Raw genomic sequence first — 57,671 nt, 5'->3', positions numbered from 1 at the left:
ATTTGTGGAGGCGTGATTCCAGAGAACGTAGTGGTGCTGCGCGAGAACGGTGGATGTCGAAATGACCATCGCGGTCAGACATGAAACAAACTTCATCAGTCAACTCCTGGATTCGATCTGAATAGGCATGAGAAGAGGCTTAATCCTCGGCGAGGGCCAGCCGTGAAACGTTCAAGCCTGCAACAGTCTGCGATCCTGCAGCAGCTGCGGACATATCTCGAGATGCCATGGACCCCGCGAAACCAATGCAGGCTTCACTGCAAGTTTTGGAGAAACTGCAAATTCTCCCGCAATCAGAAAACCACCCGGATAATCTCAGGCGGGCAAACCAAAAGGCGACGGGAAAGTCTCATTTCGAGTCTCCTGCCCAAACTACGCAACTGCCGAACTCTTCCACCATTTCAATGGTACCCAACGCCGGTGCTGCGGGAGCCTCAACGAATTGGCAGTTGGAAATCGTGTCGCGTGCAGCACTTTTCTATGGGCCAGAAATCCCGCGTTGACGTTTCGGAGTCTCTTCACAACATGCAGTTATGCGGCATCCGATCCGTTGTAGAGCGCTTCGATAACGCTACCCGTATTCAGATGGATAGGGCGGCCAATTCGATCCAGAACGATCGCATGCGGATCAATGCCGAGTGCCGTGTAAACGGTTGCTCCGATGTCGTCCGGCGAGTAAGCGGTTGAGTCAGGGTAAGCCGCCGTTTCATCAGAACGCCCGATCACTTTACCGGCCTGAACTCCCGCACCTGCAAAGAGTCCGGTGAAGCAGGGCCCCCAGTGATCACGCCCGCCATCGCTGTTGATTTTCGGCGTTCGACCAAATTCTCCCAGCATCATCACCATTGTTTCATCCAGCAGACCACGTTCCTCCAGATCATCCAGAAGCGCAGAAACGGCGACATCCAGCGGAGGTACGAGCCGATCTTTTAATGTTGTAAAGATCGCCTGATGACTGTCCCAGTTCTGAACGGGTCCCATGTTGGCCTGAACGATGGGGACACCGGCTTCTACCAAACGGCGAGAAAGCAAAAGGGACTGACCAAACGGATGCCGTCCGTATCGATCTCGCATTTCGCTGGACTCACGATGGAGTTCAAAGGCCTGCGAAAGCTTACCGGAACCAAGCATTGAAAACGCCAGCTTCTGATCCTGTCCCATTCGGAACGCCGCAGAATCGGAGGATACGCGTGACGTCTGATCCAGACCGCTTAACAATGATCGTCTCTGCTCCAGGCGACCAGAATCAATCCCCTGAGCCAGAGTCAACGCGTCGACTTTGAAGTCGGAATGATTGGGATCACCAACGATTTGCCAGGGATCAAATTTCGGGCCCAGAAATCCCGCATGCTGCCCTGGCCAGGTCAATGGCGACGACATCAGGAACGTAGGCAGATTCACTCCGCTGGGTATTCCATCAGACCGTGGTCGAAGAAATTCGCAGCCAGCGGAGTAACAGGGCCAGTCATCGCGAGAGGCAACCTTGTCAAAGAAACCACCCGGCTGCAGGTGTCCTGTCAGCACATGATGAGTCGACATCAGATGGTTATTATCTTTGTGCGAAAGACTTCGAATCAGAGCATACTTGTGTGCGCGCGCCGCAAGCCGCGGCATGACTTCTGAAATCTGTGTCCCCGCGACCGACGTTTGGATGGGTTTGAATTCTCCCCGGATCTCAACCGGTGCATCTGGTTTCATGTCCAGCGTGTCATGATGGCTGATTGCTCCTGTGCAGAAAACAATAATCAGCGATTTCGCGCGCGGAGAACTGCCTGCACCAGAACTGCCTGCACCGGGACTGTTGCTTCCGAACGCAGCGGACTGACAGGATGGCATTCGGCCTCCCGCAAACGCAGCCATCCCAAGACCCAATAATCCCGAATAGCCCACCTGAAGAAAGCGTCGGCGTTGCAGAGTTTGAGGAGATTCAAAACGGGCCATAAAGCGGACTCGATCCATTGGACTCAAAAGTGCGAAACCAAAATATTCTGCCAATCACAAATGAACCGACCGTCGCCCACCATTGATCCATGGCGACAACGCAAGTCTAGCTTTCACCATGCAGACAGCGAAACGAAATCGACCTTCCCGTGCCGGCTCCCGGGATAATCGGACACCGCACCGATCGCAACCTGAAACATTCGTGGCTGCTGGGGCGAGGGGGGGCAAGCAGATCCACGCATTTTTGACGTTGTCGAGCGTTCTCATCGGTCAGAGACGGGTGAAAACCAACGTTTGCGCGGGCTCCTGACAAATTCACAAAAACTCAAAAGTTGACATTGCCAGGCAACTCCTGGCTGATAATATCCGCCGTGTTGGATTTTTTTCCAACACATCATGATTCCAAATGGAACGCTAACAGGAGGTACCAGCGATGCTTGTTTTAGGGCGACAGGAAGGTGAGGAAATTGTCATTTGCGAACGGATTCGTATTCGCGTGACGTCCATCAAGGGCAACCGAGTCCGTCTTGCGATTGAAGCTCCGGAATCCGATTCCATTCGGCGGGGTGAATTGCTGCCATTCGACGATTTTGTGATTCAAAGAACCGCCGAAAATCTGGCCATGAAGGTTTCCCAATGAGCCAGTCACCGGGACAACAGGTTCGAGCCGCCAGAGAAGCTCGCGGAATTACTTTGCGCGCGTTTGCCGATCGCCTGGGGATCCATTATTCGCACCTGTCGAAGTTCGAAAACGGAAAGTGCGTCGTCGGTCGTAGAACATTGACACGCATCGCGGACGAACTGGGGGAAGATCCCGATCTTTTGCTTGGCGGCGCCGGACATCAGTCTTTGCCATTTCGAATTGTCGGGACAATCGCCGCTGGCCAGCCCATAGAAGCGGTTGAGGATTTTGAAACATTCGATCTGACCAGGCAGTACAATCCGGAGCAGCATTTTCTTCTTCGCATTCGCGGTGAATCGATGATCGATGCAGGAATACACGATGGAGACCTGGCCATCATTCGTCAGTCCGGGACTGCATCGAACGGAGATATTGTGGCTGCTGTCGTCGACGGGGAAGCCACACTGAAACGCTTCATGAAACGCGGAAGCACGATTTGTCTCATCCCCGAAAATCCCGCAATGAGCGAAATGAAATTCCACGCACATCAGGTGGAGATCCGGGGCGTCTTTGTTGGTCTTGTGCGAACCAGTTAGCAGCTCCTGAGCAACAATGGTCCCCTGCCTGCTCGCAGAATGGGCACTTTCTGTTGCAGCTGCGATTGCAGCATTCTTTGAAGGAATTGAGACGGTTCTTTGAAAGGGAACGGCCCCGATGACAGCGCAGGATGTCAATGGTCCCATCCTGATGTTGACGAGGTTGTTTCAAACTGGGGAAGCCATTCCAGGTCGTTATCACTCGTTAAAGGTTTGGGATATGCTGCCCGCCGGAGTTTGCGAGCTCTGAAGACAATTACCGAGTTTGACGACGATAGTTGCGCAAAAATGGACCAGAACGGCACGACAAATCCAGAACAACAAAGACTGGATGCTGAGTACCAAAGGGCCCCCGGAGCAAATTGGAAACGCTGGGGGCCGTATCTTGCGGATCGCCAGTGGGGGACCGTTCGAGAAGATTATTCGCACGATGGAAAGCCGTGGTGGTCATTTCCCCATGACCATGCCCGTGGACGTGCCTATCGATGGGGCGAGGATGGTCTGCTGGGTATCACCGATCGCCAGTGTCGCATGTGCTTCGGTCTGGCCCTCTGGAACGGAAAAGACCCCATCCTGAAAGAGCGACTTTTCGGGGTCAATGGAGACGAGGGAAACCACGGGGAAGATGTGAAAGAGGAGTACTACTATCTCGACTCCACGCCGACACATTCCTACATGAAGGCTCTGTACAAGTACCCACAGTCCGCCTATCCCTACGACCGACTGGTCCATGAAAATCAACGCCGAAGCCGTATTGAACCGGAACTGGAATTGTGTGACCTGGGCATTTTTGATCGCAAACGATACTTTGATGTTCAGGTGGAATACGCCAAGGAATCAGCAAACAACATTCTGATTCGTATTACCATCACCAACCGTGGTCCAGCTTTGTCCACAATCCACCTGTTGCCGACGCTGTGGTTTCGCAATACATGGACATGGGGATTGCGCGAGCAGGAGACATTGCAAAAACCGCAATTGCGTCTGCTGCCCGACGGCACTGTTCAGGCCTCCCACGAAACGCTGGGACAGTTTCGATTCGCAGCAGAAAACTACCCAACCCCTGAGCTGAAGAAGCCAGCGTGGATGTTCACGGAAAATGATACACACCCCAAGTATCTGGACGACGACTCTCTCAGCGGCAAGTACGTGAAGGACGCTTTTCACGAGTACCTCGTGGGGCGACATCGGGACGCCGTGAATCCGGAAAACGTCGGCACCAAATGCGCTGCGCATTATCGCTTACCCATTCGGTCCGGTGAAAAGGCCTGCGTTCATCTGCGATTGTTTTGCGAAGACGAATCGCCAAAAGAAGTGTTTGGTCCTGGTTTCGACGGTGTCTTTGACGAACGGATCCGCGAGGCTGATACGTTTTTTGAGCAGAAGATTCCACAGTCGCTGCCTCCAACGGCTCAGTCCATCATGCGACAGGCGTACGCCGGTCTCTTCTGGACAAAGCAGTTTTATCACTACTCGGTTTACGACTGGCTCAAAGGCGACGCAAAAATGCCGACGATGCCTGCCTCACGCAGGACAATTCGCAACGGCGACTGGCCCAGTCTGTACAACCGCGACGTGATTTCGATGCCGGACAAATGGGAGTATCCCTGGTATGCGGCCTGGGATCTTGCATTCCACATGATTCCCTTCGCAGACACCGACAATAGATTTGCGCAGGATCAGCTGATCCTGTTTCTGCGTGAGTGGTACATGCATCCCAACGGACAGATTCCTGCGTACGAATGGAATTTCAGCGACGTCAATCCGCCCGTACATGCCTGGGCCTGCTGGCGTGTTTACAAGAAAACGGGCCCTCCAGGAAAACGTGACCGTTTGTTCCTGGCGCGAACATTTCAAAAACTACTTCTGAACTTCACGTGGTGGGTCAATCGGAAAGACCTGCTGGGCAAGCACATCTTCTCCGGCGGATTCCTGGGCCTGGATAACATTGGAGTTTTTGATCGATCCAAGCCGCTTCCCACTGGTGGTCACCTGCACCAGGCCGACGGCACCGCGTGGATGGCCTTCTTCTGTGCCAGAATGCTGAGGATGGCACTGGAACTTGCGAGCGAAAACCCGGCCTATTCGGACATGGCCTCCAAGTTCTTCGAACACTATATCGAAATCGCAGATGCCATGAACACGCTGGGCGATACCGGTTTGTGGGATGAGCAGGATGGATTCTATTACGATCATCTGTACAACGAAGGGCAGCACATTCCGCTGCGAGTTCGCTCGATGGTAGGCGTAATTCCGCTGTTTACTGCCATCATTCTCAGCGACCATCAGCTCAACAAATTACCGGGCTTCAAGAAACGCATGGAATGGTTCGTCAGGAATCGACAGGACCAGCTTCAGAACATCACCTACATGGAACGAAGTGAAGAGGTGGGAGACGACGAACGCGGCTTTCTGCTGCTGGCGATTCCAACGCGACAACGCATGGAACGGCTTCTTCACTACATCCTGGACGAAAACGAATTTCTTTCACCATACGGTGTGCGCTCACTTTCACGCATCCATGAAGAACATCCGTTTGTCTTCAACTCAAACGGTCAGGAGCATCGTGTCGCCTATGTACCTGGCGATTCCGATTCATGGATGTTTGGTGGTAACAGCAACTGGCGCGGGCCGGTGTGGTTCCCGCTGAATTACCTGTTAATTGAAGCACTGGAACGCTACCACGAATTCTACGGCGATTCGTTTCAGGTCGAATGCCCGACTGGTTCAGGCGTGATGATGAATCTCGACGAAGTCGCGCAGGAACTCATGCGTCGCCAGGTGAAGCTGTTTGTGCCTGATGAAAATGGCGACCGCCCCTGCCATGGTGGGGACCAGAGATACAGAGAAGATCCCAACTGGAAAGACCTGATCCTGTACTACGAATACTTTCACGGGGAAACCGGAAGAGGACTCGGGGCCAGTCATCAGACTGGATGGACAGCCCTGGTTGCAAAGCTGATTCAAAAGCTGCATCGGCGTAATGCGCTTGAGGGACTGGACTTTCCGGACTGATAACCCATCCTACCTGATTGACAAATTTGCCTGCTGCTTCTGTACCCGGGGAGACGCTGCTCGCTGGTGAAGATCGCAACGCTGTTCTCATTGAACGTAGCCCCGGAAATGAACCTTCACCCCGCGCAGAAATTCAAAGCACCAACATCCATTCAGGCTGGTGTTTCTTTAAAAGACCTGATGGACGGGAAGCTGATCAGGCTTATTGCCGAATCGATGGTGGCCGTGCACCCCGGTTTCCGGACAACATCATTTGTCGCTGCGGCTACCAAAGGCCTGGACAAACTGGAACTCAAAGACAGAGCTCGACATATCGCTCACGCAATGGCCGAACAGTTGCCGTCGACGACCAGCGATGCGATGCACCTGCTGGTGAAATCATTGGGGCCGGAACTGCAATCCACTGAAGGAAACGGGCTTGCCGTCTTCTTCTATCTTCCGCACACCAGTCTGATCGCCGAATACGGGGTCAATTGCTTCTCATCAGGTATGCTCGCCAACTACGAGATTACGAAACGATTTACGGCAGAATTTTCTATTCGTTCATTTGTTATCCAGCATGAAACCCTTTGCCTGAATCAGTTGCGAACCTGGGTCAGCGACGCAAACCCTCATGTTCGGCGTCTGGTCAGTGAAGGCACACGGCCCAGATTACCGTGGGCCATGCGGCTCCCCTCGATCCAGGAAAATCCGCAGTTGACAATACCTTTACTCGAACTCCTGAAAGATGACGACGAACTCTACGTACGTCGCTCTGTCGCGAATCATCTGGGGGATCTCGCGAAAGATCATCCGGAAACGATCTTCGATCTCTGCCACAAATGGCTGGACGAAGTCACGGACAATCAGGAAGCGTTTGCCAACAACAGACGTTGGGTCATCCGACATGCACTGCGACATCCGGACAAACAGGGCGTCAGGCGTGCCACTGAACTAAGGATTGCGGCCGGCGGCAAGCGGAAGTGAGTTCAGGCACGATAGACCGTGGTGGCCAAAACGATGCTCGCAGCCGCAACTCCATTCCGCTAGACCCTGGCGGATACAGATTTCGGGCCTGCACGCAGTCAGAGAGTGCGTGAGTTATCCAGACAGACAGGCAGACAGGCAGCTGAGGGATTCCGTTTTGCGAATGCGGGCGAAGAACTGAAAGTTGTCGAAAGCTCAACCGCGATTCGGGAAAGCCTTACGGTGGAATGACGCGGCCGCTATGCGGATCGACTTCCAGATTCAATTGCTCGTGTCGATCTACGAAAAACACGAATCCGTTGAACATCTCGTCAACTGTTTGCAATCCATAACCAACAGTCCGCGACGGATCCGGATTGAAGGGGTTAAAAGCCGAATTGTCGAAATGAGCGACGGCTTCGATTTTCGTTCCCTTCGGAAGCTGGACGTCGCCCGGCTTGAGTTCGTAGCCCAGTTGCCATTCGAAGTTGTAGTTCGGAATCCTCAGCAGGATCTCTTTTTTCTGACCGGGACGTTCTGCAAAGAATGTCATATCCTTCCCTCGCACATGCATGTGCGTAAACATTCCCAGCAGATCAATATCCTGATCCAGCGTGCGAGACGAACGCACTTCATAAGCTCCATCACCGGGAGGAATCCGGAAGCGTCGGGGGTCGAGCAGGAAATGAGTCAAACGTTTTTGAACGGTGCGTCTGGGAAATCGCAGGCCAACTGAAATCTGACAACGCTCCGCCTGCCCTGTGGTCGTGTAGTGAATCTGCAGGCCCAGCCCCGATCCTTTCGGGATGAAGTATGCGGTACCGTTATCAAACCGGCCAAGGTCCATCGGCTGGCCGCCCGGAACGTACCCTGTGATGAATGTTTCGACTCCGGCTCCACCGGCACCAACATAGGCCATGTTGCAGTGATGCACAACTTCCCGGTTGTTCGGTCGAATCTCAAACGCTTCGACCCACGTATCCTGTAAAAAGAAGTAGGGCAGCACGGTGTAACGATAGGGGACGAACCCCGTCTCGGGAACCTCGTGATGTTCCAGCATTGTGATGACAACATCCGGCTTGCCGATAAGCCAGCCCTCGGAATCGCCGGACGGATCCATACCTGCCTTATCGACGTTCGGTGATGCCGCTGAAGCATTCTTCTGACTGACAGACCCTTCCGGGCATCCCAGCGAGATCCAGCTCAGCAAAATTGCTTTTTCGCGTCGGCTCAGCGAGGCGTTGTTTTGAAACCGACCGTGATGCTCACTGGCGAACCATGGTGGCATCCGCTCGTCTTCCACGACTCTGGCAATCATTGCAGCATTGGCTGAAACATCTGTCAGTGACTGCAGTGTAAATGGAGCGGCCGTCCCCTCACGATGGCACTGGTTACACTTTCGGTCAAGGAGTGGGGCGATATCGCGATGATATTCGACGTCTCGTTCCATCGCGGCGTTCAGCGTCGGATGAGTAATCTCGCAGCCATCGACGGGGGTTTCTGAAACAGTAATCGCCTCTCCCGCAAGTAACTGCACAAGAGCCTGCCGCAGATCTTCGCGAGACGGTTTCGGCAACGTGCCTCCCAGACGCAACTGATCATCAATTCGTCCTCGATACACGAGTGCACGCTTATGATCCAGCACAGCAACTTCCGGAGTTTTGGTCACGCCTAACGCCGCCTGACATGACAAATCAGCATCTTTCACAAACGGAAAGGTGGCGCCCATTTCCAGCGCCTGCTCTGCCATTTCCCGAATCGTATCGTCGGCGCCAACATTGACTGCAACAAACTGCACACCCTGACCAGAGAACTGCTTGTTCAGAGCTTCCAGTTTTGGAATGGAGCGTCGAACCAGAGGACAGGTGGTGGTCGTGAAAACAAGAACGGTAGCTTTGTTTTGCCCCAATTCAGACAGTGTTCGATCAAGCGCTCGGATGTCACGAAATCGAAGATCGCCGATCACGGATCCAATGGGTACGTCAGCTTCAGCTGCCAATGATCCGGGCGTCAGCAACAAGAATGCGAGGCTGCCCAAAACTGTCAGTGAAAGCTGCTGCCACATTTGGTTCTGCAGTCCCCACAAGTAACGCATCATCTGATGACCTTAAAAACACAGCATGAACTGGAAAACGTGATTGGCAGATATCCATGCACGTGGGTTCAAACGACATTCGCCAGTCCAATGAAAGCAAAAACGTACTTTGCCGCAGATTCAGGGAGCAAACTCCAGCCAGCCGAATCGTTCTGGTACGTGAAAGCTGCCTTTCAGAGTCGGAGACATCGCGAGGAATCCTTGATCAGCTTTGTCGTGCCGATAGAGATTCAGTTTCCAGCGAGTCCCCGGCTGAGGTGCAGTTTCGCAGAGCGAACTAAGCGGAATGCGTGCTTCCACCCGCCAGATTTTTGCGGCCTTGTCGACGGACACAGCCGATTCTGCGTCGGCCGTCCATGCGAAGTCTTTCGCGGGTAAATCCAGTTTCAGATCCAGTGATTCCCCGCTGGGAGCCCATTCAAATTCTGTGTAGCGATTCACGTGTCCCGGATCCGAACCAATGAATGCTTCGACGACGTCATAATCCCAGAGTCCCTGCCGTTCTTTGCTGGATGCGGGCAGCCAGCTGCTGATTTCGCGGTAAGGACATTCGTAGCTCAGGTACAGAAATTTGTCTGACCAAAGCAATCGTACGGGGGTGCTCAGCTCCGGACGGGCCGCGCTGTCGTTCGACTGATATTCAAGCCGAAACGGTACTGCGGATCGCCATTCGGCTTCATCCAGCTGACCATCCGGAACAAAATCTCGACTGATTCTATGAGCACGGACCACGGGCAGCGGCATCGATCCTGCGAACAGTCGGTAAGCATTATCAAAGTAAATTTTTCGGCACACGGCAGGTGAAAGATTGATACTGCTGATCACCCAGTTCCCCTGAATCGGCGTCATGTGTGCCCAGTCGCGGTCGTCCGTTTCCATCCATCGCCAACACTTCATGAAGAATTCAACGGCGTCATCGTCTGTTGGGTTTTCGGCATCACCACCGGACCCGAGAATCAGCTTTCTGTAAACCATGAAATCGGTGGCAAACAGAATTCGATCCTGATGTTTTTCAAACAACCGGCGAACCAGAGCAGGATCATGTCGCCCGAGTTCCGGGATTCTTGCTGCCAGATCGGCATACATATTGGGATACCGATCCATCGCCGCGTCGACCCATTCCAGGTCCTCCGGGTTGTTAGCAAAGTGCACACAAACAAATGTCGTCTTCGGATGACGCTCGATCACGCGGTTCAGAGCTTCCAGAAGTTCCATTCGGGGCGGATGTTTGGCGGGATCTCCAAACCACCAGCTGCGATGATCCTTTAATTCAGTCCAGCGCTCGTTGCTGTCGTCATAGGGCAGCCAGAATGCTTTGGGGTCACCGACATGAATGCTGATCGGCATAGCCAGCTCTCCACAACGCTGCCAGACCGGATCCAGCTTCGGATCATCGATGCGGATGAGCTTCCCGCTGCCGTCTTTCAGGAAAAGCCCCAGACGTTTGTATTCTTTCAGTCCCGCAGCGCCCAGCCGATGACCCTCTTCAATCTGGCGTACTGCCCGGTCACTCCAGTCTGCATCATCCCAGCCAGCGTAATCCAGAATCATGTGATGCATGAAGCGACCGGGATATAACGATTCACAACGTTCACGTGCCTTCTGAAACCCCGATGGTTGATTGTCGTTGGATGTGACCGTTCCGGCTCCCAGAATGACGCCGACTCCCACACCCGCGCGGTCCAGAATTCTGATGGCACGCTCCAACCGCTCCGGCGAATCTTCAATGTGCTGATGCAGATCGACAATCCGAAGCTCCCTCCGCCATACGTCGGGCGACATAGCGGCTTCGAGCGGATGAACTTGTTGCGAAGACGCGACCTGAGCATGAACCTCAGGAGCAACAATCCCTGTCAGCAAAAAGGGCAGGATCACAATCCGTAAGCATTGACCAACAGGGAATTGCATGTGTTCGTCCTTCAAATTCATCAAGTGCTGCGAACGAGATCGTTCACCAGACCGCGGACCGTATATTCGCCGCCTCGTCATGTTAACCATTTCGACCGTCATACAAAACGAGAGCTCGTCGGTCGTTCCAGTCTACCATTCAGAGCATCCGGGGCTCTATTCCTTTCAGATCCGTTCGAACCACGTCGACAGCATCCACGCTATCTGAACGTGACTCGTCGAGCAATGAACGTCCGGAAACGTCATCGATGTTCGTACAGACTTGCGACGTGCCGTGAGATGCCGGAGTGGCTGTGGCACTGGTTGGCACGAAGATCAGTCGGTGAATACGATAGGACGATCTGGCGAGGATTTTGGGTTAACCAGCGGTCTGCCTGTCCGCGGTTTTGCTTCGCCATTGTGGAACCTGGAGACCATGGATAAGGCAAAACTTCAATCGTTAATTGATACGTTTTTTACGTGTGATCGCAAACAACTGCTGGAAATCTTCGGGGAGATGTTGTCTGCTCTGGAAGCAGAGCAGTCGCTGCCGCCGGGCATGCTGATGTCCCGAAATTACGAGACGGCTCAGGCCAACCCCGAGATACACACGTTGCCGGGAAATCTGAAAGACGCGCGTGACGCGATCTTTCCATTTTTCTGGGGCACCGACAGCTGGCAATCCAAACTGCATCTGGAAAACGTCAAGGGGCCACCCAACTTCGCATCTCTCGTCGGGTCGCTGGCCGCGCTGCTGAAGAATCCAAACCTATGTGTGGACACGTACTGCCTGCGGTCAAATGAGCTGGAAGTCAAGTCCATCACGTCGCTTGCTAATTTGATTTTTTATCACACACAATCACCATGGGGCGTCTTCACCATCGGAGGCACCATTTCGAACCTTTACGGAGGAAAAATCGGCATCGAAAAGGTGGCTCCCGGAGCCATGCGAACCGGGTTGAACGGCAAACGACTGGTGGGACTGGTTTCGCAGGCAGGGCACTATTCGAATTCAACTCTTGCCGGATGGCTGGGGATCGGCACCGACAACCTGCACGCAATTCCGACCGATGCGTCCATGGCCATACGACTTGACCGGCTGGAAGAGCAAATAGACCTGCTGTATTCCGAGGGCGCACTGATCGCTTTTGTCATCTGCACGTTTGGCACGACCGACGCCTTTGGCATCGACGATATCGGCGCGGTCCGCGACCTTATCACCCGCAAGGCACAACAATACGAAGTGACAGTTCCGCACCTGCATGTTGACGCGGCCGTTGGCTGGGTCGGTTGCTTTCTGACGGATTACAATACCAGCGAAAATGCCCTTCAGATCAGTTCAGACACGCTGCCCCTGGTCGAACAGATGCAGCGAGCCACTGCGGGATTCCGACAGGCAGATTCTGTGACCATCGACTTTCATAAGATGGGATGGGGACACTATCCATCCAGCGCGTTCATTGTGAATCGACGTGAAGATCTGGCTCTGCTGGCTCGAACACAAAATGAAGTGCCCTATTTTGCCGAAGCGGATTTTCGTCACGACCCGGCACTGTTTACTCTCGAATGTTCACGCCCCGGGATTGGACCATATTCCGTCATGGCATCGCTGAACGGAATTGGCCTGAACGGCTATCGAATGCTGATTGCCAATGCAATGGAACGAGCACGCCAATTGAAAGAACGCATTGCACAGCTTAGCTATTGCAAAGTGCTGAACATGGACAACCCCGGGCCCGGAGTTTGCTGGTGGGTCCTGCCACGCGGCCGCGACGCAGGAGACATCTATCGGCGATTCGAATCCAACACGCTGTCTGCCGCAGAAAGAGATCAGTACCTTCAGGAAATTCGAAGGTTGTACTACAAACGCGAAGCCACAATGGATCCTTCTGTGGACGCTCGTTTGAGCTTCACGCGCAATGTCGGTTACAGCCCTCATAACATCGCGCTGCCAGCGTGGAAGGCGGTATTCTTCAACCCGCGCAGCGACGAGGCCGTGATTGATCGTATCATTGCCAGCATTGAAGATGTGGCCTGAACTGAAACGACCTGGTCCGCCCTGCAACGGAGCTCATTCTGGCTCGTCGGAGGTGGTATTTGGGCAGTTTTTCAGGCTCAAAGTCCTGTTTGTTGCTGCGTGGATGGGAATTGGTACGGCATCAACGCAGGATTTCAGATCCACCTTTGCCAACAGAAATTTTTTTGATAGATTCCCGCCAGTTGACTGTCCCTGCACGCAGTGACAAGCAGGCCGCCGTAGCTCAGCTGGCAGAGCGACGCTTTCGTAAAGCGTAGGTCGCTGGTTCAAATCCAGTCGGCGGCTTTGGAAAACACAAGGCTTCAGCGAATTCGCTGGAGCCTTTTCTCGTCGTTGCGGCGATTTTCCTGATCGGCGTCTTCATCTTTACGGTGCCCGACGGCCGCGGCCGTTCTTTGGATCAACTTCGCCCCAGTAGCCGCCGATGATGTGCGGAAACTTGCCGGGCGTGACGTGATAGTGCGGGCCGCGTTCTTTGTCCGTGTGAAGATTGAAATCGTTAAGCGGGTTCTTCGTATCGTCTTTCGCCAGCAACCCGTCCGCTTCGTACGGCCCGTATACGGGAAAGCCGTCAAAGGCGAAGCCGATCACTGACGAGTGCATTTTTCCTTCGTCACTCCAGGGCGTTTTGACGCAAACAGGATACTTGTGATAGTGGTAGGCACTTTGTGGACTTGGGTGCCCACAGCAGCGATCCAATCTCCAGACGGCATCGGTTTCAAAGATGTGATCGAACGGATTGAAGAAGATCACTCCGTTGGTTGCCACGCCAATTGGTCCCATCGGCAGACCGCCGTTGGAATTCTGGGCGTCCATCGCAATCGGATCTTTTGCTGGCTTTGGATACTTTGGCAGATACCAGGTGTTGGCCTTTTCCTGAATGTACGAAGGATTGCTGTCAAGCATTCTCCACGTGTCTGGAAACGTCGCGGTTGGATGATTCGGCAGGTTTCGATGTGCATGACTTCGACTGTGCATGACAATGTGATTCGCGAGTTTGCAGAAAAGCGACTGCGACTCGCCCGCCCAACGATGACACAGAAAAGCTGCTTGCTCCCGTCCAGCGGCCTGACTGCGAACCCCTTCCATCCGCTCGGCGTGAATTCGACTCTTAGCCCACCGGTCATTCGCTCGTAATGGCCCTGGTCGTGAAAGATCTGTTGGCGTCCATCACGTCTTGTGACCAGATGATCAATCGCACCAGGGAATTGAACGCGACGTTGGCGAGCCATGAAGTAGGCTCCAGGAGGAATCTGAACTGAGCGCCGCCTGGTCCATCATGTCAAAACTGAAAACCGGGGTCCACTTCACCCGGGGCGAGCCCTTCCAACGGAGATCAAATCGTTGATGCCAGCGAGGTTGACGCGTCCGGCACCCATGTGGGCAGCAACGATGCAGATGACCACCGAGCGCCCGAGACGAATCCTATCCTTGCTAATCCTGCCCCTCGCTGATGGCTCGAGTGCAATGCTTCGACACTTCGCTGTAGCCGCGTTCAGGGCTTCACCTTCTGACCGTCGGCCACTAGCCGCTCGCGCAGTTGAGCATACTCGACATCCTGCACGGGAACGTCCTGCTCGACCGCTACAGCGGCCGCAGCTCCTGCAGATTGACCGAGAACCATGTAGACGGGCTCCATCCGGATCGATCCGTAGGCGGCATGGGAGGCCGACAGACAAACGGGCACCAATAGATTTTTGCATTCACTCTTGCGGGGACGAATCGAGCGGTAACTGATCGGATAATTGAAACGCCTTTTCCAAAAGCCACCTTCCTCTCGAACCTTGCCGTCGGTGTCGACAAAGCGACTGACCAAGTGCGAATCAAACCAATAGCTCCCCACGCCAATGGGGTCCTCGCAGGCACGCTTGCCCCTGATGTCCTGTTCGATCATGACATAGTCGCTTTGCATGCGGCGAGCCTCGCGAACGTAGATCTGGTAGGGAAAGTTATCCGTATCCGTGAACTCATCTTTTGGCAAGCCGTACTGCGACATCTTCTCGCGGAGGGATTCAGGAACGCGCGGGTCGTTCTGCAGAAACCAGACTTTTCCAAGTGCGTAGTCCTTGTGCATTTGGGCGAGCTCGGCCCGCCGTTCGTAACCTGCTTCCGGCCACTCGAAGTTCGCTCCGACAAAATCGCAGTGATTGATATCGGTCTTTCGATTGGGCATCGGCGTTACAGTGATGATTCCGGTATTCACGCCGGCCTGAGGATCTAACGCCAGCACGCGAGCGTAATGCTCGAACCAGAGCGGATTGTAATTGGCTGGCCTGGTGATCGGCCGCATGTTGTCTGGCGCATCGGTCAGCGTCATGCGGTAGCAGTATGCCTGAATTCGGTTGTCGCCTTCCCCGACCTTGCCAGGAACTTCGTGCAGCAGATATGGCAGGTAACCGGAATTAGGATCGTTTTCAATAACGTAGGGACTGATAGAGACACCATCTTTGCCAACGACATCTCCGGGCACGATCCCGTTAAGCGTCTCGCCGTATTGACTGTTCGGTTCTCGACCAACCGTGTAGGACACCCCGGCCCTGGCCATCAAATCGCCTTCGTAAGTGGCGTCGATGAAAATGCGACCGGACACTTCGCGTCCGCTTTCCAGACGTACCGCGTGAATCGATCCGTCGACCATCCTGACCCCATCCGAAAGGTCCAACCGTTCGTTGCGAATGATCTCGACGCCCGCTTCATCCAACATGTTCTCGAACACAGATCGAGCCACGCTGGGCTCAAAGACCCACATCATCTTCAGTTTCAGATTGCGTCCTGTGAAGACTCGGCGTGTGATCGAATCGAAATAGGGTTCGGGTTTGTCTCGTGTCCATGCGGCTGGATCGGAATAGTGATTGAAGATGCGTTGGTAAAACTCACGCGAAATCCCACCAATCGATTCGTGATCGGGGATGTCCGTCGCGCTGAGCCCCGATCCAGTCATGCCGCCCACCTTCCCATGCGGGCAGATCATTTTGACCGTCAATCCCATCCGCGCCGCCTGCACCGCAGACGCGATGCCCGCGGACGTCCCGCCATAGACGACAACATCTGCCTCATTGCTGTCGCCGCTAAGCAATCGGCTGAGTTTCGCCGGATAAGTTTGTCCTGTCGCAGTTCCCGCACCATGAAGATGGCTGCCGAACGTAATACTGTCTCCCAAGCATACAATCACGTCACCTTGCTTTACACGTGGCCGGATGACTTGCGAGATTTCTTTGGCAAGTTCCAAACTACCTTGCGCAGTGAGGTGATTGCCGTCGCGCGCTCCGGAATTGGCGACGCCTCGTATCAGCGAGCCCTGGCGGTCCGAAACCGTTGACGCGACTTCCTGGTTTGGGCTCAGAGCAATGATGCGGGCATTCCAGTCGACCAGCATTGCTTGTTCGCGTTCTGCAATTTCACGGACTGCGTTGTTGTACTTTTCAAGGTGCGCCTGCAGGCTTTCGCGAGTTGGATGTGTCGGATGCCTCTCCTTCAGATAATCGGTGTTCACGGGATGGTTCGTCACCAGCACAACCGTCTGGACTCCAACTCCGCGCCATTGCTCGATCAGCGCCGTTAAATTCTGCGAATACTTGTCAGCGCTTACGAGTTTTCGTGAGTTCATCGCGTCATTCATGCCAAGCATGATCACGACATGGGTCGGCTGATCAGCTTCGAGACGCCTGCTGCGAATGAGCGTTTCACTTGAGTTCTCGCCCGGAACGCCGCGATTAAGAACCGTGACCTCACGTGTTGGTAATTGCTGATCAGATACCGGATCCCCTGCGGCGACGCACACCCGCAAGCAGATAGCAATCAAGACGACCAAGGCAAATCGAGTCTTTTGGATCAATAACATCACCGGCATCAGCAACGCAATCGACAAAGCATCCGTCACCAACAGCTCAATCGGTGTGCATCCGCGACGGTAGAGATGTTGTCTCATGATGTCATCCTCATCCTGGTCATCCGATGTTCAACGTCCAAAAGCAAAGACTAAGAACGTGGACGAAAATAGAAAGTCACCGACTGCCGAACAGGGACTCCGATGGCGCTGATGACCACCAGGATAACATTAAGCTGGCAGCTTATTCCGCTGGCAGGATAGACGTAGTCGCTTCCTCCAACTGCTCCAGAACGTCAACCACAGCTTTGTGGCCACGGCGAGACTGGCGGACCATCATCAGATTTCCTGTGATAATGATCTGCCCGCCTTCGCCATCGCTGTCTCGCCATGTTGATGGAGGGGCCGTCATTTGCTGAATGGTTTCTCGCAACCGATCCGCAGGATCCTGCAGCCGTGGCGACGTTTCGATACCCATGCCGCCCGTTCCAGAATCGAAGCCACCCATTTCACCCATTCCCATGGAACCCGCTCCCATCTCTTGGTCACCTACGCCCATGCCCAGCGCACCGCTCATGCCGCCGCTCATGGCTGCTGCCCCCATGCCGTCTTCCATGCCATAGCCCACTTCACCACCAAAGCCGTCGTCCATGCTGCGGGCAGAATTACGCTTGATGCCAGCTGACCAGTCCTGTTCAAACAAGGGCAGAATCGTTGAAACGTCATAACTACGGTTGAACATATTCTCTTCCGATTCCGCGGCATTGGATGTCGTAATCAATACAACCTCATCCTTAATAATGAAGTCGAGTTTAGGGTTTGCGGTCTGTGCAAAGATCAGGTCCAAAGCACTGTCTAAAGAGATACCTTCAAGTTCAATGTTTCTCACAAAGACATCTTCCAGGCTGGTAATACCTTCCAAATCCAGTTCCGCAAGATCCGCTTGAACATTCAGACGCCCCCCGGTTTCTTTCAATTGATTCACAATGTGACTCATCAGCTCACTCAAGTTAACATCGCCAGGGAAGATAACTTGAGGCGTTGTTTCCGCCAGTAGCTGATTGATTTCGTCGGCAGCTCTGCGTTTCGCTGCGGATGAATAACCCACGTACTTGCTGCGATTTCTGGATGGTGCCCCCTCATTTCCGGTTGATGATTGACCAGAGCGCGTAACAAACAGGGCGGCAGCAGATGAATCACCTGATTTCTTCTCGGTGTTTGCGTCGCTGATTTCCACGACAGCATCCAAACCGTCACTGGTTCCTGCTTGACTCTCCAATCCCGTTGGCAAACCACCGCCTGCAAGGCTGGCCATCGCTACTGCAACACCAAGCACAATTCCTGAAATCAATTTTGCGTTGATCATGGTTAACTCCGGTCTTACTAAAGGTTCCAGACGGGTCAGATCGACAGGGGACGGGACGGGATGGCCAAGTGCCTGAGCACCCAGGCTGATGGTTGACTGAATTAAAGTGGATGAGGCGGCAGATGCGGGCTCCGAGGTCAATCCTGCAGCAACCGTGACAACTCCAACGGCCACGCTGCGGCGAGCCAGGCGGACTCGCAGCAGGTTTCGAGCCTGACGCAGGCGACCATCAATGACTCCCTTGCTTTCGTTCATCTGATCCGCAATTTGCTGTGACGACTGGCCATCGAAATAGCTCATCACCAGCACCTCACGGTACTTTTGCGGAAGTGAATTGAGCTCCTCATCCAAAATGGCCACTTCACGATCTGCCGCTATCACATCCAATAGATCTGGATCACGCGATGGCGGCTGCTCGGGCAGGGCGACCATGGCCTGACGACTCCTTAAACGCACCATGCGAACCGACGTACGAAATGCCACACTGTAGAGCCAGCCAGTCAGTGAACGACACTGGCGAACACTGCGAGGCCTCTTTGCAAACGCCAGGAATGTCGCCTGAAAGGAATCTTCCGCATCCGCAACCTGCCCGACAACACGCCGACAGACAGCCATCACCAGAGAACTATGCCGCTGAACAATTTCGGCGAACGCGTCGGGATCGGAATCCTGGACGAATCGCCGCAGCAAGTGCTGGTCCATCAATCCATCACACTGCGTCGTGGGTTCGCCTGAAAAATCCAGTCCTGTATCTTTCATACCCAACGAAGAAATCGCTTCTTCGCTGGATTGCTGAGTGGCCAAATTGTCAGAGATTGAATGTGTCATGGCTGTTATTAACGTGTCACCACACCCCCGATTACTGCGCGCAATCTGACAACTTTCAGAAGAATTTCGGAATCATCCCATCATCGCGAACTGGTACTCCGCCCACAAGCAGTCAAATTGTCGGAATACTGCCGCACGGGTGCATCCGCTGATTGGAGATGGGTTGAGATGTGTAGGTTTTCCAGAGTTGATGCCAGTTGTTGTTGATGTTGTGAGCTCGGAGTGCGGTGATGGCGGAGGCTCCGAGGGGTGACCAGTGCATGCAGGGGCCTTTCAGTCGGATACCGACCAGTTGCCTGGCGGTGGATTCGATCATGCCTGAGCCGATTTGCCAGTTGTGATTTCGATAAACCGGATCGTCCGTGATGCCGACACGGTTGCGGAAGTAGCCCAGCAGGGAATTCAGGGCGGCTCGCTTTTTGCCGCGGAGTTTTGACACCTGGGGTTGCAGCCATGCAACGAGCCCCGCGCCGCCTTTGGTCCGCAGCAGATTCAAGCCTTCATCCACCCAGGTCTTCATCCACCCAGGTCTTCATCCACCCAGGCCTTCATCCACCCAGGTCCTCATGCGTTGGGGATCGGAATGCAGTTGTTTACCGCAGTCCCGGATGTGTTCGGTAGCATGATACCAGTCCAGAATGCTGACCGAATCCGGGGTGTATTGATCCTGAATCCCCAGCACCCGGCACTGCCGGATCAAGTTGCCTGGTTGCCTCGGGGGAATGCTGGTTCGTCTTCATCTCAACAATAGCAGCAGTGCCAGATTCATCCGCCCTCGGCCGCGAAGATCTTTTCGTCTGACACACGATGATTGATCACGTGGTGACAACGGGCCGTGCTCAGTCATAGCATAACTGTCCGTTGAAAAATCGGGACATCGACGGTGTTAACAGAGATCAAGTTTCAGATTGGAGATCCGTCTTTCAAAAGCCGCGAGTTTTGACTCACCTTACGGCTTTCCGGATTCAGTATCTTCATTTGCCTTGAGCTCTGACTCAGGCCCAGGACGTTGGTCAAGAAGGGAAATCAAGAGCATAAGAATTACCATCGCGGTGATCACACAAAACGCAAAGCCTCCGACAACATTAATGAACTCAATGAAGTCGGATGGCATGTTCACCTTCGTTTCCCTTCACTGCCATCGAATTTCGATCTATGCGACGGCAGGATGCTGGCGTATAGATCTTGCGTTGAACTTTGCCGCTTTGCGAGTGATTGCGGCTTGGCTGTTGGCTTGCGGGATTCATCACGTTGAGGAATCTGCTGCGGGACAGTTTACCGACGGGGCGAGAGGTTGTCACCCTGAGATTGGCGATTTGACGGTGATCGCAGTCCGCCGGAGCTTGGCATTGATTTGGATACGACTGTTGGCTGGCACTGAAAGCACCATCACGGTGATGCACCATTTCCGCGAATCTGTTACGTTGTGATTGCCAGCTAACTGCCGCCATCACCGGATTGGGCGGCAGGCCAATCCCGGCGCATGTCGTTCGTTATTTCATTTTCGCCAGATCACAACCGAGATGGTCATGAATGGCTGCTGCCAGACATCCGGGGAACTCCGAGTCTGCCTGACTGGGAGTGCCGGGGATATCCTGGCATTGCGGCCAACGAAGGGCAACCTCGCATTGTGAGATTCAGGTTTCTGGTTCTTCTTACAATTCACCGATGGCTCTCACGCGCAGCAGCTTTCACGCGAGCCGCCGAGGCTCCAGTCGAGAAGCTCTTTGAGTTTTCCTAAACGACCGACCATTCGCCAACGAACGAACTCCGCCAATGCCTCAAACATACCGGCTGACAAGTTCAGACCACGTCCGACCCGGCAAAGCTCTGTGAAAACAACGACCGCAATCTCCGGATGGCCGTAAGCGAGGTTAATTTCCGCTTCGGCCCGGACGAGAACTCTGGTGCATTGTGTTGTTAACTGAGGTTGTCCGGAGACGGATACCGTTGCGTCGACAGGGATTCCTGCCACTGCTTCTGCAGGAAAACGCTTCAATTGTCCGGGTTGTGATCGAAAACTGGTCATACCGTCACGAAAACAGGGCGATCCCGGGAAGGGATCCGGGGCGACGGACTCGGCCGATCGACGTGCCCCATCGGGATCCAGGCAATTGGCGGCGAAACCAAAGCCATCAGTGCCAACAAAGATAAAGCCGGCACCATCCGGGGCCGAAGCAAAACCACCGCGATCCCGAGTGAAGTCAACATCAGCATCTGCGTCTGAACCAGGCGAATCGAATCGTTCTGCGTCATCGGGAAAGACTGCGTCGCCTGGTCGTCCGGCAGATCGGCGTTCCGGCAGGAATCCCGCATCAGCGAAAGGTAGTTCACCGCCCCGGCGAAAACGGCAAAGCGTCCCGAAAGATCCCTGGGATGTGCCTGACGATGATCCCTTTGGAGGTGACGCCTTCGGTGATGATCCTTATTCGAATGATCTGTACGGGGCAGATTCCTACGGCGATGATCTGGATTCGTATGACGATGGCTACGAGGATACATATACAAGCAGTAAGCCAGCGTTACCTTCACGAAAGAAGAAATCCGGAACGACGAGTCGTTCGGAATCGGGCGTCAAAAACTCTGGCGATCAACCACGGAACCAGGGTTTTTTAGGGTGGCTGCTGTACGGCAGTCTTGCAGGCGTGATTGCGGCCATCATTCACACGGTGCTTGGCTACACCGACATCTTCCTGCTGGCACTGCTTGCGACTTTTCTCACCGGTTCAATGGTTGGTGGCGCCGTTCGTTTTTCAGCCGGAATCAATGATGGCTGGGGACCCGGGCTGACCGCTGCTGCCATTGCGATAGTGTCCATTGTGGGTGGCCGAATTGGATCTTGCTATGTCTCGCCCACCTATGGTCTTGACATGCCTCTCAGTGAGGAGGAAGTGGATGCTTTGATTGCGGAAGGCCTCTCAGAGAAGGGGATGGTTGGCTACATCGCGGAAAATGAAGTGGAATACGACGACGACTGGCTCCAGAGCAAAGGAATCACGGACGACAATATCTACGACCACTGGGAGGAATACGCGGAAGTGGTTGATATCCAGCAACGGTATCTGCCGCAGGTCTGGGAAGAATCGACGCGACGATGGAATTCTCTGACTGAAGAACAGAAGGCGAAGAAACGTCAGGAGCAGGAGCTGGACCTGCGTGCCCTTAACGGTTTTGAAACAGACGAATCAGTTGGTCGGGAACAAGTGCAGACATTTCGATTGCTGTTGGTGGTAGGTATCGCACTGATTTCACTGTTTCTGGGCGTCGGCACAATCTTCTGTACCTGTTCGTCGATTTGGGGAGCATTCAAGCTGGGGGCCGGAATGGCATCGTCGTAGCAGGCCCTCACCGTCGGCAGAACATAACGTTTCTAACGAATAGGCTGAGTCTTGCAGTAACCGCAGGCAAGTTTTGGGTGAGCACGCCGACGATTGAGGCGAAAGGTGACCTATGTTGCACTCGTGCGACATTTGATTCCACCCTGTAGACGGCCTGAAAACCATGTCCTCAGTTACTCATCCTTCGAACAACCAGTCCGAACGCCGCGCGAATGCGGGCCCTCTTTGTGCACGCTGCGGCTGCACCGAGCCATGGGGCGAATCGTCCTGGTGTCCGAAATGCGGTTACTATCCTGTCGTTGAAACGGCAGAAGAAGATCGCATGGGCTGGCGAGCAGAAGTTGCTGCTGAAGCCAGTGCGGAAGAGGAAGTAGAGCCAAATCTTCTGAACTGCATCCCTGGCTGGATGTGGATCATGGTGGCTGGAAGCAGCAGTATTTTTATTGCCAGCGTCATGGCCCGAAAGTTCTTCGAGACGACCAGCGATCATCAATCGTACTGGGCGTGGACGGAACTTCTGGTGGGTGCGGGTGCGGCGTTCATCGCGCATGTGTGGGCCGCCATTGTGGCCAAGAAGATTGACGATCGCCTGAACGTCTCCGACGTCATCGTCAACTGGATGGCCGTCTGGCAGCCAACCATCACGAAGTTGCCTGCCTCGGTTCCGAGACTCTGGATGTTTGTCTGGGGGCACACTGCCGTCATTTGCTCATTGTTCATCATCGGTGGCCACGATACATCGATGTTCTTCCGGCAGGGGCCTGTTGAGGATACTGAAGTTCTGCCGGACGTCGTGGGAGCGGTTGCCGCAGCCGCAAAGTCTCAGTCGACCGAAGAAGAGAGCATCGAAGACGCTCTGCACAAGATCGGTGATCCGGAAGAAATGCTGGCGGCAGAAGCCGCCAAAATGGAGGACGAGGCTCGCAAGCAGGAGGCACCAGCCCTGCCCCAGATCTTCTGCGCTGTCTTTGGATTGAGAGTTGATCGACGGGGTACGCCAACCCACTTCCTGCTGTGCGGCCAGACACGCGGAGAACTGCAGTACGTGGGAACAGTGAGTGCGAAGTCACTCAGCCGGGAGACTCTGCGATCTGTCACGGCTCGTCTTGCGAAAACCAATCAGCGGCGTCCGGTTGTTCGAACCATTCATTCCGGGATCTGGGTAGCGCCAAAGGTGACCATGCGGATTGAATATGCATCACTTGCCGCTGACGGAACGCTGCTTGCTCCGCGCATTGTTTCGGTCGAGCCGGAAGAATGGGAAACGAAGCAATCAGATATCGATGCTCTTGAGAAGGCGACGCAGATTCCGGATCCCTCCGCCCTCCTGAATCTGTTCTAGCCTGGCTGTCCGTTAAAAACCCGGGACAGGCGCGCTGGAGAGCCGGAAACCGTCGTGTTTTAGGGTCTCCTGCGCGAGCCAGTCTCGCTTCTCAGCAGGCTGTTAGAATTTGCGCAGTACCTGTCGTTTAACCTGCAGATCGTTTGCGTTGTGTTGCCACGGGGCGAATGACCAGCAGGTTGGCGTCGTACGTAACAATTCCCAGCAGGATCGAGCAAATGACACGGTCCAGATCCACGGAATACAGGTGATTGGCGGATAAGGGATTGGGATGCCACGGGTCCGCAATCAGGACGCTGCGTTTTTCTTTATCGTAGCCACACAATACAACGAAATGCCCTGACGGTTCTCCGCGGACGTCGTCGGGCGTGCATGTGGCTCCAATCTCTCTGGATTCCCGGTATAGGAACGTTGCACTGAGGCCGGTCAGCATGGGCACATCCTGTTTCAGATAGCGCCGCAACAAGTGGCCGTTCAGGTCTTCCATTCGGATGCGTCCCCCCAACTCCAGGAACTCGGTGTAGACATCACACGCAACCTTCAGCTTGGGCCGATCCTTGGAAGATGCCTGCAGCCGCAACCGATCGATGACAAAATCCCGGTCCTTCAAATCTCCGTTCGGCAGAAACCACGTCGGATCAAAGACCTGCAGGTTAAAAGTATCGATGGAAGCATCGAATCCGCGGCGCAGGGCATGGCAGCCCAGCATGACGGCCAGAGTTCCGCCTTCCTGCAGAGCGCTGGTCTCCTGAATGACCTGCGGTAAGGGTAATTCCGTCCCAAAGTACCGATATACCGCATGCAGGCATGTTGGTCCGCAGGTCGTGTTATCCGGCTGACGCAGGATGTCAAACTGCAGACGGTGATCCATTGCGACGGCGATCAAATGAAGGTTGTGATGGGCAGAGTTGACGTTTCAGTCCGCGATCCCTGAGCATATCGACAATTGGGCGGCTTGCAATCACTGGTCTGTGGTAACCTGCAACAGCAAATCTGATCAGACGCAAGGTGAGCAGACAAATGCCCTGGTGTGATCCTGCGGGAGCAAAAAAGGCACTTGATGGCGTGATTATGGCTCACATGTTGCAGAAAAGTGCGTAACCCTGTTATGGCCACTCAACTTCCCCACCCGAGACTCACAATGGTCATCACCGAGCTGGATGTCGGTGGTGCCGAAAAAGCATTTGTGAAAATTGCCATCGGGCTGAAGCAAATGGGGTGGCAGGTGAATGCTGTCAGTCTTCGGGATGCTGGATTGCTGACTGCCGAACTGACGTCCGCAGGTATTCCTGTGGAAGCGTTAAATTGTGGTGGATTTCTCGATTTCCGCGCGATCTTTCGGTTGCGCAGTCACCTCAAAAAGTCTCCTCCCACAGTCCTGTTGTCGTTTCTGCATCAGGCGAACATTGCTGGAAGGCTTGCTGCCTGTGGATTATCGATCCCGCTGGTTGTTTCCGGAGTACGAGTCGCTGATATTCGTCCGTCTGTGAAATGGCCGGAACGCTGGACACGATGCTGCGTCCACAAATTCATCGCCAATAGCAGCCATGCCGCTGAGACTCACAGTCGTCTTTGCGGAATTCCGATGGCAGATTTTTGCGCGATACCGAATGGTGTTGATATTCAGGGGATTCAGCAAATACAGCCGATTGATCGAGCTGAGATTGGCATTGATCGGGGGGACGTGTTGTTTGCGTTCATCGGTCGCCTGACCACTCAGAAATCACCGCTGGCCTTCCTGGAAGCATTTCTGCGGATGACACGAGAGATCCCATCCTGCTCTGCCGTTTTAGTCGGTGATGGGCCGATGAAGCAGGAGCTGAACCAATTTGTGGAACACCATCAGCTCAAATCCAGGGTTCGAATGGTTGGTTTTCGGTCCGATGCAATCGCCATCCTCAGAGCCGCTGACGCATTGATTCTGCCATCCGTTTGGGAGGGGATGCCCAACGTTGTGATGGAGGCGATGGCGGCCGGTGTTCCCGTGATCGCTTCGGGCGTCGATGGAAATCGCGAACTCCTTGCGGGAGACTTGGCGAAGCAGACTTTTGCACCAAACGATCCGACAGCGCTCGTGGAGCTGATGAAAGCGACCGTCGAGGCAAAACTCGCCGGTGATGCGACAGTTCAGGAGCTACAACTCTCTGTGGTTAAAGAGTTTACGTGGGATCGCTGTGTCTCTGCCTATGACAGGATCCTCCGGCAATGGCTGGCGCCACTCGACGTTTACCCTGATTGAGAACCGGCAGTTTGAAAAATCACAAAATCTCCAATCCCCTTCCAGCAAACGACCTGCGTCGATGCGGTGGCCTGATGTCCGGCGATGTCATTTGACCCCGTCTTGACGATTCTGCCAGTGTCATTAAATTGCCCGCGTGGCGTCGAGTGGGGAGAAGTGGGAGCCGATGGAGTGGCCGAAACAATCACTGCAGTTTCGTCACAAATCGTTTACGGAGATCGACTTATGGTTTTCATTCACATGACCTGGTTCTTCAATGTCGTTCACTGGAACATATGAACGCACTTTGGACGACAAGTTTCGGCTTGCCGTGCCTAAGCCACTTCGTGATGTTCTGTGCGATCAGGAAAACGGCGAATGTTACCTCGCTCCGGGTAACGAAGGGTGTGTTTCAATTTACTCGACATCGGGATTTGGGCAGCTGGCCGCAAGGCTGGCAAACATCTCCACAGCGAAAGCCGATGTTCGGGGGTTCCTGCGGTTGTTGTATTCTCAGGCAGAACGGGTGATTGTGGACAAGCAAAGCCGAGTGCGGATTCCGGACCGATTGATTCGACTGGCCGGAATTACACACGAGGTGGTGTTCATTGGAGTCCATGATCATGTCGAAATCTGGGATAAGACGCGGTGGGAGAAGTATTTGGCCGAGAGTTCGACGCAGTTTGATGAGCTCACTGCCCAGGCGTTGTCGGTTCCCATGTTCGGCGTTTAGTAAACCGTCGGGTGATGTGCCGGCTAATGTCGTTAAGATGTGGTGATTGGGCAGTTCATTTTCTGCCCGAATCAAGAGGGAATTTGCCGCAGCTTTACCGGGCTTCGCGGAAAATTGACGGTGCATGGATTGCAGAAACGTCCCGGACACAGCCTTCACTCGTGAAGGAGCGAACTACTTTCATCACGCTGCACGGATGCGGCCGGAAGGTAGTTCGGTGTCGGGGGGACGGTTCGACAGCCAGAACGGACTGAGTTGAAAGCTGGCGTTTCCCGAGTCTTTTCGTATTTCTGAGTCACTCTGTGTGACTTTGCCGCTCCTGTCCGGTGTGCATTCCCATCCCGTGTCAAACCGCGTTATTCACCCGGAGACGGGACTACGGATTGAAGAAGCATGTTTTTGCTTGCCGATGTGAGGGTTCAGGCTTAGACTTCGCCGCTTCACCGTCTGCTGACGGCAAATCAAGTAGGGGTGAACGCAAGGCTGCAGGGGTTTTGCAGCGTCTGATCATGAGTCATGGGACTCAGTTCGTTTCGACATGGCGTCGAAGATATCTGTTTTTCGCGAGGCTGATCGGTGTACTTGCCACCATTCGTCAGGATCGCAGAAGGTAAGTTGAGACAATGAAAAAGGACATCCATCCTCAGTACCGCGACGTGATCTTTATGGACACCTCAACAGGTACTCGCTACCTGATGAAGTCCACGATCCGATCGAAAGAAACGAGCACCTGGGACGACGGAAACGAATATCCGCTGGTCAAAGTGGAAATCAGTGCGGCCTCTCATCCTTTCTATACCGGGAAGATGAAATTCGTTGACTCCGCCGGTCGCGTTGAGAAATTCCAGAAAAAGTACAACTGGGGCAAGAAGAACGACGCCGAGTAGCGACTGCAATTCAGAACATTTCGAAGGACGTGCGCGAAGTATTTGCGCACGTCCTTTGTCTTTGCATTGCCGGTGAATCTGGTGGAATGGCGCTTGTGGAACAGCCCGGGCGATTCTGCGACATCCGGCAGATCCTGATCCTTTGATTCTGAATTCCGCGTCGAAAATCGGAGCTTCGCAATGTTCCCCAGTCTTCAGCGTAAGGCCGCTCGCTACACAGAGCTTGAAAAACAGTTGCAGGACCCGGCGGTCCTCACCGACATTTCCCGAATGCTTTCGATCCAGAAGGAAATGGGCAGTCTGGTTCGGATTGCCGAGGCAGTTCGTGCCTATCAGCGGCTGATCGACGACATCGAAGCCGCAGAAATGATGGTTGAGGAGGAAAAGGATCCCGAGGCCAGAGCATACGCAGAGGAAGAACTGGAGCAACTGGTCGGCAAACGGGACGAAATGAAGACCGACCTGGAAGACATGGCGACGGCCGGTGATTCGCTGACTCGCAGTTCGCTGATCATGGAAATCAGAGCTGGCACAGGTGGGGATGAAGCTGCACTGTTCGCCAAAGACCTGTACGACATGTACATGGCCTATTGCACAGTGCAGGGCTGGAAAACGGAAGTCATCGAATTCAGTTCCACGGAACTTGGCGGCCTGAAGGAAGTTGTCTTTTCAATTACGGGCGATGGGGCCTTCCACCAACTGCAGTTTGAAAGCGGTGGGCATCGCGTGCAGCGAGTTCCGGAGACGGAAACACAGGGGCGGGTTCACACGAGTGCCGCGACCGTCGCCGTGCTTCCCGAGGCCGATGAAGTGGAAATCGACATTGACCCGGAAGACCTGCAGATCGATACCATGCGGGCCGGAGGGCCAGGCGGCCAGAAAGTGAATAAAACAGAAAGCGCGGTCCGTATTACCCACCTCCCGACCGGCATCGTCGTGAAGTGTCAGGACGAAAAGAGTCAGCACAAGAACCGGGCGAAAGCCATGCGGGTGCTGCGGAGTCGAATCCTCGAAGCTCAACAGCAGAAGGTTCACGACGAGCGAGCTCAGGCAAGACGAACACTCGTCGGATCCGGTGATCGCAGCGAGCGGATTCGAACCTACAATTTTCCTCAGAATCGAATCACGGATCACCGTTGCAATCTGACAATCTACAAGCTGGATCGGATTATTGCGGGCGAATTGGGTGACCTGATCTCAGCTCTGGTGGCGTTCGACCGGGAAGAACGGCTGAAAATGGTGGATATGGCTGAGTGATTTTGTTCACCTGCAGGCGTTTACATCCCGAGAAAATTCTGCGGAAACCAGGTGGAACAGGCGATTTCGCGTTGCTGTTCTGTTCAAGCACGCCACCTTTCGATTACCCTTCCCGATCCGCCTTCACACGGATGATAAATTCACACAGAACCGGACGGGCAACTCTGCTTGCAGTAAGTCCGTCCCTTCAGACAGATGATTTGAACCGGAACCTATGACACTCGCGGAGCTGTTGCAAAATCGTTTTCGGGCCGACCTGCGCCACCGAGGCGCTGCATATATTGAAGCAGAGCGAATTTCTATTGTTCGCGTGACTCCTGAGAATCTGTTTGCCGTCGTGCAGGATGGTGAAGAGTTTCAGACGCAGCTTCGATATCAGCCGGATGATATGTCGATGTTTTGCACGTGCGAGCAGTATGCTCGTTCAAAAGCCTGCAAACATCTCTGGGCGACCGTCTTGTCAGCTGACAGCGGTGGATATGTCAACCCGACGATTCGTCCGGGACGGCTGCAGCCCTTCGTGGCGGCAACCGCCTATCAGCCAATTTCAGTGGATGATCTGTCCGATGGCCAAGATCCGGACGATATTGCTCAGCCTCGATCCGGAAAAGCGAAATCGAAACCCAGGGCGGTTCAGGTCGCCCTGCGGCCGTGGGAAACGCGTCTTCTGGAACTCTCTGAAGACATGTCCGCCACTCCGGATGGCCGAAAAAAAACCGAGCCACAGGAACGGCAGATCTTTTATGAAGTGGATATCGAAGCCAGCCGGGAAGCCGGCAAGCTGGTCATTCAGGCGTCTCAGCGTCAACGCCGCGCCGGCGGTCAGTGGGGCAAGATCAAGCCACTGAAGGTGCGCCCCGGTGAACTGGACCATATCGAACATGAAGATGACCGCACATTTCTGTCCTACCTTTCGGGAGCGGTCCCTGAACGCAACAACTGGTCCACTCAGCAGGCCGAATTGCGGACCTCAGCGCATCGATTTTACGTGCCGTTTGAATTGGGGCAGCTGATCCTTCCGGACATCTGTCGAAGTCGCCGTCTCCGCATTCTTGGCAGTGATGAAGCGGGCGAACAATTGCTCGACTTTGACGATTCGGATCCGTGGGAACTGACGATTCGGGTTCGGAAGGACACCGAAAGTGAGGGCTGGAAAGTCATTGGGCTGCTTGTTCGGCGTGAAGAGTCGATGGAGCTCTCTGACGTGCCGCTTGTCGTTCCCGGTGGCTTTGTTGTCACGGCGGATTCCATCAGCCTCTTGCGCGACTTCGGTGCTCCGGAATGGATGAAATTGCTTGCGGGAGGAGGTGCACTGCACATCCCTCTTGCGGATCAACACGATTTTGTTGACCGGCTGCTGGATATTCCGTCGCTGCCGCGGCTGGAACTTCCGAAGGAACTGCAGCTTGAAGAAATTCGCTGCACGCCATCTCCCGTCCTGCGGATTTCCTCTCCGCCAGCCATGCGATGGAAGAATGACTCTCTGAATGCAGAGGTCGTTTTCGATTATCTGGGAACACCTGTTTCCGGAAGCAGTTCGCGTTGGGCGGTTGTCCAGCGAGAGAACAATCGTTGCATCATCCGCGACCGTCAATTTGAAAATTCGTCGTGGGAGAAACTCCGGCAGGCCGGATTCCGGCGGCGTCTGGGCGATACGCGTCATCAGGTAAACGTGGAAATCATGCGGCGCGACCTTGGGCGGGCTGTACGAGAACTTGTTGAAGGCGGGTGGTCGGTCTACGCAGATGGCAGTCAGGTGCGTCAGGCTGGCGGCATGAAGTTCCGAGTTCAGTCTGACATCGACTGGTTCGAAGTTCAGACCGACATCGACTTCGAAGGTCGCTCGGTTTCGTTTCCGGAGCTGCTTCGAGCCCTTGAACGTGGTGACTCGACCGTTCGGCTCGACGACGGTTCTCTGGGCATCCTTCCGGAAGAATGGCTGGAGCAGATCGGCATGATTTCCGGTCTGGGAACAGTCGATGAAAACGGTCTTCGCTTCTCCAATTCTCAGGCCGCTCTGCTGGATGCATTGCTTGCTTCTCAGGATAACGTTGAGACCGACGAGAACTTTGCTGCGATGCGCGAGCGATTTCGTAATTTCGCCGGTGTCGAAGACGTCGCTGCCCCTGCTGCGTTCAAGGGGGAATTACGAGGATATCAGCAGGAAGGCCTTGCCTGGATGAAGTTCCTCAACGACTTCAACTTTGGTGGTTGTCTTGCGGATGACATGGGTCTCGGGAAAACCGTTCAGTTTCTGGCGATGCTGCTGAGGCGTCTTGAAGACGAACCCAAGGCGCCGCCATCGCTGGTTGTGGTGCCGCGGTCTCTGATGTTCAACTGGGTCAGCGAGTGTCATCGCTTCGCACCGAAACTGAATGTGATGGAGTACACAGGACTGGAACGCGCGAATCAGCGGGATGACTTCACTAAGAATCATCTGATCCTGACAACTTACGGAACGGTACGTCGTGATATCGCCGTGCTGAAAGATGTGCAGTTTGACTATGTCGTGCTGGACGAGGCTCAAACCATCAAGAACCCGTCGTCTCAGATTGCTCGCGCTTCACGGCTGCTGAAGTCCAACTATCGACTTGCACTCAGCGGTACTCCAATCGAAAACAATGCCGGAGACCTCTGGTCTATCTTCGAATTCCTGAACCCCGGTATGCTGGGCCGCAGTTCCGCGTTTCGAACGCATATTGCTGATCCGGAAAGCCGAGATGCTCGGGTGCTGGTTTCCAAGGGGCTTCGACCATTCATTCTTCGGCGAACGAAAAAGCAGGTGGCCGCTGAATTGCCGGATCGCCTGGAAGAAACCATCTACTGCGACATGGATACCGAACAACGTCGGTTGTACGACGAACTTCGAATGCACTATCGTGATTCGCTGCTGGGACTTGTGCAGCAGCAGGGCATTGCTCGCAGCAAGATGCACGTCCTGGAGGCGCTGTTAAGACTTCGTCAGGCTGCCTGTCATCCGGCATTGCTGAACCGTGGCGATGAACAGGATGCCTACGCGAAGCTTGACTTCCTGATTCCACACCTGCAGGAACTGATCGCTGAAGGGCACAAGGCCCTTGTGTTCTCTCAGTTTACGACAATGCTGGGAATCGTTCGCGATCATCTGGATCGTGAAGGAATTACCTACGAGTATCTGGACGGGAAGACGCGAGATCGAAAGGCCCGCGTGAATCGTTTTCAGGAAGATGACGAGTGTCGCGTGTTCCTGATCAGCCTGAAAGCCGGTGGTCTGGGCTTGAATCTGACAGCTGCGGACTACGTGTTCCTTCTCGATCCATGGTGGAATCCGGCGGTGGAAGCGCAGGCGATTGACCGAGCTCACCGAGTCGGGCAGGAACGAACCGTCTTCGCGTATCGATTGATCTGTCGCGACACCGTCGAAGAGAAGATTGCGGAACTGCAAAAGAAGAAGCGTGAACTTGCAGATGCCATTCTGGAAGGTGACGATGCGAGCAGCGTTCTGAAGGATCTGTCCGCAGAAGATCTTGAGATGCTGCTTTCATAGGGTGGCGTCTTCGTCAGACAGGCACTCAGTGACTCAAGACTCAGGTCTCATCATACCTGCCGTGGACACATGAAGCGGGACAATCCCGGTGGAGGGGTTGTTGCGCAGGACTCCGGTTTGGCCGATGGGTTGGGAACTGCACTTGATTCTGATGCCAGTGGCCTGTTGAAAACTGAGACTGGCTCGAGCGGGAGACCTTGAAACACGATGGTTTCCAGTCGTCCTGCGTGCCAGCATGGTGCGGATCGCGCTGTACGCAGGTTTTGGTGACAGCCTGTCACCACCACAGAGCGGACGATCGTGATGATTGGCCACCGGTTATGAAAGAATGGGACGCACAATTTCACCATGGATATCGGTGAGCCGAAAGTCTCGGCCCTGGTAGCGGAACGTCAGTTTTTCGTGATTCACGCCCATCAGATGCATGATCGTGGCGTTCAGATCGTGGACATGCACTGGATCGGCCGTGATGTTGTAGCAATAGTCGTCTGTTTCGCCGTGTGTGTAGCCGCCTCTGATTCCGGCACCCGCCATCAACACGGTAAAGCAGCGCGGGTGGTGATCACGGCCATAATTCGTTTCCGTCAGGTTGCCCTGAGAATAAATTGTTCGGCCAAACTCACCGCCCCAGACGATCAGCGTGTCGTTTAACAGTCCGCGTTGTTCAAGGTCGTTTATTAGTGCGGTGGTTGGCTGATCTGTATCGTGGCATTGACCACGGAGGGCTTTTGGCAGGTTTCCGTGGTGATCCCATCCCATGTGAAACAGCTGAACAAATCGCACATCGCGTTCTGCCAGACGGCGAGCGAGAAGGCAATTGGCGGCGTAGCTGCCCGGACGAAGGACATCTGGGCCGTAGGCATCCAGAATGTGTTTTGGCTCGCTGGAAGTATCCAGCAAATCCGGCACGCTGGACTGCATGCGGAACGCCATCTCATACTGAGCAATTCGTGTCTGAATTTCCGGGTCGCCGATCTGTTCGAAGCGATGCTGATTCAGCGTCCGTAATCGGTCGAGCGAACTGCGCCGAGCGTCAGATGAGACTCCAGGTGGATTACTCAGATAGAGCACCGCATCTCCCTGATTTCGAAACTTCACCCCCTGATGCTGCGATGGCAGAAAACCCGATCCCCACAGGCGATCATAGAGTGGCTGATCGTCAGGTCGGCCGCTTCCGAATGAAGTCAGAACCACGTATGCCGGCAGGTCCTCGTTTTCACTTCCCAGTCCATAACTGACCCATGCTCCGATACTGGGCCGCCCGGCCAGTTGAGAACCCGTCTGAAAGAATGTGATTGCCGGATCGTGATTAATCGCTTCTGTATGCATCGAGCGGATCATGCAAAAGCGATCGGCGATTGTGGACATGTTTGGCAAGGCTTCGCTCATCCACATGCCGGATTCGCCATGCTGAGCAAATTTGAAGGCCGACGGAGCGACGGGGAACTTCGACTGGCCGCTGGTCATCGTCGTCAGCCGTTGTCCCTTTCGGATGCTGGCGGGTAAGTCTTCGCCGCGTCGATCCTGCATCTGCGGTTTTGGATCGAACAGATCCATCTGCGACGGCGCGCCGGACTGAAAGAGATAGATGATGCGACGCGCCCTGGGAGTGAAATTCGGAAACCGAAGATCACCAACCTGTGATGCCGGTCCGGCCTGAGTTCGCGACTGCTTTTGCATCAGAGTTGCCAGAGCAGCTCTGCCCAGCATGGATGCCGCGCCAGGGGTGACTGCTGCGCTGCCGAGAAAGAGTCGACGATTGAACGTGTCCTGAAGTCTGAGCGCGTCGTGCGCACGGTGCTTTTTGTGCATACCCAAAATTTCGTTCATAGCAGACCTGAATAATGTACGGGCGACGTTGTCGTCATCGAGCCACCGCTCCTTTCTCGGGAGCTATGGTTTTGATAAATCGACACGAACCAGTTCTTTGTCATTGCGAGCGAAAACGCTCTTCATTGCAAACGCAGGATGAGACCAGATCGTCATACGTCGCTGGACGGGCCGCGTCGGTTCCACAAGCAGGGCACGGCTTGTTTCTTTGTACCCCTCGGCAGACAGCTGGGCAATAATCAATTCACCCTGTTCGTTGTGAATGAAATATCGGTCACCATTCGGAATGAGGAATGCGTTCCACCAGCGACCACTTCCAGTGGCCTCCAGCGTTTCCCAGACGCGTTCTCCTGTTTGGGTATTCAGGCAACGCAGCTGACCATAGCTGCAGACTCCATAGATTGCTGACTCCGTCACAACGGGCGTTGGCATGATGGAGTGGAGCCCGTCCGTCCGGATTTCATTATTGCTTTTTCCCTTCCAGACGATGTCTGCCGATTTCCTGTTAACCTTCAGCATTAATGGACCATTGTAAAATGATGTCAGGAACAGTTGTTGTCCGAGCTTTCGAGGCATTGGAACGCACAGTCCCGCTTTGATGGACCAGGGAACCTCCCAGTTGATGCTTCCGTTCGACGGATCGAGTGACGAGACGGCCGACGGGTGCCAGATAATCAACTGCGGCACCCCATCAAATTCGTAAATCACGGGTGGGCAATATCCGATTTCCGGGTCATCCAGCGAACGCCATTTTTCTTCCCCGGTTTTTCGATCGAAGCAAATCACAAGCCCCCCATCAGACCCGCCTACCAGAGTGATCAGGCTATCCCCATAAACAAGCGGACTCGCCGCCATTCCCCAGGTGGGCAGTGGAGTGGCGTAGTCCTTCTGAAATTCCTTTTTCCAGATCACTCGCCCGTCTTCTTCCGCGAGGCAAAACATGTGCCCCTCTGCGCCGACGGTGTACACGACCCCGCCAGCGACCACGGGAGTTGCTCGAGGACCAGCCGGGTAGCTCACGGTATATCGCACTGGATATTCATGTTTCCAAAGTTGCTTTCCTGAATCGGCATCAAAACACAGGACACGTTCGGTACCCGCATCAGCCATTCTGTCGGTCAGGAACACGCGTCCGTTAGCGACAGCTGGTCCTGAGTATCCCTCTGCGACAGGCGCCGACCAGACCCGGGGAAGCAATCCCTCGGTCGGTAACTTGTCCACGATCCCTGTTTCGTGCCAGACACAATCTCTTTCCGGCCCGCCCCAGTCCGGCCAGTCATCGGCTTGCGAAACCGCTGCACCCAATGTCAGCCCACTTGCAAGTGACGACAGGAAAATGCCCCGGAGGCAGAACTGCCGCCGAATGATGCGAAGCATCAGCAGATTTGTGGCTATCAGAAAACATGGCAGAATGAAGGAAGCGGCGAATGACATGAATATTTTCCATGATTGGTGGAATTGCTGGAGCCGCCGTCGGCCTTGTGGCATAAAACGCAACAGTAGTGTAGCGTGTTGGGATTGTAGCGTGTCGAGTCTGGAACTTCATGACCAGTCACGCACGACGGTAAAATCTTTCCTGTTGCGAATGATTGCTGATTGCTGATCTGTACTGTTACTGATTTGTAGTGTTGTTAATTGGCAAAGTTGCTGTGCAGCACAGTAGCGATCCTTCACGTTCTTAAACGCATCGCTGCGATCCTTTCTTTCTCGCGCGCGATGCCCGGCCGCTGTTACAATTCCGCCCTGACGCGGGCAATTGAGTCAATCAGATGTTTGATGAGTTTGAACAATTTCAACGACTTCGCGAGGCATGGGGGCAGGTTCGCATCGAGCGCCCCGTCGAATATGGTCTCTTCACATTCGGGGATTCGGATCTGCCGTATTTCCTCGTCACTTCGTCGTCTCAAAAGGAAGGTACAGTTTCCATTCGACAGGGGCAGGTTACTGTTTCACGTGCGAGGATTATTACGCCGGACAACATGCATCCGGAGATTCGAAACTTTTTTGAGGATGACGACGAAGCCAGCATGATCCAGTTTCTGATGGCTCGGACTGCCGCGTTTTCGAATCTGAAACTCAGCAACAGTGCAGGCCCTGATCGGATTGTCACCGACACCATTGAAGAAGCCGTTGCCAGACTGAATCGGCAGCTTGATGATCAGGAAGAAGATCGAACTGCAATCCTCTCTGCACCCTACGCATTGGCGGGATTTGCTGTCCTGAAATACGCGTCGGATCGAGTGATATCAAGTGCCCCCGGTAATATCAGCGAGCTTCGAGAACGAGGATTACTGCCATAATTGAGCACACTCGACTGAACGCATTCGTGGACCCATTCCTGTCACGCCGGCAGTTGGCGTGTGGCGGTGGATTTGGCTCTTTGGCGTTGGCGGGCATGCTTGCTCATGATTCTGTTCTGACTGCGGACGAGCCGGAAGCTGTCGATACGCCCACATCGAGTGAATGGCCGGTCAGTCACCACCCGGCACGCGTTAAGCGAGTCATTCAGCTGTTCATGACGGGTGGTGTGAGCCCAATGGACACATACGATTACAAGCCGGAACTGGAACGTCTGCACGGACAGATGCTTGGTCCGAAGGAGAAACCCGAAGGATTCACAGCGCCGGCCGGCGCGATCATGAAGAGTCCATTCCGATTCGCTCAGCATGGCGAAACAGGGCGATGGGTCAGTGAGGTTTTTCCGGAGCAGGCAAAACTGGTCGACGAGATGGCTTTTCTGATGGCCATGACAACCAGGACTAACGTGCATGGTCCCGGTACCTACATGATGAACAGTGGATTTCTGCTGCCAGGTTTTCCATGTATGGGCGCGTGGATTTCTTACGCCCTCGGTAATCTGACAGAGAATCTGCCGACATTTGTGGTTTTGCCAGATGCCAGGGGACTGCCGTACAATCAGCGAGGCTGTTTCAGCGCGGGGTTCCTGCCATCGCTCCATCAGGGAACCGTGATCAATGCCGCTTCCCGGCAACCCGTTCCGGATTTGTTTGCGTCCGACAGATTCCCGTTTGCGAGCCGAGAAGTTGACGCCGCCGGAATGCAACTGCTGCGGCAGATGAATGAGAGACATGCGGAAAGTCGCGGTGATGATTCCCGACTACAGGCGAGAATTGCGAGCTACGAGCTTGCCGCGAGGATGCAGTTGTCGGCTCCGGAAGCGTTTGACCTGACTCGGGAGTCCGAATCCAGCCATCAGGCCTATGGTTTGGATCAGAAAGAAACCGAAGACTTTGGGCGTCGCTGCCTGCTTGCTTCGCGGCTTGCTGAGCGTGGAGTTCGATTCATTCAGGTCTGGAGCGGACCGCAGGGGGCTGTCAACAACTGGGACAATCACGGCAACATCCAAACCGAATTACCGCCGATGGCTCGTAGTGTTGATCGGCCGATTGCGGCACTTCTGCGTGATCTCAGACAAAAGGGATTGCACGACGACACGCTCGTCATCTGGACAACCGAATTTGGAAGAACGCCATTCGCACAGGGAAGCGTTGGTCGTGATCATAATGGCGGAAGTTTTGTCAGCTGGCTTTGGGGTGCGGGTATCCGGGCCGGAGCAAGCCATGGCAAAAGCGATGACTGGGGATATCAGGCCGTGGACAATAAGACCTGGTGCTACGACCTGCACGCCACAGTCCTGCACCTCCTGGGTATCGATCACAAGAAACTGACGGTCCGACAAAACGGCATCGACAGACGCCTGACAGACGTTCACGGTCACGTGATTCACGAAATCATCGAAACATAAACATCGACAAACAGAGATCACGTTCGGCTGACTATTTGATCCGTTCGCAGACTGACAAACGTATGTCTGACTGGACACACATGTTCGGCAGACAGATGAGCCCACGTGTCAGCGGGGAGCGCAGGCCAGAAAAAAGCCTGCTGCGATGAGCCGGAAACTTGATGCAGGATACGCCTCTGCGGTGTTCACGTCGTCAGAAGGCCACTTGTTTCAACATCCGACGATTCACGCCGGCGTCGAAGAACTCAGGGGAACGCGCACACGCCGGATTCTCGAAGTCATTTCACTCGTTTGGTCGCGCCCGAGTCACACACTCTTCACTCGCCGGGGTCCGACATGTGCTTCGAGATGTACGCTGGCTCGCCAATGCGTCTCAGAAGGTCCAGCTGCAGTTCCAGCCACGCCATATGCCCTTCTTCATCCAGAACGATCCGTTCGAAGAGTGTCCGAGTCCCGATATCGGAATCATTATTTGCAGTTCGGGCTGCAGCGGAGTAGAACTGAATGGCTTCCTTTTCATCAGCCAGATCGGCTTCGAACATTTCTACCAGAGAACTGGCCAGCAGAGGTTTTTTGGCCATCTCCAGACTGGGTTCACCTTTCAGGAACATCAAACGTTCAATGAATGAGTCTGAATGGCCGAGTTCTTCCTGCATCTCCTTTCGCATTTGCGTCGCCAGCCGGTCCATCCCCCAGTCCATCAGCACGCTGGCGTGCAATTGATATTGATGTGCAGCAGTCAGCTCCATTGCTAATGCCGTTTGCAGGTTCTTCAATGACTGTTCGTGGCTCATGGTTCCTTCTTTCAACACGCACCGGGACTGCGAACCAACCACACTAAATCGACACCAATGTTGGTTCGAGTGATCAGTTCGCGTGGTTCTTTGACTTGAGTGTCATTACAGGTGCAGGACGCATCGACGTGGCGGAAACTTACGTCAATGTCCTGATGTTTCTGCAATTGAGGCAAAGTTACTTCGCCAGGACATCCGCCGCCCGTGGAAACACGACCTTGAACATCAACCAGCTCATAAATAATGTCAGGCAAAGATTCAGTGTCTGTCCGCAGATATAAAGGACCAGAGGCTTTCCGCCTTTGAAGAACCTGAGCAGCGTTTTGAATTCAGTCTCCAGTCCGATGCTGACAAATGCGAGACAGAAGCACCACCCTCGCAAGCCTTTCGTGCTTCCGTCAATGACGGTCTTGACCATTGTCGATCCGCCGTCAACACGTTCGCTGATGATTGACATGACAATCGATGCCGCAAGAAATCCAAGAATGAACTTGGGAAACCTGCGCCAGATTTCAGTGACATCGGGTTTGGTGTCGGGCGTTCTTTCAACAAACGTCACCCAATACACCGCGACACAAAATGCGACGACTCCGATCAGAATGTTCTGGATCATTTTGATTGTCGTCGCTACAACTTCCGCCTCCTCGCCCAGCATCGCCCCCGCAGCTCCAACAGCGCCGGTTGAGTCAATTGTTCCCCCGATCCATGCCCCACCTACAATGGGATCCAGACCTGCCATCTTGATCACTTGCGGCAGAACAACCATCATGACCACTGTGAAGGCAAGTGAGATCCCGATCGCTGTGGAGAGCTCTTCCTTTTTGGCTTTGCAGGCAGACGCTGTGGCGATGGCCGCAGACACTCCACACACAGACATGTCTGCTGAAATGACCATGTTCAGCGATGGAGATCCGATCTTTAACACCTTCTGCCCAAACCAGAAGGTCGAGATCAGGACGATAGGAGTCACCACCCACGCGATGAAGACCCCCGGCAGTCCCAGAGCCAGCAGCTTGCCGAACAAGACCTCGGCCCCAAGCAGTACCAGGCCCACCTTCATGTACAGCTCCGTCCGAACTCCTGGCTTCATGAACGCTGGCGTGCCGATCGTGTTACTGATGAGCAATCCAATCAGGAGAGCCCACAACGCGTACTCGAGACCATATCGCTTGATGACAACCTGTTCTGAGAGGATGTAGGCGATCAGGCTAATCAGGAAGACCGAAACAAAAGCCATCGCAAATTCCTGCGAACTTCGTCCATTCAAAGCAATTCCTGCTCCGAAGGCGATAAGCGTGATCAATAACGCTCCGCCGATGGCGGGTAGCTTCCCTTGAATTGCTTCCAGGGGGCTGTCAGTCCACTTTCCGGGTTTTCCGATCAGAGGCTTCAGCGGATTGTGATAGCCAATCGTCAGCTGATTGTCCCCTGGTTCGATCGATTGCGTTCGGGTGGGGACTACGCCGACGATAGAAGTCAGAAGGAGAATACCGCCGATTAAAACGGCCAGCCAGTCTTCTGACATCCGACGAACCGGGGTGGTGGAATCACCGGGACGCTCCTGCGATGGAGACGCCGGTACGGAATCGGAAGAAATGTTTTCATCTTGAGGCATCGAGAATTCCTTTCAGTCGAATGGGCCTTCTACAGGACCGACGGGAAGTCTGGCGACTCAGGATTGTTTTGCCACCTTAATGACCCGGCACGACAGATTTTTTGTATGTCTCTTTCCAGTCGATCGCTATTGATCCACTTTCGCCGATTGTCTTTCCAGACATCGCTGAATCAGGTTATTAAAATCTGCCACCCGGAATGGCTTACAGATTATGTCATCAAAACCATGTTCACTCGCAAATTCTGTAACATCCCGGACTGCATCTCCCGTGAATGCCACGATTTGAGGCTGACTGCCGGTCGGTAATTCCCGGATGCGGCGAGAAATCTCAACGCCACTCATTCCGGGTAAATGCAGATCCAGAAGAATCAGGTCCGGACAGCACTTCTCGATCACCCGCACCGCCTGTTCATAATTCCGCGCTGAATGGCACTGGAGTCCAGGGATTTGAAGTAGTTGTCTTGTGACGTCACAAATCAGCAAATCGTCATCGACAACCAGAACGTGTTTCATCGGTGTAGAATCACAGTTGAGGCAGAAAACTGAACCACGGCGTCTGAGTTTGATCGGGGTATGGAAGAGCGTGCTTGCTTGACTTAAGCCAACGACGACGCTTGGCATGCTGCCACATAAGGCAATCAGATGCTGGTGCCCTGGGTGGATGTCTGGCAATTCATACCGGGGAGTTTTGTAATCATTTCTCCAACAACAAGAGCAGGGCACCTTCAATTCCTGATTGAATTCCGTTAACTCCACCGATGCGTGGTTTTGGGATCTCGAATATACTGCTCCCATGACATTCATCAACTTCAGCATCCTGAGTGGACTCCTGCTGGCGACAATTCCGGTTGTCCTGCACATGGTGATGCGCGCGAAGCCCAAAAGGATCGAGTTTCCTGCATTAAGATTATTGAAGGCTCGCCAGCCGTCGAACGCCCGGAGAATGCAACTGAGGCACCTTCTTTTGCTTCTTCTTCGAGCGTGTCTTATCGTCGCATTGGTGATCGCGGTTGCAAGGCCATCTCTTCCCGCCGCTCGCTACGGCCTTCGCTGGTGGGAGTGGTTGTCGCTGGGTTTTGTCACCGCCGCGGCATTTGGTGTCTATCAATGGCTGTCGCACCGTGACCGGAATTCCAGCCTGGCCCGGCATCAAGTCCGTGAGCGTCGAAGCCGTCATCGCATTGCATGTGTTTTCGGTGGAATACTGGCTTCAATCATTGCAGTGGGACTTCCATGGGGAGTTCGGGTTCGTGGTGAACTCCTTTCCCCGCGCAATGAAGCGACAGAGGATATCCCGGTTGCTGTGGTGTTTGTATTCGATACCAGCATCAGTATGAATTATCGCCACGAGAATTTGACGCGGCTGGAAAAAGCCAGACAGGTGGCAGCCGAATACCTGGGACAACTCCCGTCGGGAAGCCGAGTTGCCGTGGCGGGTCTGGATCAGGAAGAGGAAGTGGTTTTTCAGGCCGATCTCGCTGGCGCGCAGTCAAGAATGGACTCACTGGAGCTCACCACGATACCAGAATCGCTGAATGCTCGACTGAAGGATGCCGTCCAGAGCCATATCGACGATCGCCAGCGAGTTCGAGAGGAACTCGGCATCTCAGAAGCCAGCGATCTTTTTGCCCGAGAGGTCTGTCTGCTGACCGATGGGTCGCTGACAGCCTGGAAACATCCGGACGAAAGCGGACTTTCAGATCTGTTGAAAGTGAACGACTGGATTCAGCTTTACCTGATCGATATCGGCGTTGCACAACCCAACAACATCAGTCTGGCCAATATGGAACTTTCGGAGGAAAGCAGCGCCGCCGGACGCCCGCTGCAGCTGAATGTAACGGTGCAGGCAACAACAGCTGCTTCTCCTCAAACGATGGTTGAAACATACCTCATTAATCCTGACGGTTCAGAAGTTCGCGTTGGAGCTCCCCGGTCGGTGAAAATCGATACCGGAGCCGTGGGCGTTTCCGTTGAATTGCAGGCGCCGGAAGGGCAACCCTTTGCAAACGGTTTTGTGCGAATTGCCAGCTCTGACCCATTGCCCGACGACAGCATTCGTTACTTCAGTTTTGGGATTCGAAATCGCCCCCGCGTCCTGATGATTTCGGATCGAGAAGAAGAAACCTACTACCTGAAGAATGTGCTGCAGCCTGACGAGGCTGACCGACTGGGATGGCAATTCTATGACTGCACCCGAACGACCACCCTTCAGGCCAGTCAGTATTCTTTCTCGGATTTTGACGTTGTTTGCGTCGTCAATAGTGCGGATCCGGATGCATCGCTATGGACAGCACTGCTCCGATTTGCTGAAAACGGCGGTGGTGTTTTCATCTGCACCGGGGCGAAGGGAATTCAGCCAAACCGCTGGGATACCGTCGAAAGTCAAAGATTACTTCCGGCACAGCCAATTGTTCCCGTTCGTTATCTCGACGAGCCATCGGTGATGAAAATCGTATCGGAACAACATGCCGTCACCCGGAAATTCGCGTCCGATGACGAATGGCGTACGGAGCTTTCACGTGCCCTGTTTGATCGATGCTGGGCAGTCGAACTGCACCCGGAGGCATCAGTCCTGATGCAGTACGATGGGATTGGTGATCGTCCGGCGCTGCTGGAACGCCGTGTTGGCTCTGGCCGATGTCTGATGTTTACTTCTGCTTTGGACAATCTGGTGAATGGCGGCAGCGACTGGAATAACCTTGTCGTCGAAAACTGGTCCTTTATTCCGCTGGCCGACAGCATTATGCAGTATCTGATCGGTGCCACAGATCAGGTCCACAATTTTGTTGCCGGTCGACCGGTCGAAATTCAGGTGCCGCCCAGTCAGCGTTTTGGACAATACCTCTTGCGGCGCCCGGAGTTTCGCCAGACACGCGCCGCTCTTCCCGCGGATCAAACCACGATCCTGATCAGCGATGCAGATGACGCGGGGCACTATCAGATTCGTCCCTTTGAGTCTACCAGCCCATTCCTGTCCTCGTTCTCCGTCAATCTTCGAGACGACGAAAGCAACCTGAACCGACTTCCGCCGGAACAGCTCAATGAGATTCTTGGAGAAGATCGCTACGCAACAGTCTCCAAACCAGAAGATCTGCTGCAGGTGGTCCGAGTCGGAAGGCTTGGTATTGAAGTCTTCCCTGTGCTGATGGGTTTGCTGGTCCTGTTGTTCATTGCAGAGAGCCTGATGGCCAACTATTTCTACGACGAAGATCCCGCTCAGAGATCTCCAGCGGCATCAGTCGCGGGCCCGGAAGCGGCCGTCCAGGCCTGAGAGTGTCCTACCGATGGAAGGGAAGAGCATACCATCAACCTGGCAGCCAACCTGCAGCCTGAACATACTCCGACTGCGTTCTGAACTTCTGAAGCAAATACGCCGGTTTTTCGACGACCGAAATTACACCGAAGTTGAAACGCCCCTTCTCTCTCATGATGTCGTCGTCGATACTCACATCAATCCCATTGAAGTGTCTGGGGTAGAGGTGACAGGAGCTGACCAGACCTCTCAGTGCACGCGAATGTTTCTGCAGACTTCTCCTGAAGCTGCCATGAAGCGATTGCTGGCCGCTGGCATGGGTTCCATTTACCAGATTACGAAATCATTTCGCAGCTCGGAACGAGGCGATCGGTATAACCCGGAATTCACAATCATCGAATGGTACGGAGTTGGTACAGATCATCTTCAGCAAATGCGACTCACTGAGGATCTTGTCCGAACCTGCATCGAAGCCAGGAATGGCCTGGATTTCCTTCCCGGGGAGACGCGACTCGAAGCAGGTCCTCAGTCGTTTCGAGTTCTCAATTGGGACGACGCATTCATAAGCGTCCTCGGAGAAAGTGTGCTTGGTAAGAGCCGGTTGGAAATCGAACAACTTGCTGCCAGCAGACAGATCCCGTTGCCCGCGTTTTCGTCAGACGACACCGTCGACGACATCCTTAACGTTATTCTGGCCGAAAGAATCGAACCAGCACTGGGGATCGAACATCCTGTCTTTCTTACCGCTTATCCGCGGTCACAGGCTGCGCTGGCGCGAACATCAGAAAATGATGCGCGCGTTTCTGATCGGTTTGAACTTTATATGCAAGGCGTCGAAATCTGTAACGGCTACCACGAACTCACAGATGTCCGTGAACTTGCCGAGCGAGAAGTGCAGTCCAATTCTCTCCGAGTGTGTCACAAGAACAGAGTATTGCCGGGAGCCGAACGAATGGGTGCAGCGATGATGTCCGGGCTCCCCGCATGTTCGGGAGTTGCCCTGGGCTTTGATCGTCTGTTAATGCTTCTGACGGGAAGCACGCGCATTGATCAGGTTATTCCCTTTCCCATTGAGCGAGCGTAGACTCACGGCGGAAGAAATCTGTTACCGAACCTGGGTATTACCGAACCTGGTACGTTCAGCAACGGCCTTCCGAGAGCCGCCCTGCGATCCGGGACTGTGCTTTTCGATAGATGCCGACGTATTCGTCAGCGCTTCGCTGCCAGGACCAATCCTTAGCCATCCCGTTCCTGACCAGTTTCTTCCAGATGTCCGGCTTTCCCCAGGTGTCAATGGCTTGTTCAACACTCTGAGCAAATGCATCTCTGCTGTAGTCGTTGAATGCAAACCCGGTGGCTTTTGAAATTGACTTTCCGGCGATGTCGAGATTGGTGACCGAATCGGCGAGCCCCCCCACGTTACGGACGATCGGCACGGTGCCATACCTCAGGCTATACATTTGATTCAATCCACATGGTTCAAAGCGGCTTGGCATCATGAACATGTCCGAGCCAGCCTCAATCTGATGTGCCAGTGATTCATCAAAGCCAATTTCCACTGCAACTTTTCCGGGATGAGCAGCTGCCAGTTGACGAAACATGCTCTCATGATGCGGATCACCAGTCCCCAGAAAAGCCATTTGAATATCCCGGGACAGCAGTCTTTCTGCTGCGCCTGCGACAAGGTCGAATCCTTTCTGGTCTGCCATTCGGGAGACCATCCCCAGCAGTGGAACGTCTGATCGTTCGGCAAGGCCGAGGCGTTTTTGAAGGGCCGTCTTGCAGGTGGCTTTTCCTTGTGCGATGGTGTCGAAAGTGTAGTTGGCCGGCAAAAGCTTGTCCGTCTCCGGATTCCAGACATCATCGTCAATACCATTTAATATTCCGCTTAAATCACTCTGCCGATGCCGTAGTGTTCCTTCCAGCCCATATCCCCCGTCAGGCGTACAGATCTCTTTCGCATAGGTTGGACTTACCGTTGTCACCTGATCAGAAAACGCGATACCGGTTTTCAGCAGGTTCAGATCTCCCCACGATTCCATCTGATGGTAGTTGAAGTAGGCCCAGTCCATTCCGGTCAGCGGCATATCGAAGTGCCAGAACCGCCCCTGATACGCCATATTATGAATGGTCATGACTGAGGCGGTATTTTCGAAACCCGGCTGAGACGAATACTGACTGTGCAGCAAAGCAGGAATGATTCCGGTCTGCCAGTCATTGCAGTGAATGACATCCGGCCGAAGCACCATTTGCTGGCAAACTTCCATTACGGCCCGACTGAAGAAACAGAAGCGTTCGCAGTTGTCGACATAGCCATGGCCATGCTCCTGATACAACTGCCGTCGGTCAAAGTACTCCGGCTGACGAATGAGAAGAACACGCACTGAGGTGCCTGGCAGCATCGTCCAGTTCACGGATCCCTCAACCACTCGCCCATTCATCGTGATCGAAAACTTGAGTCCGGTACTGGAAACGTGAGGCAGCCGTGGCGAATTCGCCTGACGAACGGCAAAGTAATCGGGCAGAATGAGTACGACATCGTGCCCTAGTCGATCAAGCGCAGCGGCCAGCGCGCCGGTTACGTCCGCGAGCCCGCCAGTCTTCGCAAATGGCACCGCTTCAGAGGCGGCCAGTACAATTCGTAGTCGCTGAGCAGGCAACCCGTTCACAGGAATTACTTTCGCGAAAGGCATCGATAATCGTCATTGCCGCTGGAATGCGGTGTATCCGCAACTAACGGCAGCCCGATTCGCTGTCTTGAGTTCTACCCGGGTGATCTGCATCGTGCAGGCAAGATACAGTCGACTCGCTGGATTAGCACGATGCAAACGATCTCATCGGATAATCAGTTTTTAGCGACCCGGCAAGCACTGAAATCCGCAAATACCTACACTACTGGCTCCGGGAACTCCGGCACCCCTGAGGTGTCCCAACTGCAGCTGCATTCCCCAGTCTCCGACGTCGGCATCCTCCAGTCCTTTGAAGATCCACACGAAAGGCAAACCACTTCGTTCGCGAGGGACTTTTTGTTGAAGGATGTGGCCTGTCAGCCAAACTCAGCTGTTCATCTGCAGAATTTCTGCGTCACTGCATTCGCCGTAAAATTGCGTCGGCGAATCTTTCGGGTGATTGCGGATCGAAAGGGAAATAGAGAGACGGTTCGATCAATTCGAGCTCCATCACGACGGGTTTACCGTCAGGCAGGCGTACCAAGTCTACCCGTGCGTACAGCAAACGCCCGGAAACGGCCTGGATAGCTTTCTCTCCGGCAAACAGAAGATCTACTGCCGGTGTGATCGCTCTCAGCTGGCCTCCGTGTTCTTCCTGTACTCGAAAATCTCCTGCCGTCGGAGTCTTCAGTACACAGTGACTGAATTGCTCGTCAAAGTAAAACAGTGAGTATTCGCCGACGGTCGTGATGCTTGGGACAAACGCCTGCACCATCGCTTCGCGTGACTCATATGTCGTTGCGACTTCCCTGCGGACGTCCGGCGACGTACGAGATGAGAGGCGAAAAGTGTTCTCTGCTCCCGCACCGACTACTGGTTTGCAGACAAATTCTTCCTCGCCAAATCGTTCGCACAAACAGTCCAGATCTGCGACAGACAAAGACGCAAACCATTCGGTAGGAACAATATCAGCACCACGATGGTCAAGATCCTTCAGATAATGCTTATTGATGTTCCATCGCACAGTCTGCAGATCATTCACCAGGCATGTCTTCTGGTCGATCGAATCCAGCACGTGCAGGAATGCGTCAGCGGATTTGTGGTAGTCCCAGGGGCTGCGAATGACCACCATTTCGTAGTCGCTCCATTCCGCATTCGCACGCCAGGAAACATGGTCCACCTGAACACCACGCCGCAAGAGTGGCTCGTTCACCATGTCATCGTAAGCAAAAAAACCTTCAAGCGAGTCCATTGTCAGGAAGGCAATTCGTCGGAGCGAACGTTTGTTCATAAAGCAGGTTCACCGTACCGGAACACGTGAATGACTGGCAGTGGATCGAACTCACGATCGGACGTTGCCCCGCCATCGATCTGCACAAGGTACAGCAGGTTGTGTTCAGGATCGCAGGCGATCCCACCAAGATACTGTGTACATGATGGAAACAGGTACTGAGCGGGCCCACCTCCCGGAGAATTCCCATCCCAAATGTACCACGGTTCGATTCCTGTTGGATCAAGGCTGTGCCGACTGGCAGCGACCAGCGCCTGTGGAGCGTAAAAACGAATTTGAGATTCATAAGGCGCGCCGTGATATCCCTTGTCGATCGTGCAGTCACCTGGCCTTGCTTCGCCATAGTAGACTTCACCAAGCGCTTTGCGGCCGCTGATGATAATCGTATTCTTTTCGCCAAGTCTGAGCCACGCGCCGCCTGTCCATCGATCCGCAGGATTAAAGTCCCTGGCCGGTCGACTGATGTCGTTGTACATCAGCGGCAGTGCATCAAGGGAACGGCCGGGAGAAGTTGCGACAGTCGGGAGGCTGTAAGCAAACAGCGATGGGCCATGGCTCGCAATGTTCAGCCCGGTAGCAATTTGCAGCCCGGAGATCAGCTTATGTCCGTAGAACCACTGATTCGCATAGTCCTCCGGAACGCGCAGAATGTACCCGGCATGCTTGTACGAATGCCATTCTGAACGGCCTGTCTCCGAGGGACCCAGATGCCATGGTCCCTGCGGTTCAGGACGATTCAGGTCAAGGGTCGATACTCCGTGCGATGGAAAATCAATCGTCTCAACGTTGTAGTACTTGTACATCGTCCAGTGAAGCCGTCCGTCAATCACATGGAGGCCGCCATACCGGAATGGCTCGGAAGAATCGCCTGTCATGGAACCGCGAATACCACCAGTCGGATCTCCAAACGACTGCAGAATGTTTGCTGCGGGAATGGCATCCAGAAACCGCGGCTTTGCCGTCACTGGCTGCGGAATCGAGATCTCCGCAATCAACTCCTGTGTCGGGTCGCTGGAAATGAAAAGTGATCCGGCGAACCCGTCAGAAGAACCACTCGGGTCGCCATCAGGGTTGTAAGCCAGTGTCCAGCCACCGTAACAAAACCGCGATGCTTCCCTGTTTTCGTCAACATGAGGAGCTCTGAAAGCCCCCAGATACATGAAGTTTCCCGGCGTGACCATGGCTTCGTGAAGTGGCGATGCATGATAATGCGGCGCGGGGCCCTCAATTAAGATCTGCTGCGACGGCGGCTCAGAAACTGCGGAATCGGTGCGTCCCAGAATTCGATTCATGACCGAAGTGACCAGCCCAGCCTTCTGCGCCGGCACAGCATCGATGGATTCTCTGGCAGGTGTTCGCACTTCGCTGCCTGAACGAACAGGCGAATCCGCATTCATTAACTCTGCCGCTGTACCGGAAACTTCCCGCCTCTCGGATGGAAGGGTCGCTGTCTTTGGAATCGCAGTGTCCATTGCAGCCATTCGCATCTCAAGAAGCGTGCGACCACCGATCAACACGGCCGCAACGCAAACCAATCCCCAAAACGCAAGGCGGACAGGCTCAGCCTTTTGCTGTGTTTGTCGCAGCAGCAACTGCTGGACAAGTTCATCGCGTGGTGGCTGTTGCGGCAGATGTAATGGAACGTCGTCTCTGGCAATCGATCCCGATGGTGCCTGATACTGCCCCTGATTCATGATGATCGTTTCCCAATGCAGGTTGTGACGGTCTCACACCATACGTTCGATGCTGGCCGGCATTCATGAAACATAGCCGCTGCAATGGGCCGTCGGAGAACATTCCCGAAGGCCTGAATCAAATCGCGAGGGCGATCCCATCAACCTGATTGCATCAGGACAGAATGTTGCCGTAAATCAACACAGGGTGTTGCGAAGAAGCCACAAACAGCAGGAGACCTTGCAAATCAGGCAGGGCCATTCCGGCGGATGCAACAACGCCAGAAAAGTTGAGCCACTATTCAGCGTCAATCCCATACCGGCGCAGTTTTTCCCGGAGCGTATCGCGATGAATCCCCAGCATCCTTGCCGCAAGTGCGCGATTGCCACCGGCAACATCAAGAACTCGACGCAGGAGAGGCGGCTCTGTATGCCCCGACAACTGAGCCAGCAGGTCACTCGCTGTTTCAAATGAGCCCGAACCGTGTAGGTTTAGGCCATCATCAATCCAGTGTGTGACAGCCAATTGCAGACTTTCGACGGGGGAGCGGCCAGAACTGTTGATCTGGTGTGATGGTTCCGGCAGGTGCTCGGACCGGATCACTTCGCCGCGGCAAACCACCGACGCAGCCTCAATGGCATTGCGAAGTTCTCTTACGTTGCCGGTCCATTCGCGTTTCAGGAGAATCGACTGGGCCTCATCAGAGAGCCGCATCCCTTTCCCGATGCCAACATCCGAAAGAAATCGTTCTGCCAGAAGCAGAATATCGTCCGTGCGTTCCCGCAGAGGCGGTAAATGGATACGAAAGACATTCAGACGATAAAACAGGTCACTGCGAAATGTTCCTTCAGCCACCATGGCTTCCAGCGATCGATTAGTCGCGGCTACAAGGCGAAACGACGAATGGCGGCACGTGCCCGAACCTACCGGTTGAACTTCGTGTGTTTCGAGCACCCGCAGCAGTTTTACCTGAAGCGGTAAGGGTATCTCTCCAATCTCATCCACAAACGCGGTCCCCTGATCTGCCTGCTGCAACAATCCGATGCGAGCCACATCAGCGCCGGTGAATGCCCCTTTGGTGTGACCGAATAATTCGCTCTCAACCACAGTGTCGCTGAACGCGGGAACGCAGATTGGAACAAACGGACCACGTCGTCGACTATGCTGATGAATGGCCCTTGCAACAAGATCCTTGCCGGTGCCGCTTTCGCCGGTGATTAATACCGGCACGTCTCGCTCAGCCACCAGCGCAATCTGCCGAAACACCTCCTGCATTGCGGACGACGAACCGACGATCAGTTCATCCGAAGCGCAATCTACGGCTGGCATTTCGTCTCCACTTGCCGGTGCCGAATTTATTGCGGCTGCCTGGCGGATCACTGCAACAGCTTTGTCCAGGTCGATCGGCTTGATCAGATAATCAAACGCCCCGCCATCGATAGCTCGAACAGCTGTCGACAAGCTGCCAAAGGCCGTCATGATGATGATTGGTATGGAGGCGGCCTTTTTACGAAACTGCTGCATGGCCTCAAGTCCATCCATGCCTGGCATGCGAACGTCCATGACAATGACATCGGGCATTTCATCGTCGGTCGATGCCAGCGCCTGTGCGGCAGAACTGGCAACGCCAACTTCGAATCCTTCGTCAGTCAGACATTCTCTGAACGCCCAGCAGATCGCAGGTTCGTCATCGACAATCAATACTCGTGTCAAGAATTCTCCCTTTCCACGTAACCCGTTCCGCAGCAGAATTTGATTCCCCGTGGGAAATGAGGCGTATATTGAGATATCAGGCTTGCGACAAGGGCAACTCAAATCGAAATCGAGTCCATTCACCGGTGCGTAGACAGGTCAGCTGACCATGATGATCACTGGCCGCGCGACTTGCCAGCGTCAGTCCCAGTCCAACGCCCTCCGGTTTTGAAGTCACGAAAGGATCGAACATATTGTCCGCGATTTCCGGTGCAACCGGCGGGCCAGTGTTCCTGATTTCCACAATAAACCGGCTCTCGGCGAATGAAGATTCAATTTCAACCTGCCCGCCCGGTCCCGTGGCTTCCATCGCATTCCGAACAACATTCAATAAAGCCGCCTCCATCTGTTCGGCATCGCTGATCGTAAACCCGCTGTTCGAAAGTTGAACGTCAAGTCGAATCTGATGATGCTGGCATTCCGGCTGAACGAGTAATTCAACATGACGAATCACTTCGTCAGCTTCTCCCGGTTCAGGCTTTTGCTGAAGATCTCGTGTCAGTGTTAAGAGCCCGCGAATTTGAGATTCCGTCAATGACAACTGGCGCAATGCCACCTGAAGACTTTCGCGATCTGATTGTTCACATCGACGAATATGGACCTGCACTGCCAACCTTGCCCCGGTGATCGAATTGCGCAGCTGGTGTGCCAGTCCTCCCGCCACCTGAGTGACTACAGCCGCACGCTCGTTGATGCGGATCTGCTGCGTCAGATGGTCAAGTTCTCCTGCCAGTTTGTGGATTGATTCCGCCAGCTCGCCGAGCTCATCTGAACCCGATTCGGGAATGGCTAACTGAAAATGCCCGGCAGAAATTCGCCGAACGTGGTCCTGCATGCGACGAATTCGCTGAGCAAATCGACCAGCAAGCACAATCGAGACCGCGACCATGATACTCAGAGCGGCGGCACCGATCAGCAACGGAGGCCACATATTCGATTCCGTCAGTGCTCGCCAGTCGCCCTCCGGCATCATGACAAAGAGCTCAGATGCATTGCTCGACTTCCGGATGTCCGCGCGACCCACAACGTACGGTCCTTCGACCGTGTGGACCGGGATGAAGTCGCTGATTCCACTATCCTGTCGAGTTCCGGATGGACCGGATTCTGAGCTGTCGTCCTTTGCAAATTGTTTCATCCCCAGAATCTGATTCACCAGTCGCGCCGTGGTGGATTCGGGCAGAGTGGAACCGACAATTCCTCCGTCATCATTCAGCGCAATGTAGTCCGCTGCCGACAGCCCCTTCATCTGTTGAAGAATCGACGAATGGACGGGGAAACTGGCGTCACGCAGGGTCTGAACAACTCCATTCAGGCGCCCCACCGCCTGTGTCTGAGCCGCATCAATGGCTCGCAACGCGAGCAGAATAGACAACGCACCAATCGTCAGTGTTTGAATCAGTGCGAAGGGCCAGAGAATTTGATTTCGAATGGAAGACTTCATCGCGACACGGAGGCTCTCGACGTGCGTGGCACACTGTTGACTCCTGGCCAATCACTCCTGGCCAACATCTTGTCGCTGCCGGACAATTTGAATCGCTTCCGCAGCCGTTTCGGTAATCGCAGTCCAGTTGCCTGTTTTCAGATGCTTCGCGCTGACTAACCACGAACCGCCTACGGCCAAAACCGATGGACTCGACAGGTACTGTGAAAGGTTAGATGGATTGATTCCTCCAAGTGGAATGAACTTTACACCAAGATGGGCGAATGGCGCGTAAAGACTGGCCAGCATCTTCAGTCCCCCCGATGGCTCGGCCGGGAAAAACTTGAGTTCTCGGCATCCCAGAGCTACAGCCGTTTCGATATCTGTGGGTGTCATGACTCCCGGAGCAAACGGTAATTGCGTTCGGATCGCCTGCTGTACCACGCCAACGCTGGTTCCGGGCGACACGCCGAACGCCGCGCCAGCATCCCTGACCTGGTCTACCTGTTCGGGGCGAAGTATCGTCCCCACGCCAGCAAGCATCTCCGGAACGTGAAGTCGAATCTGACGGAGACTTTCGAGCGCCGAGGGCGTGCGTAGCGTAAGTTCCATTGCTTGGACGCCGCCGTCCAGAAGTGATCTGGCCACCGGTACAGCGTCATCCGCATTCTCAAGAATCAGGACTGCGATAACACCTGAGGTTTCGATACCTTCCAGAAGTTCATCGGGGAACAGTGATTTCATCTGTGCAGTCATGGGTATTTGCAACAGCTCCTGAATGAAGGCGTCTCAATCGACGCTTTGCCCCGTGTCGTCACGGACGACCACGAGTTTGTGATTGGCAACGTCGTACTGATAAGACATGCCCTGCGGCAGCGACGGTAACCGAATATTGTTCTCTTTAATGATCCGCGTCATGAACTCGTCAAAGTCTTTCGGGTAACGTCCTTCAAGCGCCTGAAACAGGCCGACTGCATGGTCGATCCCCAGTCCTGCAATTTGTCGCTTCAGAGGTTGGTAGGCCTCCAGTGCCCCGGTGATCGGGTTTGATATCCTGACTTCGTTGGATACGACCTCGCGGCCCGCATTCGGGTTGAACTCATCTACCTTATCGGTTGTTCGGGGCTTTGCAGGGCTACTGCTTGTCGCCGGTTGGCTGTCGGTGCATCCCAGGGCCAGTACCACCAGAAGTACCGCGCTGAAGCGGATTCGCCGATGGACAGGGCGACGAGTGCACAATTCGACATTACCGTTCATAGCACAGACTCCCATGGCTGAATCCTGTAGATGACGCCAAAGTTCTCCAGAACCTTTCGCGCGGGGGCGATCATTCCATCCGGAAACAGCCTCAGTCTACACTGCCGTCGGGTGAGTGGCGAGCGACGCAGCTCGAAAGGGAGACCATCCAACGCGACGCAAGAGAGAACGCATCTTTTCAATGCGGCAGTATCATGATGTTTTCAAGCGTCATTATCAGTCCATTGATCCACGGCATTCGCCCGTAACGTCCGCCCTGAACGCACGCCCAGGTCGAACGGAGCCCGCCGGAGGCACGGCTTGCCATCAGAAAAGAGATCTGCGTCGTTTGCATGGTAAGAAACCCAGGAATAAACTTCCGCCGGAAGCATTGTCATTTCGCCGCCCGGTTTGTGCATTGTTTGTACAACACGTGTTGTGACCAGGTCGTTCTTCGGAATTCATGTACGAAATAGACATTGTCAATTCGCAGCAGGCCTTACCCGTCGACGAAACCGAGTTGGCTGCCGCGTTGGAAACCGCGCTTCGAGCGGAAGGGGTTGGCTCTGCCGTGCTCAGCGTATCGATCGTGGGCAATGCTGCCATCCACGTGATCAATCGGGACCATCTGCAGCACGATTACCCGACCGATGTGATCAGTTTTCAACTGGACTTTTACCCTGATAAAGAGGACGGCAGCCAGGGCGGCAGGAGAGGCTTTGGTGCCTCAATTGAAGGTGAAATTGTCGCCAGTGCGGAAATGGCCGTTGAAATGGCGGCCGATGCAGGTTGGGAACCGATCACCGAATTGAAGCTGTACCTGATTCATGGAATGCTTCATATTTGCGGCTATGACGATCTCACTCCCGACGAACAGTGTCTCATGCGGGACCGCGAACGCGCGATCATGGGAGAACTTGGATATACTCCGGTGTACGCGGAAGATCGCCCCGACGACTGTCCAGCAACTATTTCACCAATGAATTCCGGAAACATGACAGCCAACGATTCAGTCGAACCTGAAGAACCTCCGTCCAGCAATCTCGGATCGGGCAGCAGCTCAGTTCGATCTCGGAGGACGATTGGGTGAATCAGCTTCTGATCACTGCTGGATGGTCATTTCCACCGCTGCTCCTGATGTTGCTTTCGTTGATTTGTTTTAGCCTGCGTGACTTTTCACGCAGTAAGCTGGAGGAGATCTGCGAAGAAGAAGATGATGCCGATCGATTTGGTCGAATTCTGCACAACTACGAACGTGTTCTCTGGATGTGCGAACTGGCCTTTGCGGTGACTCTATTCATCTGCACGTTGATTTTTCACAGCTCGTCCTACTTCGGGCTTTTTGTGTTTCCGGAGAAAATTATCGCCGGGCAGGCGGCCCTCGTTGCAGTCAGGATCTTAGGTCTGGTTCTATTGGGGACCGCGTTTATTTTTGCGATTCCGTGGACACTGGCCCGGGTCACAGGGGAAGCAGTCATCTATCGGCTGTGGCCCTTGCTCGAAATTGCGACCCGGCCGCTCGTACCGGTCTGGTCGGCAATGTTGAAGCTGGATCGTGTGATGCATCGTGTCTTTGGTTTGCCTGAACCCGATTCGTCCGAGGCAAATCACCTTCTGGAGGATGAGCTTCGAGCCGTTGTTGATGAAGGACATCGGGAAGGTGTCCTGCAGTCAAACGCCTCCCGAATGATTCATCGCGTCGTGGATCTGCAGTCGGAGGACGTTGCTGCGATCATGACGCCCCGAACCGACATGGTGACAATTCCTCGCGAGACGGTCCTTCAGGAAGCACTGAGTATCCTGGTCGAACAGGGATACTCGCGTGTCCCGGTCGTTGGCAAAACAATCGATGATGTTGTTGGTATTCTCTACGCCCGGGATTTACTGGCCGCGTCACTGAATCCACCGGAGAATCCCGCCGAAGCGACCGTCGACAAGTATGCCCGCGAAGTGCTGTACGTGCCCGAATCTCAGGGCATTGAAACGCTGCTGGAAAAAATGCAGCAACAAAAAGTTCATATGGCCATTGTTGTGGACGAGTACAGCGGTGTGTCAGGGCTGGTGACGCTCGAAGACATCGTCGAAGAAATCGTCGGTGATATCTCCGACGAATACGACGACGAAGAACAACCGATGATTTCATCACAGGATGATGGTTCGATCACCGTTGACGGTCGATTTCACATTGATGATCTCAATCGCGAACTCAACGTCGAACTGCCGGAAGATGAAGATTTCGACACCATTGGTGGATTTTTGATGTCGGTCCGGGGCCATATTCCCGTGCAGGGCGAAGTCATCGAATCTCACGGGTTATCATTCCGCGTCGTTGAAGCAGACGAGCGTCAATTGAAGCTCATTCAAATTACCCGTTTGCCGGACGAGGCCCGGGAAGGCTGAAAAGTCAGATGCAGCTGGATGACAAATTGTGCTACTGCTTTCATGTGACGCAACGCAAAGTCGTCAATTTCATCCGCATTCATAAGCCGCAGGTTCCCAGCCAGATGAGCGAATGTGGTGGGGCGGGTACCGGCTGTGGCTGGTGCGTGCCGTTTCTCAAACACTTGTTCGAAGCCCGGCAGGCACCAATTGAATTGACCCCCGAAGAATACGCTCAACAACGCGCCGCCTACGTGAAGGAATCCGGACGAAAAATCCCTCATGGTGGAACGCCAGCCGTCGATGCAAAGAGTGACAGCTGACAGATACCAGATTCACGGCCCTGGGGCATGATTCTACAATCCGGGTTTTGGCGGAGTGACCGGCGCTTTCCAGGTATCGACACCCCGGGCTTTGATTCGACGTTTGAATACGCTGTCACCGCAGGTGACGACCAAAACGTCTCGATCAGGGCCGGCAAAAACGGCGTTGGACAACCAGCCAGGCTTTGGTTTATTAAAGATGAAGTGGACACGCCCCAATTGGTCAAGCACCTGAAGCCCCATCGCTGTCGTAACGTAAATTCGCCCTTCTGTGTCCACGGTCATGCCATCGGCCTCAGACTTAAGATCATCCGTGACATGCAGCCAACCATACTTCTGCTTCCAGGCAAGAGTTCCATCGGCCTGAATCTGAAACGAGTACACAAATCGACCTCGGGTGTCTGACACGTTCAGCAGTGTCTGATCCGGCGACGTAATCAAACCATTTGGAAATTCAATTCCGCTGTCTACCTCCTGCTTTGTGCCATCGGCCTTGAAATGCCAGACCTTCTTCGCGTTCGGTTCTGTTACAAAACCACTGCCATCCGCGAAAACAACCAGATCATTACACTTAATACCCTGAACGACGACCTCCATTTGTTTGCCATCGGGTGAATAGCGGACAACCTGAGAATCATCTGCGCGGCAGGCGTATAAATGGCCATCCGCCCCGAACATCAGTCCATTCGCACGTCCGGTTTCTTCGGCAAATATGGACACGGTTCCGTCCAGTGTCACCTTGTGAATACGACTGGCGGGAATGTCGGTAAAGAATAATTCCCCTGCTTCGTTGACGGCGGGCCCTTCGGTGAACTTGTGCCCTTCGCTCACCAGTTGCCATTCTTCCCCTTCGATCAGCAAATCAGTCCGTCGTTGTTTCCCGCCGCCCGCCCGCGCCTTCAGTGGCTGTGGGTAATCTCGCCAGATCCATTTGATTGCGTCCGGCATAATCGATGCGCTGTGCTTTCCATTATGTCCGCCTTCGCCCCAGATGTGGTGGACGTCGTAACCACTGAATCGTAACGCTGACAGCATATCCTGATTGGCGACCCACCAGCTACCGGCGTAAATATCCAGGTCGTTGCTGCCATCCTGCAGGAAGACGCGAATGGGTTTAGCCTCTGTCTTGCGAACCAGGTCGGGAAAAGCATCCGCCCCGCGCAAAGCAACAAACGTCCCGACTGTAGAAATCACTCTGCGGAACTGATC

General features: G+C 54.2%; 44 protein-coding genes and 1 tRNA gene (2 of these 45 cut by a window edge). 22 read left to right on the top strand and 23 right to left on the bottom strand.

Annotation, left to right across the window (positions count from 1 at the left end; translation table 11 throughout):
- Both R3C20_09685 and R3C20_09680 read right to left on the bottom strand, forming a co-directional pair.
- Nucleotides 1-96, bottom strand: partial view of a fasciclin domain-containing protein gene (locus tag R3C20_09685; GenBank protein ID MEZ6040767.1) — the 5' portion only. It extends 957 nt beyond the left edge of the window; only the first 96 of its 1,053 coding nucleotides appear in the window; its start codon is at nt 94-96; the stop codon falls past the left edge of the window.
- 435 nt (nt 97-531) lie between these two features.
- On the bottom strand, nt 532-1,959 hold the full coding sequence (locus R3C20_09680; protein ID MEZ6040766.1) for a DUF1501 domain-containing protein: 1,428 nt from the start codon (nt 1,957-1,959) through the stop codon (nt 532-534).
- A 415-nt stretch (nt 1,960-2,374) separates the two neighbouring features.
- On the opposite strand from R3C20_09680, the gene R3C20_09675 reads away from it, so the two are divergent.
- The 4 genes from R3C20_09675 (at nt 2,375) to R3C20_09660 (ending at nt 7,140) form a co-directional block, all read left to right on the top strand.
- Entirely contained in the window at nt 2,375-2,581 is a 207-nt protein-coding gene (locus R3C20_09675; GenBank protein MEZ6040765.1) for a carbon storage regulator, read from the top strand.
- Nucleotides 2,578-3,159: a transcriptional repressor LexA gene (lexA, locus tag R3C20_09670; protein MEZ6040764.1), complete on the top strand. Its 582-nt coding sequence runs from the start codon at nt 2,578-2,580 to the stop codon at nt 3,157-3,159. The genes R3C20_09675 and lexA overlap by 4 nt, the downstream gene beginning before the upstream one ends.
- A 288-nt stretch (nt 3,160-3,447) precedes the next feature.
- The gene (locus tag R3C20_09665) at nt 3,448-6,174 is read left to right on the top strand and encodes a glucosidase (protein MEZ6040763.1); all 2,727 of its coding nucleotides are present in this window, start codon (nt 3,448-3,450) and stop codon (nt 6,172-6,174) included.
- Between the two features lie 108 nt (nt 6,175-6,282).
- Entirely contained in the window at nt 6,283-7,140 is an 858-nt protein-coding gene (locus tag R3C20_09660) for a hypothetical protein (GenBank protein MEZ6040762.1), read from the top strand.
- A gap of 217 nt (nt 7,141-7,357) precedes the next feature.
- Here the strand turns inward: R3C20_09660 and R3C20_09655 are convergent, their stop codons facing one another.
- Both R3C20_09655 and R3C20_09650 read right to left on the bottom strand, forming a co-directional pair.
- On the bottom strand, nt 7,358-9,217 hold the full coding sequence (locus tag R3C20_09655; GenBank protein MEZ6040761.1) for a redoxin family protein: 1,860 nt from the start codon (nt 9,215-9,217) through the stop codon (nt 7,358-7,360).
- Between the two features lie 117 nt (nt 9,218-9,334).
- Nucleotides 9,335-11,122: an amidohydrolase family protein gene (locus tag R3C20_09650; protein ID MEZ6040760.1), complete on the bottom strand. Its 1,788-nt coding sequence runs from the start codon at nt 11,120-11,122 to the stop codon at nt 9,335-9,337.
- Between the two features lie 322 nt (nt 11,123-11,444).
- Between R3C20_09650 and R3C20_09645 the strand changes: the two genes are divergently transcribed.
- Both R3C20_09645 and R3C20_09640 read left to right on the top strand, forming a co-directional pair.
- Complete coding sequence (locus R3C20_09645) at nt 11,445-13,139, top strand: pyridoxal-dependent decarboxylase (GenBank protein ID MEZ6040759.1); 1,695 nt, start codon at nt 11,445-11,447, stop codon at nt 13,137-13,139.
- Nucleotides 13,140-13,351: 212 nt separating this feature from the next.
- Nucleotides 13,352-13,424 (top strand) — tRNA-Thr (locus R3C20_09640).
- 81 nt (nt 13,425-13,505) lie between these two features.
- Here the strand turns inward: R3C20_09640 and R3C20_09635 are convergent.
- The 4 genes from R3C20_09635 to R3C20_09620 form a co-directional block, all read right to left on the bottom strand.
- A complete protein-coding gene (locus tag R3C20_09635) occupies nt 13,506-14,045 on the bottom strand; it encodes a YHYH protein (protein MEZ6040758.1) in 540 nt (179 codons plus the stop codon).
- A 589-nt stretch (nt 14,046-14,634) separates the two neighbouring features.
- The gene (locus tag R3C20_09630) at nt 14,635-17,067 is read right to left on the bottom strand and encodes an FAD-dependent oxidoreductase (protein ID MEZ6040757.1); all 2,433 of its coding nucleotides are present in this window, start codon (nt 17,065-17,067) and stop codon (nt 14,635-14,637) included.
- Nucleotides 17,068-17,209: 142 nt separating this feature from the next.
- Nucleotides 17,210-19,159: a sigma-70 family RNA polymerase sigma factor gene (locus tag R3C20_09625; GenBank protein ID MEZ6040756.1), complete on the bottom strand. Its 1,950-nt coding sequence runs from the start codon at nt 19,157-19,159 to the stop codon at nt 17,210-17,212.
- Between the two features lie 112 nt (nt 19,160-19,271).
- The gene (locus R3C20_09620; GenBank protein ID MEZ6040755.1) at nt 19,272-19,679 is read right to left on the bottom strand and encodes a hypothetical protein; all 408 of its coding nucleotides are present in this window, start codon (nt 19,677-19,679) and stop codon (nt 19,272-19,274) included.
- Between the two features lie 388 nt (nt 19,680-20,067).
- On the opposite strand from R3C20_09620, the gene R3C20_09615 reads away from it, so the two are divergent.
- Complete coding sequence (locus R3C20_09615) at nt 20,068-20,589, top strand: hypothetical protein (protein MEZ6040754.1); 522 nt, start codon at nt 20,068-20,070, stop codon at nt 20,587-20,589.
- A gap of 245 nt (nt 20,590-20,834) precedes the next feature.
- On the opposite strand, the gene R3C20_09610 is transcribed toward R3C20_09615, so the two are convergent.
- On the bottom strand, nt 20,835-21,188 hold the full coding sequence (locus tag R3C20_09610; GenBank protein MEZ6040753.1) for a hypothetical protein: 354 nt from the start codon (nt 21,186-21,188) through the stop codon (nt 20,835-20,837).
- A gap of 109 nt (nt 21,189-21,297) precedes the next feature.
- On the opposite strand from R3C20_09610, the gene R3C20_09605 reads away from it, so the two are divergent.
- Complete coding sequence (locus tag R3C20_09605) at nt 21,298-22,497, top strand: hypothetical protein (protein MEZ6040752.1); 1,200 nt, start codon at nt 21,298-21,300, stop codon at nt 22,495-22,497.
- Between the two features lie 163 nt (nt 22,498-22,660).
- A complete protein-coding gene (locus tag R3C20_09600) occupies nt 22,661-23,839 on the top strand; it encodes a hypothetical protein (GenBank protein MEZ6040751.1) in 1,179 nt (392 codons plus the stop codon).
- Between the two features lie 127 nt (nt 23,840-23,966).
- Here the strand turns inward: R3C20_09600 and R3C20_09595 are convergent, their stop codons facing one another.
- Nucleotides 23,967-24,710: a C39 family peptidase gene (locus tag R3C20_09595; GenBank protein ID MEZ6040750.1), complete on the bottom strand. Its 744-nt coding sequence runs from the start codon at nt 24,708-24,710 to the stop codon at nt 23,967-23,969.
- A 222-nt stretch (nt 24,711-24,932) separates the two neighbouring features.
- Between R3C20_09595 and R3C20_09590 the strand changes: the two genes are divergently transcribed.
- From R3C20_09590 to R3C20_09565, 6 genes are all read left to right on the top strand, one after another.
- The gene (locus tag R3C20_09590) at nt 24,933-26,078 is read left to right on the top strand and encodes a glycosyltransferase (protein ID MEZ6040749.1); all 1,146 of its coding nucleotides are present in this window, start codon (nt 24,933-24,935) and stop codon (nt 26,076-26,078) included.
- Between the two features lie 84 nt (nt 26,079-26,162).
- A complete protein-coding gene (locus R3C20_09585; protein MEZ6040748.1) occupies nt 26,163-26,357 on the top strand; it encodes a hypothetical protein in 195 nt (64 codons plus the stop codon).
- Nucleotides 26,335-26,790 (top strand): division/cell wall cluster transcriptional repressor MraZ, encoded by a 456-nt coding sequence (gene mraZ / locus R3C20_09580; protein ID MEZ6040747.1) that lies wholly within the window; start codon nt 26,335-26,337, stop codon nt 26,788-26,790. Before R3C20_09585 ends, mraZ begins: the two co-directional genes overlap by 23 nt.
- Before the next feature lie 623 nt (nt 26,791-27,413).
- A complete protein-coding gene (locus R3C20_09575; GenBank protein ID MEZ6040746.1) occupies nt 27,414-27,677 on the top strand; it encodes a type B 50S ribosomal protein L31 in 264 nt (87 codons plus the stop codon).
- 180 nt (nt 27,678-27,857) lie between these two features.
- Nucleotides 27,858-28,934: a peptide chain release factor 1 gene (prfA, locus tag R3C20_09570; protein ID MEZ6040745.1), complete on the top strand. Its 1,077-nt coding sequence runs from the start codon at nt 27,858-27,860 to the stop codon at nt 28,932-28,934.
- A gap of 214 nt (nt 28,935-29,148) precedes the next feature.
- Nucleotides 29,149-32,460 carry a DEAD/DEAH box helicase gene (locus R3C20_09565; protein MEZ6040744.1) on the top strand — a complete coding sequence of 1,104 codons (3,312 nt, stop codon included), beginning with the start codon at nt 29,149-29,151 and terminating at the stop codon, nt 32,458-32,460.
- Between the two features lie 318 nt (nt 32,461-32,778).
- On the opposite strand, the gene R3C20_09560 is transcribed toward R3C20_09565, so the two are convergent.
- The gene (locus R3C20_09560) at nt 32,779-34,272 is read right to left on the bottom strand and encodes a DUF1501 domain-containing protein (GenBank protein ID MEZ6040743.1); all 1,494 of its coding nucleotides are present in this window, start codon (nt 34,270-34,272) and stop codon (nt 32,779-32,781) included.
- 81 nt (nt 34,273-34,353) lie between these two features.
- Nucleotides 34,354-35,724: a PQQ-binding-like beta-propeller repeat protein gene (locus tag R3C20_09555; protein MEZ6040742.1), complete on the bottom strand. Its 1,371-nt coding sequence runs from the start codon at nt 35,722-35,724 to the stop codon at nt 34,354-34,356.
- A 335-nt stretch (nt 35,725-36,059) separates the two neighbouring features.
- Between R3C20_09555 and R3C20_09550 the strand changes: the two genes are divergently transcribed.
- A complete protein-coding gene (locus R3C20_09550) occupies nt 36,060-36,590 on the top strand; it encodes a hypothetical protein (GenBank protein MEZ6040741.1) in 531 nt (176 codons plus the stop codon).
- A gap of 26 nt (nt 36,591-36,616) precedes the next feature.
- Entirely contained in the window at nt 36,617-38,056 is a 1,440-nt protein-coding gene (locus R3C20_09545) for a DUF1501 domain-containing protein (protein MEZ6040740.1), read from the top strand.
- A gap of 317 nt (nt 38,057-38,373) precedes the next feature.
- Here R3C20_09545 and R3C20_09540 read toward each other — a convergent pair whose 3' ends face one another.
- From R3C20_09540 to R3C20_09530, 3 genes are all read right to left on the bottom strand, one after another.
- Nucleotides 38,374-38,850: a bacterioferritin gene (locus tag R3C20_09540; protein MEZ6040739.1), complete on the bottom strand. Its 477-nt coding sequence runs from the start codon at nt 38,848-38,850 to the stop codon at nt 38,374-38,376.
- Nucleotides 38,851-39,028: 178 nt separating this feature from the next.
- The gene (locus R3C20_09535; GenBank protein ID MEZ6040738.1) at nt 39,029-40,465 is read right to left on the bottom strand and encodes a putative sulfate exporter family transporter; all 1,437 of its coding nucleotides are present in this window, start codon (nt 40,463-40,465) and stop codon (nt 39,029-39,031) included.
- 126 nt (nt 40,466-40,591) lie between these two features.
- Nucleotides 40,592-40,978, bottom strand: coding sequence for a response regulator (locus R3C20_09530; protein MEZ6040737.1), 387 nt, complete (start codon nt 40,976-40,978; stop codon nt 40,592-40,594).
- A 280-nt stretch (nt 40,979-41,258) separates the two neighbouring features.
- Here R3C20_09530 and R3C20_09525 point away from each other — a divergent pair, with 280 nt between their 5' ends.
- Together R3C20_09525 and epmA are read left to right on the top strand one after the other, a co-directional pair.
- Nucleotides 41,259-43,736, top strand: coding sequence for a BatA domain-containing protein (locus R3C20_09525; GenBank protein ID MEZ6040736.1), 2,478 nt, complete (start codon nt 41,259-41,261; stop codon nt 43,734-43,736).
- A gap of 13 nt (nt 43,737-43,749) precedes the next feature.
- Nucleotides 43,750-44,802: an EF-P lysine aminoacylase EpmA gene (gene epmA, locus R3C20_09520; GenBank protein ID MEZ6040735.1), complete on the top strand. Its 1,053-nt coding sequence runs from the start codon at nt 43,750-43,752 to the stop codon at nt 44,800-44,802.
- A 55-nt stretch (nt 44,803-44,857) separates the two neighbouring features.
- Here epmA and glgA read toward each other — a convergent pair whose 3' ends face one another.
- From glgA to R3C20_09485, 7 genes are all read right to left on the bottom strand, one after another.
- Nucleotides 44,858-46,387 carry a glycogen synthase GlgA gene (glgA, locus tag R3C20_09515; protein ID MEZ6040734.1) on the bottom strand — a complete coding sequence of 510 codons (1,530 nt, stop codon included), beginning with the start codon at nt 46,385-46,387 and terminating at the stop codon, nt 44,858-44,860.
- A 415-nt stretch (nt 46,388-46,802) separates the two neighbouring features.
- Entirely contained in the window at nt 46,803-47,678 is an 876-nt protein-coding gene (locus R3C20_09510) for a hypothetical protein (protein MEZ6040733.1), read from the bottom strand.
- Complete coding sequence (locus R3C20_09505; GenBank protein MEZ6040732.1) at nt 47,675-49,372, bottom strand: hypothetical protein; 1,698 nt, start codon at nt 49,370-49,372, stop codon at nt 47,675-47,677. The genes R3C20_09510 and R3C20_09505 overlap by 4 nt, the downstream gene beginning before the upstream one ends.
- Before the next feature lie 277 nt (nt 49,373-49,649).
- The gene (locus R3C20_09500; GenBank protein MEZ6040731.1) at nt 49,650-51,065 is read right to left on the bottom strand and encodes a sigma-54 dependent transcriptional regulator; all 1,416 of its coding nucleotides are present in this window, start codon (nt 51,063-51,065) and stop codon (nt 49,650-49,652) included.
- A gap of 76 nt (nt 51,066-51,141) precedes the next feature.
- On the bottom strand, nt 51,142-52,545 hold the full coding sequence (locus tag R3C20_09495) for a HAMP domain-containing sensor histidine kinase (GenBank protein ID MEZ6040730.1): 1,404 nt from the start codon (nt 52,543-52,545) through the stop codon (nt 51,142-51,144).
- Nucleotides 52,546-52,596: 51 nt separating this feature from the next.
- Nucleotides 52,597-53,280 carry a bifunctional 4-hydroxy-2-oxoglutarate aldolase/2-dehydro-3-deoxy-phosphogluconate aldolase gene (gene eda, locus R3C20_09490; protein MEZ6040729.1) on the bottom strand — a complete coding sequence of 228 codons (684 nt, stop codon included), beginning with the start codon at nt 53,278-53,280 and terminating at the stop codon, nt 52,597-52,599.
- Nucleotides 53,281-53,313: 33 nt separating this feature from the next.
- A complete protein-coding gene (locus R3C20_09485) occupies nt 53,314-53,781 on the bottom strand; it encodes a hypothetical protein (GenBank protein ID MEZ6040728.1) in 468 nt (155 codons plus the stop codon).
- A gap of 442 nt (nt 53,782-54,223) precedes the next feature.
- Here R3C20_09485 and ybeY point away from each other — a divergent pair, with 442 nt between their 5' ends.
- The 3 genes from ybeY to R3C20_09470 are packed head-to-tail and all read left to right on the top strand — an operon-like array spanning nt 54,224 to nt 56,462.
- A complete protein-coding gene (gene ybeY / locus R3C20_09480; protein ID MEZ6040727.1) occupies nt 54,224-54,850 on the top strand; it encodes an rRNA maturation RNase YbeY in 627 nt (208 codons plus the stop codon).
- Complete coding sequence (locus tag R3C20_09475) at nt 54,847-56,160, top strand: hemolysin family protein (GenBank protein ID MEZ6040726.1); 1,314 nt, start codon at nt 54,847-54,849, stop codon at nt 56,158-56,160. The genes ybeY and R3C20_09475 overlap by 4 nt, the downstream gene beginning before the upstream one ends.
- 8 nt (nt 56,161-56,168) lie before the next feature.
- Nucleotides 56,169-56,462 carry a (2Fe-2S)-binding protein gene (locus tag R3C20_09470; GenBank protein ID MEZ6040725.1) on the top strand — a complete coding sequence of 98 codons (294 nt, stop codon included), beginning with the start codon at nt 56,169-56,171 and terminating at the stop codon, nt 56,460-56,462.
- A gap of 33 nt (nt 56,463-56,495) precedes the next feature.
- Here R3C20_09470 and R3C20_09465 read toward each other — a convergent pair whose 3' ends face one another.
- Nucleotides 56,496-57,671, bottom strand: the 3' portion of a protein-coding gene (locus R3C20_09465) for an SMP-30/gluconolactonase/LRE family protein (protein ID MEZ6040724.1). Its footprint extends 582 nt past the window's final position; the window shows 1,176 of its 1,758 coding nt (coding positions 583-1,758); its start codon lies beyond the right edge, outside the window; the stop codon is at nt 56,496-56,498.

The sequence above is a fragment of the Planctomycetaceae bacterium genome, from assembly GCA_041398825.1.
Classification (GTDB): domain Bacteria; phylum Planctomycetota; class Planctomycetia; order Planctomycetales; family Planctomycetaceae; genus F1-80-MAGs062.
This window is presented reverse-complemented; position numbering and strand designations above follow the sequence as displayed.

Bases quoted from the DNA above. Each gene is read 5' to 3' on its own strand.
- R3C20_09485 (MEZ6040728.1), bottom strand. From the start codon at position 53,781: ATGAACGGTAATGTCGAATTGTGCACTCGTCGCCCTGTCCATCGGCGA.
- R3C20_09585 (MEZ6040748.1), top strand. From the start codon at position 26,163: ATGTCATTTGACCCCGTCTTGACGATTCTGCCAGTGTCATTAAATTGC.
- mraZ (MEZ6040747.1), top strand. From the start codon at position 26,335: ATGTCGTTCACTGGAACATATGAACGCACTTTGGACGACAAGTTTCGG.
- R3C20_09525 (MEZ6040736.1), top strand. From the start codon at position 41,259: ATGACATTCATCAACTTCAGCATCCTGAGTGGACTCCTGCTGGCGACA.
- R3C20_09535 (MEZ6040738.1), bottom strand. From the start codon at position 40,465: ATGCCTCAAGATGAAAACATTTCTTCCGATTCCGTACCGGCGTCTCCA.
- R3C20_09495 (MEZ6040730.1), bottom strand. From the start codon at position 52,545: ATGAAGTCTTCCATTCGAAATCAAATTCTCTGGCCCTTCGCACTGATT.
- R3C20_09470 (MEZ6040725.1), top strand. From the start codon at position 56,169: ATGCAGCTGGATGACAAATTGTGCTACTGCTTTCATGTGACGCAACGC.
- R3C20_09565 (MEZ6040744.1), top strand. From the start codon at position 29,149: ATGACACTCGCGGAGCTGTTGCAAAATCGTTTTCGGGCCGACCTGCGC.
- R3C20_09625 (MEZ6040756.1), bottom strand. From the start codon at position 19,159: ATGACACATTCAATCTCTGACAATTTGGCCACTCAGCAATCCAGCGAA.
- R3C20_09650 (MEZ6040760.1), bottom strand. From the start codon at position 11,122: ATGCAATTCCCTGTTGGTCAATGCTTACGGATTGTGATCCTGCCCTTT.
- R3C20_09680 (MEZ6040766.1), bottom strand. From the start codon at position 1,959: ATGGATCGAGTCCGCTTTATGGCCCGTTTTGAATCTCCTCAAACTCTG.
- R3C20_09665 (MEZ6040763.1), top strand. From the start codon at position 3,448: ATGGACCAGAACGGCACGACAAATCCAGAACAACAAAGACTGGATGCT.
- epmA (MEZ6040735.1), top strand. From the start codon at position 43,750: ATGGAAGGGAAGAGCATACCATCAACCTGGCAGCCAACCTGCAGCCTG.
- prfA (MEZ6040745.1), top strand. From the start codon at position 27,858: ATGTTCCCCAGTCTTCAGCGTAAGGCCGCTCGCTACACAGAGCTTGAA.
- R3C20_09550 (MEZ6040741.1), top strand. From the start codon at position 36,060: ATGTTTGATGAGTTTGAACAATTTCAACGACTTCGCGAGGCATGGGGG.
- R3C20_09595 (MEZ6040750.1), bottom strand. From the start codon at position 24,710: ATGGATCACCGTCTGCAGTTTGACATCCTGCGTCAGCCGGATAACACG.
- R3C20_09630 (MEZ6040757.1), bottom strand. From the start codon at position 17,067: ATGAGACAACATCTCTACCGTCGCGGATGCACACCGATTGAGCTGTTG.
- R3C20_09660 (MEZ6040762.1), top strand. From the start codon at position 6,283: ATGAACCTTCACCCCGCGCAGAAATTCAAAGCACCAACATCCATTCAG.
- R3C20_09510 (MEZ6040733.1), bottom strand. From the start codon at position 47,678: ATGAACAAACGTTCGCTCCGACGAATTGCCTTCCTGACAATGGACTCG.
- R3C20_09575 (MEZ6040746.1), top strand. From the start codon at position 27,414: ATGAAAAAGGACATCCATCCTCAGTACCGCGACGTGATCTTTATGGAC.
- R3C20_09610 (MEZ6040753.1), bottom strand. From the start codon at position 21,188: ATGACCAGTTTTCGATCACAACCCGGACAATTGAAGCGTTTTCCTGCA.
- ybeY (MEZ6040727.1), top strand. From the start codon at position 54,224: ATGTACGAAATAGACATTGTCAATTCGCAGCAGGCCTTACCCGTCGAC.
- R3C20_09540 (MEZ6040739.1), bottom strand. From the start codon at position 38,850: ATGAGCCACGAACAGTCATTGAAGAACCTGCAAACGGCATTAGCAATG.
- eda (MEZ6040729.1), bottom strand. From the start codon at position 53,280: ATGACTGCACAGATGAAATCACTGTTCCCCGATGAACTTCTGGAAGGT.
- R3C20_09655 (MEZ6040761.1), bottom strand. From the start codon at position 9,217: ATGATGCGTTACTTGTGGGGACTGCAGAACCAAATGTGGCAGCAGCTT.
- R3C20_09505 (MEZ6040732.1), bottom strand. From the start codon at position 49,372: ATGAATCAGGGGCAGTATCAGGCACCATCGGGATCGATTGCCAGAGAC.
- R3C20_09600 (MEZ6040751.1), top strand. From the start codon at position 22,661: ATGTCCTCAGTTACTCATCCTTCGAACAACCAGTCCGAACGCCGCGCG.
- R3C20_09560 (MEZ6040743.1), bottom strand. From the start codon at position 34,272: ATGCACAAAAAGCACCGTGCGCACGACGCGCTCAGACTTCAGGACACG.
- R3C20_09555 (MEZ6040742.1), bottom strand. From the start codon at position 35,724: ATGTCATTCGCCGCTTCCTTCATTCTGCCATGTTTTCTGATAGCCACA.
- lexA (MEZ6040764.1), top strand. From the start codon at position 2,578: ATGAGCCAGTCACCGGGACAACAGGTTCGAGCCGCCAGAGAAGCTCGC.
- R3C20_09620 (MEZ6040755.1), bottom strand. From the start codon at position 19,679: ATGAAGACCTGGGTGGATGAAGGCTTGAATCTGCTGCGGACCAAAGGC.
- R3C20_09635 (MEZ6040758.1), bottom strand. From the start codon at position 14,045: ATGCTTGACAGCAATCCTTCGTACATTCAGGAAAAGGCCAACACCTGG.
- R3C20_09675 (MEZ6040765.1), top strand. From the start codon at position 2,375: ATGCTTGTTTTAGGGCGACAGGAAGGTGAGGAAATTGTCATTTGCGAA.
- R3C20_09530 (MEZ6040737.1), bottom strand. From the start codon at position 40,978: ATGAAACACGTTCTGGTTGTCGATGACGATTTGCTGATTTGTGACGTC.